The 57,671-nt window shown below is 44.7% G+C and carries 52 protein-coding genes (1 of these 52 only partly in view); 21 read left to right on the plus strand and 31 right to left on the minus strand.

Annotated elements, in window-relative coordinates; translation table 11 throughout:
* Nucleotides 1-175: 175 nt before the first annotated feature.
* On the minus strand, nt 176-2,893 hold the full coding sequence (locus tag QUB20_RS04900) for a protein-arginine deiminase family protein (RefSeq protein WP_333243708.1): 2,718 nt from the start codon (nt 2,891-2,893) through the stop codon (nt 176-178).
* 283 nt (nt 2,894-3,176) lie between these two features.
* Between QUB20_RS04900 and QUB20_RS04905 the strand changes: the two genes are divergently transcribed.
* Entirely contained in the window at nt 3,177-3,815 is a 639-nt protein-coding gene (locus tag QUB20_RS04905) for a Uma2 family endonuclease (RefSeq protein ID WP_333051665.1), read from the plus strand.
* A gap of 143 nt (nt 3,816-3,958) precedes the next feature.
* Here the strand turns inward: QUB20_RS04905 and QUB20_RS04910 are convergent, their stop codons facing one another.
* On the minus strand, nt 3,959-7,054 hold the full coding sequence (locus QUB20_RS04910) for a type ISP restriction/modification enzyme (RefSeq protein WP_333243705.1): 3,096 nt from the start codon (nt 7,052-7,054) through the stop codon (nt 3,959-3,961).
* Nucleotides 7,055-7,273: 219 nt separating this feature from the next.
* On the opposite strand from QUB20_RS04910, the gene QUB20_RS04915 reads away from it, so the two are divergent.
* Nucleotides 7,274-7,624, plus strand: coding sequence for a hypothetical protein (locus tag QUB20_RS04915; RefSeq protein WP_333291205.1), 351 nt, complete (start codon nt 7,274-7,276; stop codon nt 7,622-7,624).
* A 20-nt stretch (nt 7,625-7,644) separates the two neighbouring features.
* Here QUB20_RS04915 and QUB20_RS04920 read toward each other — a convergent pair whose 3' ends face one another.
* Complete coding sequence (locus QUB20_RS04920) at nt 7,645-8,340, minus strand: hypothetical protein (RefSeq protein WP_333243698.1); 696 nt, start codon at nt 8,338-8,340, stop codon at nt 7,645-7,647.
* 261 nt (nt 8,341-8,601) lie between these two features.
* Here QUB20_RS04920 and QUB20_RS04925 point away from each other — a divergent pair, with 261 nt between their 5' ends.
* Complete coding sequence (locus tag QUB20_RS04925) at nt 8,602-8,754, plus strand: hypothetical protein (RefSeq protein WP_333243695.1); 153 nt, start codon at nt 8,602-8,604, stop codon at nt 8,752-8,754.
* Nucleotides 8,755-8,871: 117 nt separating this feature from the next.
* On the opposite strand, the gene QUB20_RS04930 is transcribed toward QUB20_RS04925, so the two are convergent.
* Nucleotides 8,872-9,351, minus strand: a complete 480-nt coding sequence (locus QUB20_RS04930) for a helix-turn-helix domain-containing protein (protein ID WP_333243692.1) — start codon at nt 9,349-9,351, stop codon at nt 8,872-8,874.
* Between the two features lie 67 nt (nt 9,352-9,418).
* Here QUB20_RS04930 and QUB20_RS04935 point away from each other — a divergent pair, with 67 nt between their 5' ends.
* Entirely contained in the window at nt 9,419-9,781 is a 363-nt protein-coding gene (locus tag QUB20_RS04935; RefSeq protein WP_333243689.1) for a tetratricopeptide repeat protein, read from the plus strand.
* A gap of 210 nt (nt 9,782-9,991) precedes the next feature.
* Here the strand turns inward: QUB20_RS04935 and QUB20_RS04940 are convergent, their stop codons facing one another.
* The 3 genes from QUB20_RS04940 to QUB20_RS04950 form a co-directional block, all read right to left on the minus strand.
* Complete coding sequence (locus QUB20_RS04940; RefSeq protein ID WP_333243686.1) at nt 9,992-11,401, minus strand: NAD(P)(+) transhydrogenase (Re/Si-specific) subunit beta; 1,410 nt, start codon at nt 11,399-11,401, stop codon at nt 9,992-9,994.
* Nucleotides 11,398-11,691, minus strand: a complete 294-nt coding sequence (locus QUB20_RS04945; RefSeq protein ID WP_106150865.1) for an NAD(P) transhydrogenase subunit alpha — start codon at nt 11,689-11,691, stop codon at nt 11,398-11,400. The genes QUB20_RS04940 and QUB20_RS04945 overlap by 4 nt, the downstream gene beginning before the upstream one ends.
* A 292-nt stretch (nt 11,692-11,983) precedes the next feature.
* On the minus strand, nt 11,984-13,132 hold the full coding sequence (locus tag QUB20_RS04950) for a Re/Si-specific NAD(P)(+) transhydrogenase subunit alpha (RefSeq protein WP_333243683.1): 1,149 nt from the start codon (nt 13,130-13,132) through the stop codon (nt 11,984-11,986).
* A 583-nt stretch (nt 13,133-13,715) separates the two neighbouring features.
* Here QUB20_RS04950 and QUB20_RS04955 point away from each other — a divergent pair.
* A complete protein-coding gene (locus QUB20_RS04955; RefSeq protein WP_333238472.1) occupies nt 13,716-14,228 on the plus strand; it encodes a DUF2808 domain-containing protein in 513 nt (170 codons plus the stop codon).
* A gap of 420 nt (nt 14,229-14,648) precedes the next feature.
* The gene (locus tag QUB20_RS04960; protein ID WP_333243679.1) at nt 14,649-15,920 is read left to right on the plus strand and encodes an MFS transporter; all 1,272 of its coding nucleotides are present in this window, start codon (nt 14,649-14,651) and stop codon (nt 15,918-15,920) included.
* A gap of 185 nt (nt 15,921-16,105) precedes the next feature.
* Here the strand turns inward: QUB20_RS04960 and QUB20_RS04965 are convergent, their stop codons facing one another.
* The 3 genes from QUB20_RS04965 to QUB20_RS04975 all read right to left on the minus strand — a co-directional run bounded on the left by QUB20_RS04965 (nt 16,106) and on the right by QUB20_RS04975 (nt 18,435).
* Nucleotides 16,106-16,873 (minus strand): ATP-binding cassette domain-containing protein, encoded by a 768-nt coding sequence (locus QUB20_RS04965; protein ID WP_333243676.1) that lies wholly within the window; start codon nt 16,871-16,873, stop codon nt 16,106-16,108.
* A 222-nt stretch (nt 16,874-17,095) separates the two neighbouring features.
* The gene (gene glyQ / locus QUB20_RS04970) at nt 17,096-17,974 is read right to left on the minus strand and encodes a glycine--tRNA ligase subunit alpha (RefSeq protein ID WP_190660228.1); all 879 of its coding nucleotides are present in this window, start codon (nt 17,972-17,974) and stop codon (nt 17,096-17,098) included.
* A gap of 308 nt (nt 17,975-18,282) precedes the next feature.
* Nucleotides 18,283-18,435: a hypothetical protein gene (locus QUB20_RS04975; RefSeq protein WP_333243673.1), complete on the minus strand. Its 153-nt coding sequence runs from the start codon at nt 18,433-18,435 to the stop codon at nt 18,283-18,285.
* 353 nt (nt 18,436-18,788) lie between these two features.
* Between QUB20_RS04975 and QUB20_RS04980 the strand changes: the two genes are divergently transcribed.
* Genes QUB20_RS04980 through QUB20_RS04990 form a run of 3 tightly spaced genes read left to right on the plus strand, consistent with a single transcriptional unit; the run spans nt 18,789 to nt 24,358 of the window.
* Nucleotides 18,789-19,580 (plus strand): hypothetical protein, encoded by a 792-nt coding sequence (locus QUB20_RS04980; RefSeq protein ID WP_333243670.1) that lies wholly within the window; start codon nt 18,789-18,791, stop codon nt 19,578-19,580.
* A 43-nt stretch (nt 19,581-19,623) separates the two neighbouring features.
* Entirely contained in the window at nt 19,624-23,154 is a 3,531-nt protein-coding gene (locus tag QUB20_RS04985) for an N-6 DNA methylase (RefSeq protein ID WP_333243667.1), read from the plus strand.
* A 58-nt stretch (nt 23,155-23,212) separates the two neighbouring features.
* Nucleotides 23,213-24,358, plus strand: coding sequence for an Rpn family recombination-promoting nuclease/putative transposase (locus QUB20_RS04990; protein ID WP_333243664.1), 1,146 nt, complete (start codon nt 23,213-23,215; stop codon nt 24,356-24,358).
* 174 nt (nt 24,359-24,532) lie between these two features.
* Here QUB20_RS04990 and QUB20_RS04995 read toward each other — a convergent pair whose 3' ends face one another.
* The 7 genes from QUB20_RS04995 to QUB20_RS05025 form a co-directional block, all read right to left on the minus strand.
* Nucleotides 24,533-24,820, minus strand: coding sequence for an NfeD family protein (locus tag QUB20_RS04995; protein ID WP_333163682.1), 288 nt, complete (start codon nt 24,818-24,820; stop codon nt 24,533-24,535).
* A 113-nt stretch (nt 24,821-24,933) separates the two neighbouring features.
* Nucleotides 24,934-25,221 (minus strand): NfeD family protein, encoded by a 288-nt coding sequence (locus QUB20_RS05000; protein ID WP_172191372.1) that lies wholly within the window; start codon nt 25,219-25,221, stop codon nt 24,934-24,936.
* 922 nt (nt 25,222-26,143) lie between these two features.
* The gene (locus QUB20_RS05005) at nt 26,144-26,614 is read right to left on the minus strand and encodes a GNAT family N-acetyltransferase (RefSeq protein WP_333243661.1); all 471 of its coding nucleotides are present in this window, start codon (nt 26,612-26,614) and stop codon (nt 26,144-26,146) included.
* A gap of 57 nt (nt 26,615-26,671) precedes the next feature.
* The gene (locus QUB20_RS05010) at nt 26,672-27,313 is read right to left on the minus strand and encodes a type I restriction endonuclease (RefSeq protein WP_333243658.1); all 642 of its coding nucleotides are present in this window, start codon (nt 27,311-27,313) and stop codon (nt 26,672-26,674) included.
* A gap of 43 nt (nt 27,314-27,356) precedes the next feature.
* A complete protein-coding gene (locus tag QUB20_RS05015) occupies nt 27,357-28,406 on the minus strand; it encodes a DUF1611 domain-containing protein (protein ID WP_333243655.1) in 1,050 nt (349 codons plus the stop codon).
* Nucleotides 28,407-28,487: 81 nt separating this feature from the next.
* The gene (locus tag QUB20_RS05020; protein ID WP_445299376.1) at nt 28,488-29,291 is read right to left on the minus strand and encodes a Uma2 family endonuclease; all 804 of its coding nucleotides are present in this window, start codon (nt 29,289-29,291) and stop codon (nt 28,488-28,490) included.
* A gap of 31 nt (nt 29,292-29,322) precedes the next feature.
* Nucleotides 29,323-30,402: a dipeptide epimerase gene (locus QUB20_RS05025; protein WP_333243653.1), complete on the minus strand. Its 1,080-nt coding sequence runs from the start codon at nt 30,400-30,402 to the stop codon at nt 29,323-29,325.
* 121 nt (nt 30,403-30,523) lie between these two features.
* Here QUB20_RS05025 and QUB20_RS05030 point away from each other — a divergent pair, with 121 nt between their 5' ends.
* Complete coding sequence (locus QUB20_RS05030) at nt 30,524-31,237, plus strand: hypothetical protein (protein WP_333243650.1); 714 nt, start codon at nt 30,524-30,526, stop codon at nt 31,235-31,237.
* A 48-nt stretch (nt 31,238-31,285) separates the two neighbouring features.
* Entirely contained in the window at nt 31,286-31,732 is a 447-nt protein-coding gene (locus QUB20_RS05035; RefSeq protein ID WP_333243646.1) for an NADAR family protein, read from the plus strand.
* Between the two features lie 454 nt (nt 31,733-32,186).
* Here the strand turns inward: QUB20_RS05035 and QUB20_RS05040 are convergent, their stop codons facing one another.
* A complete protein-coding gene (locus QUB20_RS05040) occupies nt 32,187-32,891 on the minus strand; it encodes a hypothetical protein (RefSeq protein WP_333243642.1) in 705 nt (234 codons plus the stop codon).
* A 191-nt stretch (nt 32,892-33,082) separates the two neighbouring features.
* Complete coding sequence (locus QUB20_RS05045; protein ID WP_333243640.1) at nt 33,083-33,352, minus strand: hypothetical protein; 270 nt, start codon at nt 33,350-33,352, stop codon at nt 33,083-33,085.
* A 300-nt stretch (nt 33,353-33,652) separates the two neighbouring features.
* Between QUB20_RS05045 and QUB20_RS05050 the strand changes: the two genes are divergently transcribed.
* The 3 genes from QUB20_RS05050 (at nt 33,653) to QUB20_RS05060 (ending at nt 39,162) form a co-directional block, all read left to right on the plus strand.
* Nucleotides 33,653-36,823, plus strand: coding sequence for a tetratricopeptide repeat protein (locus QUB20_RS05050; protein WP_333243637.1), 3,171 nt, complete (start codon nt 33,653-33,655; stop codon nt 36,821-36,823).
* 166 nt (nt 36,824-36,989) lie between these two features.
* Nucleotides 36,990-37,706, plus strand: a complete 717-nt coding sequence (locus QUB20_RS05055; protein WP_333243634.1) for a Uma2 family endonuclease — start codon at nt 36,990-36,992, stop codon at nt 37,704-37,706.
* 115 nt (nt 37,707-37,821) lie between these two features.
* A complete protein-coding gene (locus QUB20_RS05060; protein ID WP_333243631.1) occupies nt 37,822-39,162 on the plus strand; it encodes a 16S rRNA (cytosine(967)-C(5))-methyltransferase in 1,341 nt (446 codons plus the stop codon).
* Nucleotides 39,163-39,278: 116 nt separating this feature from the next.
* Here QUB20_RS05060 and QUB20_RS05065 read toward each other — a convergent pair whose 3' ends face one another.
* The 7 genes from QUB20_RS05065 to QUB20_RS05095 form a co-directional block, all read right to left on the minus strand.
* Nucleotides 39,279-41,849, minus strand: coding sequence for a penicillin-binding protein 1A (locus tag QUB20_RS05065; protein ID WP_333243628.1), 2,571 nt, complete (start codon nt 41,847-41,849; stop codon nt 39,279-39,281).
* A 239-nt stretch (nt 41,850-42,088) separates the two neighbouring features.
* The gene (gene chlG / locus QUB20_RS05070) at nt 42,089-43,099 is read right to left on the minus strand and encodes a chlorophyll synthase ChlG (protein ID WP_333243626.1); all 1,011 of its coding nucleotides are present in this window, start codon (nt 43,097-43,099) and stop codon (nt 42,089-42,091) included.
* 294 nt (nt 43,100-43,393) lie between these two features.
* On the minus strand, nt 43,394-43,876 hold the full coding sequence (locus QUB20_RS05075) for a DUF29 domain-containing protein (protein ID WP_333243623.1): 483 nt from the start codon (nt 43,874-43,876) through the stop codon (nt 43,394-43,396).
* 136 nt (nt 43,877-44,012) lie between these two features.
* On the minus strand, nt 44,013-44,717 hold the full coding sequence (locus QUB20_RS05080; protein ID WP_333291207.1) for a helix-hairpin-helix domain-containing protein: 705 nt from the start codon (nt 44,715-44,717) through the stop codon (nt 44,013-44,015).
* A gap of 236 nt (nt 44,718-44,953) precedes the next feature.
* On the minus strand, nt 44,954-45,301 hold the full coding sequence (locus QUB20_RS05085) for an NINE protein (RefSeq protein WP_333035309.1): 348 nt from the start codon (nt 45,299-45,301) through the stop codon (nt 44,954-44,956).
* Between the two features lie 94 nt (nt 45,302-45,395).
* Entirely contained in the window at nt 45,396-45,608 is a 213-nt protein-coding gene (locus QUB20_RS05090; protein ID WP_333051592.1) for a hypothetical protein, read from the minus strand.
* A gap of 352 nt (nt 45,609-45,960) precedes the next feature.
* Nucleotides 45,961-47,553, minus strand: a complete 1,593-nt coding sequence (locus tag QUB20_RS05095) for a CPBP family glutamic-type intramembrane protease (protein WP_333243617.1) — start codon at nt 47,551-47,553, stop codon at nt 45,961-45,963.
* A gap of 215 nt (nt 47,554-47,768) precedes the next feature.
* Here QUB20_RS05095 and QUB20_RS05100 point away from each other — a divergent pair, with 215 nt between their 5' ends.
* The 5 genes from QUB20_RS05100 (at nt 47,769) to QUB20_RS05120 (ending at nt 51,881) form a co-directional block, all read left to right on the plus strand.
* Nucleotides 47,769-49,130, plus strand: a complete 1,362-nt coding sequence (locus QUB20_RS05100) for a histidine phosphatase family protein (protein WP_333243614.1) — start codon at nt 47,769-47,771, stop codon at nt 49,128-49,130.
* A 235-nt stretch (nt 49,131-49,365) separates the two neighbouring features.
* On the plus strand, nt 49,366-50,679 hold the full coding sequence (locus QUB20_RS05105) for a dihydroorotase (RefSeq protein ID WP_333243611.1): 1,314 nt from the start codon (nt 49,366-49,368) through the stop codon (nt 50,677-50,679).
* Between the two features lie 39 nt (nt 50,680-50,718).
* Nucleotides 50,719-50,868: a hypothetical protein gene (locus QUB20_RS05110; protein WP_333231284.1), complete on the plus strand. Its 150-nt coding sequence runs from the start codon at nt 50,719-50,721 to the stop codon at nt 50,866-50,868.
* Between the two features lie 4 nt (nt 50,869-50,872).
* Complete coding sequence (locus QUB20_RS05115; RefSeq protein WP_333243608.1) at nt 50,873-51,628, plus strand: 4'-phosphopantetheinyl transferase superfamily protein; 756 nt, start codon at nt 50,873-50,875, stop codon at nt 51,626-51,628.
* A gap of 52 nt (nt 51,629-51,680) precedes the next feature.
* Nucleotides 51,681-51,881, plus strand: coding sequence for a hypothetical protein (locus tag QUB20_RS05120; RefSeq protein ID WP_333243605.1), 201 nt, complete (start codon nt 51,681-51,683; stop codon nt 51,879-51,881).
* Between the two features lie 126 nt (nt 51,882-52,007).
* Here the strand turns inward: QUB20_RS05120 and QUB20_RS05125 are convergent, their stop codons facing one another.
* A complete protein-coding gene (locus QUB20_RS05125; RefSeq protein WP_333243602.1) occupies nt 52,008-52,748 on the minus strand; it encodes a response regulator transcription factor in 741 nt (246 codons plus the stop codon).
* Between the two features lie 111 nt (nt 52,749-52,859).
* Nucleotides 52,860-53,018: a hypothetical protein gene (locus QUB20_RS05130; RefSeq protein ID WP_333243599.1), complete on the minus strand. Its 159-nt coding sequence runs from the start codon at nt 53,016-53,018 to the stop codon at nt 52,860-52,862.
* Between the two features lie 265 nt (nt 53,019-53,283).
* Here QUB20_RS05130 and QUB20_RS05135 point away from each other — a divergent pair, with 265 nt between their 5' ends.
* Entirely contained in the window at nt 53,284-54,030 is a 747-nt protein-coding gene (locus tag QUB20_RS05135) for a creatininase family protein (protein WP_333243596.1), read from the plus strand.
* Between the two features lie 153 nt (nt 54,031-54,183).
* On the opposite strand, the gene ndk is transcribed toward QUB20_RS05135, so the two are convergent.
* Nucleotides 54,184-54,633, minus strand: coding sequence for a nucleoside-diphosphate kinase (ndk, locus tag QUB20_RS05140; protein WP_333238417.1), 450 nt, complete (start codon nt 54,631-54,633; stop codon nt 54,184-54,186).
* 949 nt (nt 54,634-55,582) lie between these two features.
* Here ndk and QUB20_RS05145 point away from each other — a divergent pair.
* Entirely contained in the window at nt 55,583-56,341 is a 759-nt protein-coding gene (locus QUB20_RS05145) for a hypothetical protein (protein WP_333243593.1), read from the plus strand.
* A 1-nt stretch (nt 56,342) separates the two neighbouring features.
* On the opposite strand, the gene proB is transcribed toward QUB20_RS05145, so the two are convergent.
* Together proB and QUB20_RS05155 are read right to left on the minus strand one after the other, a co-directional pair.
* On the minus strand, nt 56,343-57,452 hold the full coding sequence (gene proB / locus QUB20_RS05150) for a glutamate 5-kinase (RefSeq protein ID WP_333051567.1): 1,110 nt from the start codon (nt 57,450-57,452) through the stop codon (nt 56,343-56,345).
* A gap of 109 nt (nt 57,453-57,561) precedes the next feature.
* A protein-coding gene (locus QUB20_RS05155) for a YqeG family HAD IIIA-type phosphatase (RefSeq protein ID WP_333035333.1) crosses the window boundary here: on the minus strand, nt 57,562-57,671 show its final stretch. The gene runs 412 nt beyond the window's last position; only the last 110 of its 522 coding nucleotides appear in the window; the start codon falls outside the window, past its right edge — the gene reads right to left on this strand; its stop codon occupies nt 57,562-57,564.

A 57,671-nucleotide genomic window follows, 5' to 3' on the forward strand; every position in this document is an offset into this window, starting at 1 on the left:
AACAGGCATCTTGCCTGTTCATAAAAATGGTACTAGGGAGGCGGGTTTAGGAGGTATATTGAGATTTACTGTCGGGTGGGGGCGGGTTTACGAGATTGTTCGTTACAGGCGAGTATTGTTGGTGAACCCGCCCCTACAAATTACCCATTCCCGATTCCCCATTCCCGATTCCCAATTAGTAATTATTAGGCAAAGACTGCCAAAAAGGCCGCTCTTCTGGCTTCCTCACAGTATTCGTCGCCGACTGCACGTTTCCTTTCAATTCTTGATAATACCTGTCATCCAGGAAACTAACGCTGACGCCAGCAGGAAGCAGCAGTTGGCGCAATCTTTCTTGAGTGTAATCTACACCGTCAATCATTGGCCCGCGCGGATTTGAAACTAACAACTTGCCGTTAACTGGCACCGAATTGACCATATTTGGCCACCAAGCATAACCGCTGTAGCCAAACATCACCGGAACTTGAATAATTTGGTCGTCTCCGAGTAAAAACTCTCTTTTCAACTTCTCTATAATCGGATTAAGTTTCTGATTTTGCAAATAGAGATTGTGTTGAATTAAAGCCCGGTTTTGCAAGGCGGTGCTGACAGTTGTTTGAGTGCTCAAACCACGATTGATCGCCACATCGCCGTAACCTCTTCCCTCCAATTCTTCCAACAGCTTAACTCCGGCTTCGGGACTGGCGATCGCCATTACATATTGTCCGGGAGTTTGAGTGGGAATAAAATTGATAATTTCATCGACTTGGCGAGTCAAAAGCCAAGAAGTATCAATATCCACTGGCGGCCCTTGAATTCTCTGAGCTTGAATAAAATCAAGTACCTCTGGATTAAAACTAGCATTTCCCGAATTCCCGTAATAAACTCGACCCATTGGGTGTCCGGGAATCGGCGGTGTCACCTGCAAATTGCCGTATCCGTCAGACCACTGACTTACGGGGTCTAAAGAACGAGGATTGCCAATTTTAACTACTTTCAAATCCGGGTTTTGAGTTGATTTAACAGGCGGGTTTTTCTCTGGGTCGCTATTGCTTTTTAGGGCGACATTAAACTGGCGCAGCTCCGATTTTTCGGGAAGTTGAACGTAGCCGTTTTTCTGGGTATCTTGCATCCAAGTGCGATCGCCCTGAATGACTTTCACTTTGGCGCCCGTGGGTTCTACTGCTTGTTTTAGTTGCGAGATAAATTCGCTGTTTACCGCGCCTCTGTCGCTGACCTGAACTTCGGTTACTGGTGCTGTATTGGGCGCTATCATCCAAGGACTAACGCCCATTTGAATAGTTGTAGATGCGATTTCTTGACCGTTGTTTAGGGCAGTTGCTTTGAGATTTACAGTGCCGTTCCAGTTGCGATCGGCAAATTGTTTTGCTTCGACACCTAAAACAATATTCGTGCTGAAAACTAGAGGTTTAGCACCGGATATATCTACAGGTTGCCAGCCGTCGCCCGTCTTCTGAAAAACGCTGATGTGAGGGCTAGCAATGCTGTCAGCCGTGATAAATAACTGAGAGGTTTTGAAGTTTTCAGATAGTGTTAAGTTAACTTGAGACAGCATTGCTGCACGGCGGGGAACCATAACTTTGGTTTGTTTCCAAGTCGGTATCTTGCCGCGATCGTTATTGCGATCGTTAAATGAAATTAGCGCGCCCTTGGACAAAGACCATTGTTCTTTTCCGGCGTCGTCTTGCTGGTTAATTTGGCCATCTCTGTTAGTATCTCCCGCAAAGAAAAAGTTCGGCGGGGACGCGGCGGGTGTAACTGGGGCGGGAGTTGGTGTTGCAGTTGATTCAGGAGTTGGTTGAGGAGTTGCTTGCTGATTTCTCTCTAATTCTTGCCTTTCAAGTTCTTGTCTGGCTAATTCTTGTCTGGCTAACTCTTGCCTTTCAAGTTCTTGTCTAGCTAACTCTTGTCTAGCTAATTCTTGCCTTTCAAGTTCTTGTCTAGCTAACTCTTGTCTAGCTAATTCTTGCCTTTCAAGTTCTTGTCTTTCAAGTTCTTTCCTGGCTAATTCTTGCCTTTCCAGTTCTTTTCTGGCTAACTCTTGCCTTTCAAATTCTTGCCTTTCAAGTTCTTTTCGGGCTAATTCTTGCCTTTCAAATTCTTGCCTTTCAAGTTCTTTACGGGCTAATTCTTGCCTTTCAAGTTCTTTTCGGGCTAATTCTTGCCTTTCAAACTCTTGCCTTTCAATCTCTTTTCTAGCCCGGTCTTTTTTCTCTTGCTCTTTTCTCTCTATTTCTCGACGAGCAAATTCTTTTTTCTCTTGCTCTTTGCGGGCTCGCTCTCTTATCTCTTCTTCCTCGGCTCTAATTTTCTCAACAGAACGTGCGACTTGCATTTCATAGGTAGCGACACTGAGGCTTCCTTGATATTCGATGGTTTTGTCGATCGCCCCATCAGCCAAAAAAGAATCGTGAGGAATGAGTCGCAGCGTATTGATAGCCAACTCCCACAGCCGCTGGGACTCTTCCCAGGTAGTAGAAGAAGGATTAGAAGTGCGTCCAATTAAGACTGCTTGGGCGGCTAATTTAGCAGCATCGTCCCAATTATATTTGGCTCTTTCTTCTATTTGAATCTGACTTTGAACGTTTTGGAGTTGCTGCGTCAGAGTTTGGGATTGCTGGCGGTTGATTGCTGATTTCCAAAGCTCAGCAGGAAACGGGGCGCTGTCGGAACTTTTGGCAAGGTTATCTAATTGTACTTTAAGCCGATCGCGCAATTTGTAGAGTTCGGAAAGGGATTGCGGAGTTTCGCCCTCTGGCTGTCGCCCAGAGAGTGCGAGTTGGTAGTTTAGGGAAGGTTGAGCCACTGTTGTGGGGACTGCAACCCAAATAATACCGATGACGACACCGAAACCATTGACGATCGCGATCGCAATATATTTAACCAAACGCATATAGTTTATCCTCAGACACGCCAATAATTTTACCTAATCTTGGGAGCAATTGGGGATTTAATTATAAGGACTTACGCATGGCGGCCCAGAAACCGGGTTTTTTACGAAAATACTTTGTTGCTGTTCAGAGATTCGATAAAAACTCCTGGTGGTTGAGCGAAGTCGAAACCCGGTTTCTTTGTCGGAGTCCACAATATCTGATAATATTTAAATTATTATATAGTATTCATCACGATCGCATTAACTCTCATTATAATCAAGACAACCTAAAGGAGGTAATAGTATGTTGACAAGCGATCTCAATGCTCTACTTGACCAACAAGCACTCCAACGCCAAGATTCCGAATGTCGCTATATTACCGATCGCGTCAACTGGGAACAATATGAAACATTACTCACCAGAAGTGGGGATACTTCCGCATATCGAGTCACGTATTTAGATGGAGTCTTAGAAATTATGTCACCTTCCCGCCGCCATGAAAACAGAAAAACTCGCATTGGAGACCTTTTACTCATTTACTTTTTAGAAGCAGATATAGACTATTTTCCATTTGGTTCTACCAGCCTACGGCAAGAGGAAAAAAGAGGCGGGACGGAACCTGATGAAGCTTACTGCATTGGTACAGACAAAGAATTTCCCGATTTAGCAATTGAGGTTGTTGTTACCAGTGGTGGCCTGAATAAATTGGAAGTTTACAGACGGTTAAATGTTAAAGAAGTTTGGTTTTGGCAAAATGAAAATTTTAGCCTCTACTACCTGCGAGAAGAAATTCCAGTTCAATTTGTCCAAACCTGCGGTTATGAGCAAATCAGTCGCAGTGAAATCCTGCCTAATTTAGATATAGAATTGTTGGCAGAATATGTTCGATATCCGAATTCCCTCGCAGCAGTTAAAGAATTTCGACAACGACTGATTGGATGAGTTGAGTGTTGTAAGTGTAAATGGGTTGATTTCCGATCATCGCACACCAGGCCAGAAACCGGGTTTTTTACGAAAAGACGCGTTGCTACCGACAGATTAGGTAAAAACCCGGTTTCTTTGTCGGAGTCAGTAAGTCCTGAATCTTACTCTATGGGGAAGCCAGGAATCAGTAGATCGATTTCTACCATCAGTTGCATGGTTTCTTTGAGCGCAACCACCACCTTTTGATAGTGCAGTACATCATCAAAGGATAAGGTGCGTTTGGCTTTCTTACGGTCTTTGAGCCATTTATCTAAAACCTGATAACCCCCAATTTTAAACTCCCAAACTTCGGGGGCGATGCCTTCAAAATAGCGGGTTTTGTTGATATAAACTCGCTGTTCAGCGGGTTTATAGATAACTTCGGTAACGGCATTGTCACCATCGCCACTCATTTTAGTAATCAGCTTATTAAGTTTTTTCGATTTCATCAGGTGCAGGTCTACCAATGCCTGACCTTTTGCACCCAAGTCTTTAAATAGCTGGTCATTGCGGGTCAACGGCACACGAGGAAAGTCGATTTTGAGAAACTCGGCGTAGCGTTGGCGATAGGTAGGGCTATGGAAGATGGCGTAGATGTAGTAAAAGATGGCTTCTGGCGTGGGAATGTAGTCAAGCTTGTCTTGGATTGAACTTAAAAAACCTGGAAATAAATTTTTAGTCCTTTCAGTAAATAAACTACCCTGTTCATTGGCAGTATCAGGATAGGTGTATAGAGGAAATAATTGTCCGTATCCTTTGTTACTAGAAGTAATACGATTATCAACAAGACAATTGGTGGCAAGAACATGATTGAAGATACCTTCAGGTACTTGGCGCACAGTGATCAATCCTAAATTCTCACCTGTCAACATATGGTTCATCACATTTCCACGAGGCAAACTATGAAACCCTTTCCCATTACTCGTATAGTAGGTATAACGAATGTCAAAAGGACGATAAAGTATTGGTTTAATTTTTGTTTCTGAAAGACCTGATAATCTTAAATCTTTTTGAGCTAATTCAACTTTCCAGTCTCTTGTATTCTCTGGCAATTCATAAAATTGAATTGCTTCATTAGGGGAAATACTTGAAAATTTATTAACTGTTTTCCATACATCGTCTTGACTAAAGTGAATCGTTAATGAATCCCGTGCTGTCATGATTCCGGGACTGTTTATATTAAAAATTTCTGTGATTTTACAACCCTTTTCATATTCTGTAAGCAAGGTGATGTTTTGAGGAATAAAAAGGTAAAAAGGCGATTGAGGCTTAAGATTATTCCACGCAATCGTATCAATATCTAAGTTGCTAAGAGCTTCATATTTGTCTGACCTACTTCCCCAAAGTTCAGAATGATGTGTTTCAGCAGATGATGATTTTCCAGGCTGTTTAATGAAAATTCCTATACTTACACCTTGCTGAATGTCAAAAACATTTTGATCGGGTTCTCCATTAGGAGATATTTCTTTTTTATTAGAATTTCCATGAAGATCCAAAATATAGATATCCGAAAAAGTTTGGATCAGATTTTGACGCATTCCTCGAAAAGTCGGATTATCTAAATATCCATGATTGGTGATGAGTGCTAAAACCCCAAATCCAGTTTCATTAATACGCCATTGAGAAAAACGAATGAATTTTACGTAATCATCTTGCAATCCTTTTGAATTCTTCTCGTCCAATGGCTGACCATCAACTTGATAGTAGTCGCGAACAAGACCACTAATCCATGCTCCTGTGTTTGACGACTCGTAAGAGTAAGGCGGATTGCCTAATACAACCATCACAGGTGTATCTCGCTTCACCGTCGAAGCTTCATTTGCTTCTTGTGCCACAAACTGACCAAACAAAATCTCTGATTTTTTCAGTGCCTCATCCAGCGTATTGGTGAGGTAAATGCCTAATCGTTGTTTGTCCTTAAATTTGTAACCAAGTTCTTGAAGTTCTAGCCCTAGCTTCAGGTGAGCAATGGCATAGGGAGCCATCAATAACTCAAATCCAAACAACCGATTCAGCAAATTATCTCGCACATAGCTATCCCACTGATTCGCCATGCCAATTTCTTCTATATTGCGGTAAATTTGCTTTACCACTTCATACAAAAACGTACCCGTACCCGTTGCAGGATCGAGAATTTGCAGTTTCGGCTTTTGTGTTACTGGATCTTTGGCATTATCAGCTAATCCCAATGGCAAATCGAAGCGGTCTTTGAGAATGGCATCAACCGATCGCACAATAAACGACACCACAGGTTCCGGTGTATAATAAACGCCTCGACTCTTTCGCAAAGCTGCATTGTACGCCGCCAAAAACGTTTCATAAAAATGCACCACCGGGTCTTCTTGACGAGTGCGCTGCCCAAAGTTTTCGAGAATGCTGCCCATATCAACTTGAGACAGCAATTGCACCAAATCGTCGATCGCCCAATCGATCTGACTGACTGCATCCGTTTCGACGATCGTATTAAACAATCGCTTCAAAAATGGGTTTGTTGCCGGAATATACGTGCCCGCCGTGCGCCGAGTAAACGGTTCACACCCTGGATGTTGAGCATGACCAACTCTTGCCGCAAATAACCCATAAGAAATCGTCTGAGCATACATATCAGCAAAATCAGCATCATTCAAATCGGGCAACAACACCTCACTAAAGCCCTGTTTCAGTTGATGCAATTCACCGTCTTTCCTTTCTCCCTCCAGCGCAGTTTTTGTTGCTAACCGGATTGCCTTCGTCAACCTCGCCATCTGTCGCGCCAGGTCTTCAGGACTGCTGATAATCTCGCCTGTATAGTTGATAAACTGATCTAGCAGAGCCGCAATTTTTTCTGTAGCCCTTATTTGCAGCTTATTCTCATTACGATCTGCTAAAATTTCCTTCTGCCTGCGCTTCCCATTCACATACCAACGAAACTCTAAATAATTGGTCAATACTAGATTAGGAAACGCTTCTATATACCGCTGCAATTGCTCCGATTTTTCTATCTGATCCAGGTCTAGCCCAACGTCTTTCGCTTCTACATAACCCACCAGTAGTTCCCGCCGCCGCACGGTAAAGTCTGGAATTCCTGCCTTGTTGCCTTTTTCTTCAATGACGGCATCAATGCCCTTGTCTGAGTCATCCAGCAAATCTTTCAGCGCTGGATAATGGCTGCGCTCGCTACCTTTTTGCAGGTTATTTTGAATCGACTTGAGGTAAGCATCAAAAGATATAGATGGCATTGAATCAGTTTCCTGGTTTAGTTTGGAAATGTTTTCTGAATTCGTTTAATGCTATTCTAGTAGATAGAATAGTCCTGGAGATAGGGGCCCAGAAACCGGGTTTTTTAGGAATATACTTCGTGGCTACCGACAGATTAGATAAAAACCCGGTTTCTTTGTCGGAGTCAGTAAGCCCTATATGGATTTATTCTCTTTTTCGCTGACCGAAAGGTAAAAATCATGAAATGTCGCTGTTATTTCTTAATTTTTATCCTTATTGGATTATCCTTAACAAGCTGCGAACAGGCGAAGTCATTTCAAGAAATAGATCGAAAATTTAAAAATAGTAATGCGATTGAACAACACAATTTTAACTTGCAAGCGGGCGATCGAACGGTCGAGCGAACTAACAACATCCAAGCAAGTCCGAAGAGTGGGAAGTTCTATCGAACTACCAACTCACCGGAAGAAAGTGCGATCGTGTTAGGAATTTTCGCGTTTTGTTTGATGTGTTATTTATTAGTTTGGAAGTTTCGCGGGAGGGAAGAAGCTAACAAGATGCTGAGAAGAATCAGAAGAAGAGTGAAGTGAGGATAGATACTTGCTAAACCTCATTTTTTCTTAGTGCGGTTGCGTTTTCTCGATTCAGCCGCCGTATTTTTTGCTTTTTTTTGTTTTTCTTTACTTGCCTTAGATCCATTGACAGCACTATCACTTATCGGTTGGCTGGAAAATCCCGATGTCTCGGAGTTTTTAGCTGCAAGTAGAGGAGCAATGCTAGCATTATATATCTCCTGAAATTGTGTTAGACCTTCCCCCGTACTCATATCAAACCCTGCTTCCTGACCTAGCGTTACAAAGGATTTGGCAAATCCAAATTTAGAGGAATCTTCCATAATTTCCTTAAATTCCAGCTCGATATCCCGCAGGTATTTGATAATTGAAGTGGCATTTCGCAGTTTAAATTCTCGCTTCAAAAATTGCCAGAACGCCAATAATTCCGGGATAGCATCTTCACCTTCTTCCGGCGAAAGCAAACTCACTTTCCTGGGAAACAACTCTTCGACTACAGTTGCCACATCTTCCACTTTCATGCTAGGCAGCGTAAAACCTTCATAGCCGAAACCGTAATAAATGAACTGCGAGATCCAAAATCCCACGTCTGGATAAGTTTTACAGTATTCTTCTCCTTCGGGAGAATTGACAAATAGCTCGATTAGCGTTTCCTGATAATCTTCCAGGAGTGGTTCTGCTTCGTCATAATCTAGGCCATTTAGTTGGCGGATATTAAAAGGTTGATCTGACATAGTTGAAAATTTTTTAATTTAATTGACTTTAGCTCTAATGTTAGTACAATTTTTGCAGTTCTATTAATTCTTTAGGATTTCATTATATTTAAAAATTCTTCGATCGCAGGTATATTTGACTAGCACCGATCGCCCGTGACTATTTAAACCAAGCTAGCATTGTATAGGGCGATCGCCCGTCTCCACCGAACAGCGAAAGATGTGATATAATCTCAAGTAAAACTATAATTGTTTGAGCTTGGCAGTGCGCCACTTCAAATTATGAAGTCAACACAACAGTTGACAGCAATTATTGAACGAGAAGGCGACGGATATGTATCCCTTTGCCCGGAACTCGATATTGCCAGCCAAGGTGACAATATAGAAGCAGCGCGACGAACGAAATCTGATCGAAGCGTTGAAACTATTTTTTGAGACAGCAGATCCTTCGGAAGTCAAGAATCGGCTGCATAGCGATCGCCCTTAACTACAACCTACGAAATATTCTCATAATAGCGTTGAATCTTATCTGCAAAAATCGGAATCAACCTGCTAGCTGTATACTCTGGCTTCATGCAATTCCTCTTCTTGGCTAAACTGAGCTAATTCCTTGAGAATTTCACGCCGCTTAACAGTACGCTGCTGTTTATATGCGATCGCACTTGCCAAACTTATCCGCCGCTGGTTTCCTACTTTTCCATAGACAATTTCCCCATCATCGAGCAATTTGACTACAAATTCTGGCGACACATTCAGCAAAGTCGCCGTTTCTTCAACAGTCATATCTTGCTCAATTGGCACTAAAGACACTGCTTTACCAGCCGCCATTAAATGTGCAGCTTGACACAACAATTGATAGAGAGATTCAGGAAGTGCGATCGCTTCCCCGCCAACTTCCAGGAGTTTGACTTTAGATGTTTCAGAATCACCATTTTCTTTCTTGAGACATAGCATTTTATCCCATAATTGGATAGCTTGTGTTTCTTCTTCGGTCGGTAAAACTGGATCTAGGAGTATTTTTGGCCTGTTCATGGAAATGTTTCCTGAATTGGTTTAATGCTATTATATTATATTATATTGAATTTATTAATGACCGTTAATGCCTGACTTAGAAAAAGGTCTAGCCGCTTTTAATACCCAAGATTATACCCAAGCCTTTAGCTTGTTAAAACCGCTAGCAGAACAGGGAAATGCTGAATCTCAGTGCATCATTGCCAGTATGTACCATTTAGGATTAGGTCGAGAAAGGATAATATTAGAAGCAATTAAATGGTACATCAAATCCGCTGAGCAAGGCTATGGTGTTGCCTCAAACAACTTAGCAGGAATTTATCTGTGCGGTGCTGATGGTGTAGCAGCCGATCGCACTGAAGCAGAAAAATGGTTTCAAAAAGCCAGAGAACAAGGATTTTCACATACACCTATTTCCAGTGGATATTTAAACCAAGCTAGCATTGCATAATATCAAGTCCGGTGGCATCCTTCTAGCATGGAGGGGGCGGGTTTACGAGATTATTAATTTTAGTCAATTATTGTTGGTAAAACCCGCCCCTACAACATTGGAAATCAACCAGACACAATCTCAAACAAACCCCAAACAAAAACCCGGTTTCTCCAAGAAACCGGGTTTAATCATCCGCGTTAATCCGCCTTCATCTGCGGTTGCAAAATCCTACAACTGCTTCACCTCAGAAACCAATTTGGCAACCACATCCTTAGCGCTACCAAACAACATCATCGTCTTATCCTTGTAGAACAACTCATTATCTACACCGGAAAAACCAGCACTCATCCCGCGCTTAATCACGATCGTATGTTTGGCCTTATCAACCTCCAAAATCGGCATCCCGTAAATCGGGCTCGCCGTATCGTGACGCGCCGCCGGATTCACCACATCATTCGCACCAATCACCAAAGCCACATCCGTTTCTTCAAACTGCGGATTGATATCGTCCATGTCGTACAACTGCGGATAAGGCACGTTTGCTTCCGCTAAGAGCACATTCATGTGCCCCGGCATCCGCCCAGCCACCGGGTGAATCGCGTATTTCACGTCAACACCCATTTTTTCCAAACCGTCGGCTAACTCGCGCACGGCGTGCTGTGCTTGCGCTACAGCCATTCCGTAACCGGGAATAATCACAACCGATCGCGCATAACCCAACATCATCGCACTTTCTTCGAGATTGATGCTGCGAACAGTTTTGTCGATCGCACCAGCAGCCCCAGCAGCAGCCCCAGCACTAGCACCACCGCTACCAAAGGCGCTAAACAGCACACTAGAAAGCGATCGATTCATCCCCTTGCACATGATTTGCGTCAAAATAATCCCCGACGCGCCCACCAATGCACCAGCGATAATCAGCATATTGTTCATCAAAATGAACCCAGCCACACTCGCCGCAATCCCCGAATAAGAGTTAAGCAGCGACACCACCACCGGCATATCGCCACCGCCAATCGGGAGCACAAACATGATTCCCAGAATATTGGAAATCGCCACCAAACCCAGGAATACCGGCACATTCTCCGGGTTTGTCAGCATATAACCGCTGCCGGCTAAAAGTGCGATCGCCAGCATGGCATTAAACGGCTGTTGCAGCGGAAACGTCATAGGCGCACCCGGCAGCAATTCTTGCAGCTTCGCAAACGCCACAAGACTACCAGTGAAAGTAATCCCGCCAATCAAGACACCCAAAAGGATCGTGATTGTCGCGTCAGGTGCCGGCGATTCCGGGATGCTGAGATAGCGCCAGAATTCGCCCACAGCAACGAGTGCAGAAGCCGCGCCCCCAAAACCGTTAAGCAAACCCACCATCTGCGGCATATCCGTCATCGCGACGGTTTTCGCCATAATTGTTCCCAAAATGGAACCGATGATAATTCCGACAGCAATCAATTCGTAGCTGATGACTTGCTTTTCCAGCAAAGTACCGACGATCGCAATTAACATCCCGATCGCAGCTAACACATTTCCTTGACGCGCGGTTGCAGGGGAACCCAACTGTTTCAAACCGATAATAAACAAACATGCGGCAACTAAATAACCTAGTTGAATGCCACTGGGCAGAAAATCGCTCACGCTTTAACCTCTTTTTTCTTGAACATTTGCAGCATTCGATCGGTTACTAAGAAACCGGCGACAACGTTAATTGTGGCCAGGGCGATCGCGATCGTCCCCAAAATCGAAGTAACAGTTACATTACCTTGGCCTGAAATCAGAATTGCACCTAAAACGGCAATTCCCGAAATCGCATTCGATCCCGACATCAAAGGTGTGTGCAGCGTCGGCGGGACTTTATTGATTACTTCAAATCCCACAAACGACGCTAGAGTAAACACCACTAAACCTGCAATCAATCCTTCTGCCATAACAATTGGTAATTGGTAATTGGAAATTGGTGTGAAATTAACGCTAAAGTCCTTTATATCTCTCGTTTGTTGCCGAGTCTCGATCCCCCTAAATCCCCCTTAAGAAGGGGGACTTTGAATACTTCTTGTTCCCCCCTTCTTAAGGGGGGCTAGGGGGGATCTGGCCCTAGTCACCAAACAAAAAAAGCCTTTTTGGGAGATATTTAATCAGTTCTTCAGTCCTCTTCAGAGGACTTTAGCTTTGAGGCAGGGGTTTCAACCCTTGCCGGACTTTGCCTCATAACGACCGAATCTAACTGACGGCTGAAGCCTGAGCCGTCAAAGCATCGCGAACCCGCTGGTTACTAATTTCACCATCGCGAGCCACACAGGAACCAGCAATGATATCGTCTTCAAAATTCAAATTGAGTTCCTTATCTTTCACCATCAACTGAAGTAAAGAGGAGATATTCTTCGAGTAAGTTTCGCTAGCGTGGACAGGCATCGACGAAGGCACATTAATCGGGCCGATGACATTAACGCCGTTCCATTCAACATCTTTCCCCGCTTCCGTGCATTCGCAATTGCCGCCTTGTTCGCCCGCGAGGTCAACAATTACCGATCCGGGCTTCATTTGAGAAACCATTTCTCTAGTAACTAAAATAGGTGCTTTTCTGCCGGGAACTTGAGCGGTTGTAATCACTGCATCGGAAGCGCTGACGTGTTGGGTGAGCACTTGGCGGGTGTATTCTTTAGCCGCTTCTGATAGTTCTTTAGCATAGCCTCCGGCGGCGACGGTTTCTTCCTTGAGTTCGACATCAACGAATTTAGCGCCCAAACTTTGCACTTGTTCTTTTGTTTCCGGGCGGATGTCGAAGGCTTCGACTACCGCACCCAAACGACGCGCCGTGGCGATCGCCTGTAAGCCAGCAACGCCCACACCCATTACCAATACTTTCGCGGGGCGAATTGTACCCGCCGCCGTTGTCAGCATTGGGAAATATTTCGGCAAAGCGGCGGCTGCGATCAGTACCGCTTTGTAACCGGCGACGTTAGCCTGAGATGACAGCGCATCCATGCTTTGAGCGCGGCTGGTGCGCGGGATCATTTCCATGCTGAAGGCCGTTACTTTGCGATCGGCTAAACGCTGCACTAAAGCCGGATCTCCCAGAGGATTCAAAAATCCGATGAAAACGCCTCCTTCCCGGAGTTGATGAACTTCTGATTCTTGCAGGGCCCCGATTTTGACGACGATATCGGCTTCGCCCCACAGCCTAGCGGTATCGGCGACAACCTGAGCTCCCGCTTCTTCGTAAGCAAGATCCGAGAAAAAGGATTGTGCCCCCGCACCCGCCTCAACCCAAACTTCGACCCCCTGTTTGACTAATCGGGCTACAGCGTCGGGTACTAAAGCCACCCGGCGTTCCCCTGCTGCTATTTCTTTTGCGATCGCTAATTTCATGAACTCTCCTTATTTAAGCTTTCCCAGGACGGTTGAAACCGCGCCTACACAGACAAAACCTGCCTCCGCAGGTTTCTTGAAGTGCGATTTTTAATCGCCCCATGCCTTGCTTTACATTGAAGCAGCCGTTGCCCTAAACTTCTCTCGTTGATACTAAAGCCGATCGCCCAAATTCGACCCGTATCTTTAACTTATCTTATACATTCAAATTCGCTAAATTGTTAAGTTAGCCACAGATTATGATATAATTTTATGTCGCCTAATTCTGTAGTTAGAATGTCAGTTATCAGTATTACGCAAAAAATACGCAAAAAATAATTGACGATCGAGCAATTTGTTCGGAGGTTCCCAGATTCAGCGTTTCGGAGACTTAGGATGGAGGCACAGAAAAGCGTCGGGTTCTAACCAGCCCCCAGATTCATTCTCAAAGCAGACGGGAGTAAATCTAAAATCTAAAATCTAAAATCTAAAATCGGCTCGCCCTCATCAAATTGCTGAGACATTCGATATATTGTAGGCACGATCGCAAATTTCGGGCGATCGATATTAAAGGTTCACCAAGAGTTTAATTAGAGGAGTTGTTATGCGACGATTATTTTCAGCACTAGCGGTTACAGGTTGCTTGGTGGCTGGATTACCCGCCATCAGTTTAGCCCAGTCCATGCCAGGATTCACGATTTTCGGCGGCCCCGAACGCGCCAACCAATTAAACTATCGCTTGGATTACGGTACAGCCGGGATGAGTGGCGATAGATATCGGCTGCGAATTCCTTCCAACAAAGTAAGTTTGGCGATCGCCCAACTCAACATATCCTATCCAGACTACTACAAAGGCGAATTTGACCAAAAAGACATTAAAGTGCGCGTCAAAAACAAAACAATAGAATTGCAAGAAGTAATCTGGGACAAAGAAAATCGATTCATAGAAATTTATCCCACAGAACCAATTGCCGCCGGCAACAATGTTGAGGTTGTACTCTCCAACGTCAGAAACCCATCCCCTGGCGGAATGTACCATTTCAACGTCCGCATCCGCACCCCTGGGGATGTTCCCTTGCTGCGTTACCTCGGTACTTGGCTGTTGAGCATTAATTGAGGGAAGAGTTCGGGGAAGGAATTTCTCGTTATTCAAGCGATCGCGACAGAAAAATTTAAATGTGGCGATAGTTTTCCTGAGAGCAAAAATTTAACAATCCTCAAATCTTGGTTTTCCTCACATCTTGCACCATTCTCAAGAACAGGCTTTCCGGCCTGTTCCACAAAGAGTGAATTTTCTTGTGGAACAGGCCGGAAAGCCTGTTCATAAAAAGCTTATTGAGAATGGTCAACATCTCAGTTTTCGGGAGTTGTGAAAATAGAACCTTCGGCTCATATCGCAATTCTCAATGATTGGTAATAATGAGTCTAGGGGCAGTCCCCCGATAGTTGCCCTTCGCTAATTAGGGGTAGGCTTAGGGGCGCTACCCCTAAAAAATGTTTACCAATCAAATAGGATTGCTCTAGCCGTACTTGCAGCATGAATCTACTAGCAAAAATCAAAACAATAAAACTTCCTCCAGCGCTGAGATCGAGAAATTATCGCCTGTTTTTTGCAGGACAAGGCCTCTCACTGATTGGCAGTTGGATGACGCAAGTCGCTACTATTTGGCTTGTCTACAATTTGAGCGATTCACCTTGGATGCTCGGCGTGGTCGGATTTACAAGTCAAATCCCCACATTAATTTTACTGCCTTTTGCAGGAGTTTTAATCGATCGCTGGAACCGCCACCGAGTCCTAATTGCCACTCAAATATTAGCAATGGTTCAATCCTTAGCGCTAGCATTTTTAGCCCTAACAGGAGTCGTTAACATTTGGCAGATCCTGGTACTGAGTTTCTTTCAAGGCGCAATTAACGCCTTTGACGCGCCGGCACGGCAAGCTTTTGTACCGGAACTTGTAGAAAAGAAAGAAGATTTAGCAAATGCGATCGCCCTCAACGCTTCCATGTTCAACGGCGCCAGATTAATCGGCCCAGCAATTGCAGGTTTGCTGATAGCTACAGTCGGGGCAAGTTATTGCTTTCTCATTGACGGACTCAGCTACATCGCTGTAATTGCAGGCTTATTAGCGATGCAAATCAAACCCCGAAAAATTGCAGCAACTGATACCAAACCCTTACAAAGATTAAAAGAAGGATTCGTTTATGCCTTCGGGTTTCCCCCGATTCGAGCAATTTTACTGCTATTAGCATTAGTCAGTTTTGCGGGAATGTCCCACACAGTTTTAGTCCCAATTTTTGCCACCAAAATTCTGCAAGGCGACGCACAAACCCTCGGCTTTTTGATGGCATCTTCGGGAGTCGGAGCCTTTGGGGGGGCGATTTATTTGATTTCACGCAAAAGTATAGTTGGCCTCGGCAAATGGATTGCGATTTCACCCGCAATTATGGGATTCGGGCTGATAGGTTTTGGTTTGTCCCGCGTCTTATGGCTGTCATTAATCATGATGTTGTTTGTGGGGTTTGGTTTCATTTTGCAATTTGCAGGAGGAAACACATTTTTGCAAACAATTGTGGAAGACGACAAACGCGGAAGAGTGATGAGCATATACACGATGGCATTTTTTGGAGTGACACCGTTTGGGAATTTAGTTGCCGGCGGATTGGCAAATTATATTGGTGCTCCCAATACAGTCATCATTGGAGGTATAATTTGTGTTTTAGGCTCCATAGTTTTTACCAAACAGTTGCCAGCTTTAAAAAACTTAGTCCGACCACTTTATCAAAAAATGGGTTTAATTTCGCAGTAACAATTTACCGTCAAATCACAAATGCCAACCTTAAACAAGATTCCCAAAGCTAATATCTGACTGTCTCTCTCTCTAGCAATCCTCAACAACTTGTAAACTTCTCTCTTTCCCTCTTATCTTCTCTTTCTCTGCGCCCTCTGCGCCCTCTGCGGTTAAAACATCCAAATTAATTACGCAACCAGAGTTCACCATTCTTGTTGGGCTTCAGCTTCAGCTTGAATTAAATTTTGCCGCAGTTGCACCCAATTAATTTGATGAGAGGGCGAGTCTTCGATGAGCTTTCCGCGCTGTAAATGCAGAATTCGCGTGCTAAATTCCTCAGCTAATTCTAATTGATGGTTTACCATTACAATAGTGGTTTTGCCGTTTGTTAGCTGTGTCAATACTTGCAAAAGGTGGGCAGCTTTTCCTGCGTCTAGGGCGGATGTTGGCTCATCTAAAAGCAAGACTTTTGGTTGTAGGATGATGCCGCGGGCGATCGCCACGAGCTGTTTTTGGCCTGTGGAAAGCTGCAATTCGGTGCGATTGAGCCATTCTTGGGGTATGTGCAGTTGTTCGATCGCCCCGCTAATTCTCTCAGCAATGTTTGATGCAGTCACCCCCCGCAGCTTCAAAGGATAAGCCAATGCTTCTCGCACCGACATTCCCAAAAGCTTGGATTCTTGCAGGATGAGGGTGATTTGTTTGCGGAGTTCGATCGCAGGTATTTGGCGATATTCTGTATTTTCCAGATAAATCGAGCCACTGGTGGGAGTGCTGAGTCGATTTAGCAGTCGCAACAGCGTTGTTTTGCCGGCACCTGAAGGGCCAACAATTGCCACGCGATCGCCCTTCTGTACCTGAAACGATATATTTTCCAACAAATAACTTGAGGCGATCGGTGTTTTCAAGCTTACACCGTCAATTCGCAATTGAGGATTTGTTTCTGTATTATTTTCAGAATAATTAGGCATTGAATTCATAAAAAATCCCAAAAAGTTGCACATATTTCGATCCCCCTAAATCCCCCTTAAGAAGGGGAGTAGGGGTTAACTTTGATCGGAATCTTGTCCCCCCCTTATTAAGGGGGGTTAGGGGGGATCGGAATTCTATGCAACGACCTATAAAATTGGTATGAGTTGAGGACGATCGCAACTAAATTCATCCGTGTATCCGTGTGGTGATCCTTTTCCTGCTCAAACTTTTACAGCTTTTTCCAATGGAAAACCCAGCTTTTCGCGCTGTTCCAAATAAAGCTGAGCTACTCGCCGCGCCAAATTGCGAATTTTGGTGATATACCGAGTTCTTTCCGTTACCGAAATCACCCCTCTAGCGTCGAGCAAATTGAAAGTGTGAGAACATTTTAGTACATAATCAAGACTAGGCAAAACCAATCCTTTTTTTGTCAATTGTTCGGCTTCTTGCTCGTACAATCCAAATAGAGTAAACAGCAATTCGGGATTGGAAGCTTCAAAGTTATAAGTACACTGTTCTATTTCTCCTTGCAGGTGAACGTCGCCGTAAGTGATGCCATCTTTCCACTGAATTTTCGTCATGGCATCGACTTCTTGGAGATACATTGCGAGGCGTTCTAGTCCGTAGGTAATTTCAATGGATACCGGGCGACAGTCAATGCTACCGCACTGTTGAAAGTAGGTAAATTGGGTGATTTCCATGCCGTCGAGCCAGACTTCCCAGCCGACGCCCCAAGCTCCGAGGGTGGGCGATTCCCAGTTATCTTCTACGAAGCGAATGTCGTGGTCTTCTGGGCTAATTCCTAATGCTCTGAGGGAGTCTAAATAGATGTCTTGGATGTTGGGAGGAGAGGGTTTAATTAAAACTTGATATTGATAGTAATGTTGGAAGCGGTTGGGATTTTCGCCGTAGCGTCCGTCGGTGGGGCGGCGACAGGGTTCGATGTAGGCGACTGACCAAGGTTCGGGGCCGATTGCTCTGAGAAAGGTGTGGGGATTCATGGTTCCTGCACCTTTTTCTGTGTCGTAGGATTGGGCGATCAGGCAGCCTCGATCGCTCCAGAATTTGTTTAAGGTGGCAATGACTGATTGAAAATTCACTGGTTTCAATATGGCTAGTAGGTGTCTCAACTTATTTAAGCATACTCAAGGCACGGTTTATTGAAATAAACCCTGCCGAAATTAGATAAGAGATGCTGAACGTATCGCTGGATATTTAAGTTCTTTTTTCAGGTATATTGTATCGATCGAGTTATTGCGATCGATAATAGCAATGTTTTCTAGATCGATACTCGCATTGCGATCGGGCGCGTTGAGTCACTAACCGACGCAAAGTGGCTGATACATAACTCATGCTGCTGTCTGTAAGTGTTTGTAAGCATGAGCTTTAGCTAAGCGCACCCAAGGTTCTAGCAGCAAGTATCGATCGAGTTCGACTGCTTCCGATTGGGAGAGAGTGCTGGATTTATGGCGATCGAATAGTTCGACGATTTGGCGATCGTCTCTGGGGGGGTGAGTTCCTGGAGTGCGCGATCGAGGGCTTCTGGGAGGCGATCGGCCAATGGTTGCAGTTTTTCACTCCGGGCGATCGGGGACTTCTAAAATAATTTGCATTCTGTTTCTTGAGGGATTTTGGAACACTCAGGTTATTGAGTTGGCGGAGACTCTTGCTTGATTGGGATCGCCTCATCAACAAGCCAGTGTATCAAAAAGGCTATCGCCAATCCTTTCTTTTGAGAATGATACTCGTTTATTGTGGGTAATTCATCATTGCATTGGACAATGGCGACCAGAGTATTAAGAAAATCTATCGATCAGTTCCGGTCATGACACTCAACTCTTATAAATGGTAAAGTGTTGGGACTAACCCCATAACATCTGATGAACTTAGCCAGTAATAAAGCAATTTCTCTCTATGCCAAGTTTGTATACAGAAAACTCGGAAAAATGGAAAAACCTTGCTTCGATAGATTACTTTACCCAATTTGTCAAAGCTTGGATTACTTTCAATGCTTGGTATAAAAATTCCTACCCCACTCTCAAAACTGATAGAGAAGCGATAAAGGCGATAAAGGCTGATCCTAATACTTTTCGGAATAAGCTTGTTAGTCTTCTAAATAATCAAGGCAATGATGGAGTTGCTTTTAAGTCACGCATTGCAGAGCTTCATTTGGAGTTAGAGCGAAAGCATATATTTAACAAAAGTGAGCGCATAAACTTTGAAAGTATTGTTATTGAGGAAAATCCTGACAGGAAAAAGAAATATACTCGTCAACAATTAACCTATAAGGTTGAGAGGAACATTCCGGGAAAACCTCACAAAGAGGTGCAAATTGATATTATTTGTCGCAACGGAAGCGTTAAGTTCAGTTACACGCAAACGAATGGTTTTAATGTAGATGATTTGATATCACAGAATGGCTTTAGAAGCCTATCGGAACCTCAGCAAAATAATCTCAAGGCTTATTATGAAGAGATTAATCCATCAAAGCCAATCAATTTACTGAGCCACGAGCGGAATAATTGTATTCCAATGGGCAATCTTTACTTTGTTAAGAACACGGATCATCTTTGCAAAGGAATTATAGAAATTTTGTATAAACTCAGAAATGTTTTATTTCATGGCGAAATTATTCCAGATAGTGACACTAACAAAGTTTATGAGCATGCGTACCAAATCTTGTATACACTCATTCAAGCTCTTTAACCAAGTTTAGAATTTTGCAGACTACCCCTATAGTGTTTTACTCATGAATTTAGCTGATATTCTCAAAGACTCAAATTACAAGCTGTCGCAATTTACGGCGGCTGAAATTAAGCAGTTAGAAAAGACGATTACCCTCAAGGCAACCAAGAGCGGCGAAGTCCCCTATACGAATTGTCTGGTGCGCCAGAAGGCAATTAAGCTCACGCCAGAGGAAGCGATCCGGCAGCTATATTTACGGATTTTGACCGATCGCTTGCATTATCCCATCAGTCGCATTCAGGTGGAGTATGGGGTGAACTTTGGGCGGGAGGTGAAACGGGCAGACATTGTGGTAATGGACAAAGACCGTCCTAACACGGTGTATATGCTGGTGGAGCTAAAGAAGCCGAAGCTGAAGGATGGGAAAGACCAGCTTCGCTCTTACTGTAATGCTACAGGTGCGCCGATCGCTGTCTGGACAAATGGCGATCAGATATCTTACTACCAGCGCAAAGACCCCAACTATTTTGAAGATATTCCTGGTTTGCCCAATGCCAACCAAACCTTGGCAGATATTCTCCAGATCAAGTTTACCCTGGAAGACCTGATTGCCAATGACAAGTTGGTGAAGGAGAATAAATCCCTCAAAACTTTGATTGAAGAAATGGAAGATGAGGTGCTGGCAAATGCCGGGGTCGATGTGTTTGAGGAACTGTTTAAGCTGATTTTTACCAAGCTCTATGACGAGTGGTATTCCGGGCAGGGCAACCGTCGCAAGACTCGCTCTCTGGAGTTTCGCAATACGGGACAAACGGAAGCTGCCCTCAAGAGCAAGATTCAAGATTTGTTTGATGGGGCGAAGAAAAAGTGGGAGGGGGTGTTTAGCGAGGATTCCAAGATTAGCCTAACGCCGTCGCACCTGTCGGTGTGTGTGTCGTCCTTGGAAAATGTAAAACTGTTTAACTCTAACTTAGATGTGATCGATGAAGCCTTTGAATATTTGATCAACCAAAGTAGCAAGGGCGATAAGGGGCAATATTTTACGCCACGCTATGTGATTGATATGTGTGTGAAGATGCTCAATCCGCAAGAGGATGAGTACATGATCGATACGGCGGCAGGGTCATCGGGGTTTCCGGTGCATACGATTTTTCATGTGTGGCGGCAGATTTTGGCGGATGAGGGATTGCAGGCGAGTCATTTGTTTTCGTTGGAAGATAAGCCACCCCGTTGTAGTGAATATGTGGAAGAAAAGGTGTTTGCGATCGACTTTGATGAGAAGGCCGTGCGGGTGGCGCGGACGCTGAACTTGATTGCGGGAGATGGACAGACGAATGTGTTGCACCTGAACACGCTGGACTATGAGCTATGGGATGAAATTACCAGTCAAGACGAGTGGGATGATGTTTACAATGCCGGATTCAAACGATTGAAACGGCGACGACCCAAAGGCAGTAAGGACTATCGAGAGTTTCAGTTTGATGTGTTGATGGCAAATCCGCCGTTTGCCGGAGACATCAAGGAACCGCGCATGATTTCCCGCTATGACCTGGCAAAAAAGCCGGATGGTAAGTGGCAAACCAAGGTAGGGCGCGATATTTTGTTTATTGAGCGCAACTTGGACTTTTTGAAACCGGGGGGTAGAATGGCGATCGTGCTTCCTCAAGGGCGCTTCAACAATTCATCCGATAAAAATATTCGAGATTTCATTGCCGAACGCTGCCGGATTTTGGCGGTGGTAGGGCTGCATGGCAATACGTTTAAGCCGCACACTGGTACAAAGACTTCGGTGCTGTTTGTGCAGAAGTGGAATGATGACCCGAAGGTGGGCGCACTCTGCCCTCGACAGGATGACTACAACATCTTTTTTGCGACGATGCGGAAATCGGGGAAGGATAATTCTGGGGATAAAATCTGGCGCAAAATTTCATCGTCTAGTTCAGCGCCTGATGATGAACTCAGCGAATTGATGCCGCCTTCTCCGATGCAGCGAGTGGTGGGGGTGGAGGGCGATTTTTTGCAAGATGTTCACGGTCATTTAGTGGTGGATCATGATTTGTATAACCACGAAGGACGGACGGAAGACGGCATTGCGGAAGCGTTTATTGAGTTTGCCAAAAAGGAGAAGCTCAGTTTTTTTGAATCTAGCCCATCTGTTACGCCGTTTGATGCTGCAAGGTATCAACGGTTAATGGATGGGCTTGAAGCAGCAGTTATTAAGTTCAGTGAGTTAGAGCGAACCCACCGAATTGATTCTGAGTTTTTCAAGAGAGAGCATCTTGAAGTTGCATCACAATTGAAAGCAAAGAATTTGAAGCCAATCACAGACTTAGTGAAAGTTTTTGACGGAAACCATATGAAGATCAGCGAAAGCTTTACTGATTCGGGAGTTCCATATTACCGAGGTCAAGATATTCACTATTTCTTCATTGAACAATCATCGCCTATCTACATTGACGAAAAAACGTATAATCTTCCATACATGAAAAGGTCGCACCTTAAAAAGGGAGACGTTCTTCTTTCGATTGTAGGAACGATAGGAGGGGTTGCACTGGTAAGCACAACGCAATCGGCTACATGTAATTGTAAACTCGCTATTTTACGACCTAAAAAAGTCAAGCCTGAATATTTTGCTAGTTATTTAAACTCTAAGTTTGGACAGGATCAAGTAAATAGGTTTACTCGTGGGGCAGTTCAAAAGGGATTGATCCTGGAAGATATGGATCAGCTAGTTATCCCTGAATTCTCTAATTCATTTGAGGATTCTGTCTCGAAAGTTGTTCTATTTGGTAAACAATGCCTGAGACGGTCTGAGCTTGAATATCAACAAGCTGAGGATTTGCTGTTGTCGGAGCTTGGCTTGAAGGACTGGCAACCCACAGAAGAAACCATTGCCGTCAAGACTTTTGCTGAGTCGTTCCTGTCCTCCGATCGCCTCGACGCTGAGTATTACCAGCCAAAACAGCAAAAAGTAATGGCAATCATGCGTCAGTCTGGTCTTTGCATTGGGGATGTTGTCTCACTAGCAAAGCGCAAGTTTCAGCCCGAAAAACAAGGCACATTTAACTATATCGAAATTGGCAATCTCAGCGGAGAAGGCTTTGCTAATAGTGAAGTGGTGGCGATGGAAGAAGCCCCTAGTCGAGCGCAATGGTTTGTCAAAACTAACGATGTAATTACGTCCACAGTTCGCCCTATCCGCAGACTTTCAGCCTTAATTGAATCCGAGCAAAATAACTACATTTGCTCGTCTGGTTTTGCTGTTCTCAAACCAACAAAAATTGAGCCAGAAGTTTTATTGATCTATTTGCGATCGCCCATTGTGTGTGAAATCCTGGATCTTCATACTACGGCCAGTATGTATCCGTCAATTTCAACTGAGGATCTGTTGAATATTCCGATTACTCTACCGAAAGAATCTACTCGTCAGAAAATCACAGAAAAGGTCAGGGAGTCTCGCCAAGCACGGGAGCAATCTAAACAACTGCTGGAAATTGCTAAAACAGGGGTAGAACAAGCGATCGAAACCAATGAAGCGACGGCAATTATATGGATGAATCAGCAACTTGAAGCCTTGGGGGTAAAACTGACATGACCACGATTGATGAACGGGATTGTTCTAGTGGCGATCGCTGGCGCGATCGCATTTACCAATGAAAACAGACACCATTTTCTACAGCCTGTTTCAAGAATTTCCCAGCTTCTTCTTTGAACTGATCGATCGTTCTCCAGACGAAGCCACCGCCTATGAATTCACCTCCCGCGAAATCAAACAACTCGCATTCCGCATCGATGGCTTATTTCTCCCCAAAACCGAAGAACCTGAAAAACCATTTTACTTAGCTGAAGTTCAGTTTCAACCCGATGCCGACTTGTACTACCGCATCTTTGGCGAACTCTTTCTCTATCTGCGACAATACAAACCACTCAATCCTTGGCGCGTGGTTGTCATCTATCCCAATCGCCGCATCGAACACGAACAGATGCTGCAATTTCAGGAACTCTTAACCAGTCAGCGCGTCCAACGGATTTACCTCGATGAATTGCCAGAAGCCGCAGATCGATCGCTGGGAGTCAAAGTTGTTAAACTGGTAATCGAGCCAGCAGAGACAGCAGCAGAACAAGCACGGCAGTCGATCGCAATGGCCCGACAACAGATATCCGATCCTACCGTTCAACGCGATTTAATTAACCTCATCGAAACAATTATCGTCTACAAACTCCCCCAGAAAAGCCGCGAGGAAATTGCCGCCATGTTGAATTTAAGCGAACTCAGACAAACTCGATTTTACCAGGAAGTCAAGCAAGAAGGCTTAGAAGAAGGACTCGAACAAGGTAAGCAGGAAGGTGAGCTGCATGCGAAGTTAGAAGCCATTCGTCGGATGATAGCGTTTGGAATGAATTTAGAGACGATCGCGCAATTATTAGATTTGTCTCTCGAATTTGTTCGCCAAAAAATTAACAAAATTCAACGGGAATCGATGTCACTCCCTGAACAAAATATCGACTCATTTATCGAACTATTAACTCAGCAGCGATCGCTCTTCGGGGCCGAACAATTAACCGAACTAGCCCAGCTAATTGAACCCTTATCCGATGAGAGCGATGTCCTTTCAGAAGCGATTTCATCCTGGGCTGAACATTACCCTTCAATTCAGGAAGCTCAAGCCAAACTGCTCGAACCACTACCGCCGATCGCTAAGGCATCAGAAAAAGCAGCAGTAACCCCAGAAAGTAGCAAATCTCAACTCCGCGATCGCCTCAATAAACAAGCTCTCAAAAATGCCATTTTATTGTAGCGCGATCGGCCATATTTCTACTGGCAAATAAACAGAGGCAGATATTGCTGTCTTGCATCAGGTGTTGAATGGAAGCGATCGCCAAATTGCCACTAAAAAACAAAATAGTCTGAGCCCCGACTTATTGAATAAGTCGGGGCTCAGACAGTGAAAAAGTTGAGATTACTTTCTAGTTTAGTTTGCAGGAGCGAGGGAAACTAACAGAGTGATGTTGTCAACGCCGATGACATAAACCGTGTCTCCCGGTGTGAGGGTGATTTGGCGATCGCACCGTGCGGGCCACCAGCTACCTTGGAAGCGGACGCGACCTGTTTGATTCGGGTAAATCGATTCATCAACGACTGCTTCTTCGTTGAAGTAGTTAAAATTGGTGTTGATGTAGTTATCCATTAAAAGATTGTTTTCTGTGCTGTAGGTGTGAGTAGAAAAAATAGAACCGAAAGCTTTTACTACGTTAAACATTTTGTTGACTCCTTTTGTGTTAATATATATCGAAGTTTAATCGCCGATTTTGTGTTCTTTGAAAACTAGCATTTCCTGGTTAAAATTGATTACCAGGTTGTTCATGCTCTGATTTAGTCTGCGGGAGCAAGGGAAACTAACAGAGTGATGTTGTCAACGCCGATGACATAAACGGTGTCTCCCGGTGTGAGGGTGATTTGGCGATCGCACCGTGCGGGCCACCAGCTACCTTGAAAGCGGACGCGACCTGTTTGATTCGGGTAAATAGATTCATCAACTACTGCTTCTTCGTTGAAGTAGTTAAAATTGGTGTTGATGTAATTTTTGATGAGCATATTGTTAGCTGTGCTGTATCCTTGGGTAGAGAAAATCGAGCCGAAAGCTTTTACTACGTTGAACATGATATTTACTCCTGTTGTGTTAAAATATATGGGGATGTGTAATTGTCGGTTTATGCTATTTGAGAGGCTGCATTTCCTCGGTTAAGATTGATTGATTGCCTTGATATTTCATTGTTCTTGCCTTCCGTGGTTTTATCAGGATAAAAGGCAAAGAAATTTTGAAATGTTGAGGGGATTTGAGAAGCGGTTGCGGGGAGTCTAAATCCAGTAATTCCGAGGTATTGAATTAAGGATTTAGTGGTTGAGCAGTTGGTGGGATTTACCTTAAGGGTAGATGTTGTTAGCTACATTAGAGATTGGCTGATTCCGCATTACTGCTGCTGTGAAAATGTTTTATTTTTGGGTTTTATGTTTTGATTGGGTTGTGACTCACTTGCTTTACACTTACTAATTTGCCAGGAGTCCAATATCTTTGGTGCGATCGCCAGTCCACTTTCCGAGTCTGGTACTGGCACATGACACTCCTAAACCCGCAAACAACCATTTTATAAAGGTTTTTGCCTAAATATCACGCTTGTAGCTGTGCCAATTTAGCCAACTGGACTACCGCAAACAGTGAATTATGAACTTACGCAATCTCGATCGCCCAATCAGGAATATCCATAAATATCTAGTCCGTAACTGACGCACCAAACCTCTAAAAACCCGGTTTCTGACAGCCAGTGCGCCATTAGGGGCCCGTAAGCGGATCAATGATATAAGCAAGTAAACTTGGCAACTCACCCACCCTCCCCATGCGATATTGAGGTGTACCTACCTATTTAGGCATAGACAATAGGCGATCGAGACTGACGCAGATATCAGGAGGCGGTAGGAGTTTTTGATCGATGCAGGTCGATCGCACCCTGTTATCCAATTATTGAACAGGTCGAACTTAAAATCCATTCATAAATTCAGAATCTTAAATTCATAAAAGTCATAATTATAGACAACCTGCTTGATACTGCATAATTGTTACAGGAATTTTGAATAAAGTTTTAGCTAATTGAGACAAACCGAACTTGAATTTAAGCGACTGCGGCAATTCTTGTACGGAAACTTCTACGAAGCCAAAGCGAGTATAAAATGATGCGAGTCGCTTTCCCAAACATTCTAAATATAGCGGTTCTGTAGCTTGTTGAATTAAATATTTTGTGAGGTAGCTTCCCAAACCTCGATCGCGCCAATCTTTCGCCACCACCAAACTGCCCAATTCTTGCGCCCCCGCAAATTTCCGCAACTGTCCGCAAGCTGCCAATTTTCCCTCGCATTCTATCACCCAGAATTGCTCCCAGCGCAACTGAGTTGGATCGAGTTTGGCGCTCCAAACTAAGATTCTAATTGACCTCATATCTTGCTCTGAGGCCGGGCGGAGGACGCATCCTGACTGCAACTCCAAAGAATTTTCATTCATTGTGATTTTTGTTTGCTGTCTCGTTTAGTTTGAGTTCTCAACAGCCTTATTATGTATTTAAGTAGAAGATGTGTTACTCGAAATTATACCAGCTAGCCGCTTCAAAATGCGAAAGACTTCGTAAAGTTCGTTTCCTGGACTCCCAATATCGAAAAGTTTAGACACGGCATACTCCGGTATGTCTCCTTTGGTCACTTTGATAAATCGAAAACTGCTACCATTTGTCAGAAGCCCAAATGTTACTGGTTCTGGACTGGGGTCATTCAGCATATAAAATAGTAACTGAGGAAGTCCAGCTTCAACGGAATATTGTGCTCGCTTCGCTTCGATAGCAACCACCCAAAAAGATTCAATTAAAAGCAGAACATCAATACTTCCTCTGACAAGTATACCTTCATCCACGGTGACAATTTCCACCGATTTTTCTGCTTCTATATGAAATGGATTCAGGTATAAATCTGCTAAAAAGAGCAATGGAGCAAGTACCACCATTTTTACGGTATCTTCTATCATGGAGTGGTCGGCACTGTTAGTATAGCCAGCCTTTACTTTGTCTAGATATCGCTTTTCTTCATCAGTAATTTCTGGTAAATCGTCAATCCACTCCCGGAAGAATTGCTCGTCTTCACAAAGTTGGAAGTTAAATTTTGTTTTGACATCGTGCAGGGTCAGTGTTTTTGCTTGAATGCTTGGTGTCATAGTTTTATCTAGTTATTTATTAGTTGGTATGTATTCTAGCATATCAACTGTCGATCGCCTCCCACAAAACCTCCGCGCCCAACCTTACCGGATCGGTACAAGGCAATCCCGTTTCGGCTTCAACTTCAGCTATTGCTAACAGCGCATCTGCCTCATTTAAGTGATGAGTGTTGAGGGCGATCGCCCTCACTTTTCCCCCTGTAAAAGCACCCGCAGCAGCGGCTACCATTTCGTACAATTCCACCACTTTTGATAACCTGGGAATCGATACGTGCGGGTGATTGCGAATGCTAGTTTGTCCGGCTCTGTGCGCTAAAATTAAGTGAGTTGGCTGCGAACCCCGCAACAGCGGCAGAGTCGCCGTCGAACCCGGATGCAATAGCGAACCTTGCCCTTCTACGTGCAGAATATCGCATTCAGAACCCAATTTTATCGCCATTTGTTCGACAGCACCAGCGGCGAAATCAACTCGCACTGCATCCAAAGGAATGCCTTCATTTCCAATCATTAAACCAGTTTGTCCGGTTGCCAAAAATTTGGAACGCAAACCTCGCCGCAAGCAAGTGCGATTAAGTTCCAGACTGGTTGACATTTTGCCGACGCTCATATCTGTGCCGACAGTTAACACGCGGCGGCAGCTTAATTTAGCAGCGGCGGCAGAGGCGATCGCACCGACAGATTTCGGTTCCTGACGCACGTCCCAAATCCATTGATTTTCGGTTAACGGAACTGTTATCAAAGGTGCAAGTTTCGCGTGCAAACCGTTGACAACTGACAAACCTGCTGCTACCGCTTGATTAATTTCTGGCAGCCATTCCGCAGGCAAAACACCGCCGGAAGTAGCGATACCAATTAGCAGAATATCCGGCGCAAATTGCAGTGCTTCTGCAACGGAAGCAACTATCGGTACTTGTTGAGGAATGCCCGTTAATTCAGGTAAAGATTGTCCGGCACATTGGCGGTCTATTACTGCTACAATTTGTGCTTCGCTGTAGCGCAAAAATGCTAAACCTGTTTTGCCGGAAGAACCGATAATTCCCTCGTGCAGCAGGATAGCAACTTTGCCATTTTTGATCGAATAATTTTTAGTCATTGGTTCACTTTTGAGACGGGCGATTTTAGATTTTAGCTTCAATCTAAAATCTAAAATCTAAAATCTAAAATCGATTGGGTGTTAGCTGTGATTTGGGTTCATGGTAAGATCATTCGGATCTTCTCCCAATTCTCGCAATCTGGCCTCTAGTCGCGAGGCTCGCTGGCGTTCCTGTTCCGCTTGTTGTTGAGCGGCTTCGGCTTGTTGTTGAGCGGCTTCGGCTTGTTGTTGAGCGGCTTCCTCCGGCAACAAAACTAAATTGCCAGATTCATCGAAAAAACGCACCCAAGTCGCTGTTTCTCGATCGACAATTCCTTCCCAAGTTCCCAACCAAAAACCTAACGTTTCGCACCACAACCAACCCTGTTCGTTGGGCACTAACGGCTGATAGCGCAGGTGGGCATCTAAACGCCATCCTTGCAAAGAATTCGGCTCGAAAGGATCGAAAACAAAGTAATCAGGAGTTCTAAAAACCTGCTCGTAAATATCCTTTTTTTTGCCGGTATCCTGATTTGCCGTTGACGGCGACAGCAGTTCCACAATGACATCCGGGTAACGTCCGTTTTCTTCCCAAACTACCCAGCCTTGTCGGGAAGTATTGCTGTCAACACCCAACACAGCGAAAAAATCCGGGCCTCGGAAATCCTGATTGCGAATCTGTTTAGCGCTGTAATAAATAAACATATTGCCACCGACAAAAAAATCGTTCCGGTTAGCTAAACCTTGTTCTACGGAACGGATTAAAACGGTCATTGCTATACGGTGGCGGTTGCTTTCCATTTCTGCACCATCATCAAAAATTAAATCAGTCGGTGGTTTATGTTCTTCAAAAAAAAGCTTGGCTTCTCTATCAATTTGCTCTCCTATTGATTCCACTGGCATCATACTATCTCCAGATGTGTTTTGAGCGATACTTCTATTCTACAATCTCAACTCGCTGCACTCCCAATCCCGATCGCCCGTTTGGCAACAAACACCCATTTTCGACGATCGCACCGGTGAAAGGATCGTCTAATAAATTTAAGTGACTGTCCAAATCCAAATAGTCAGCTAGCGGTGAAAGTTGTGCGGCTGCTGTATTTGCGATCGCGCTATCTGAATAGCAGCCGAACATTACTTGCAAATTGCAGGCTTTGGCTGTGTGAATCATCCGCATTGCTTCAGTCAATCCGCCTGACTTCATCATTTTGATATTGATGCCGTGAACGCAGTGCGCTAGCTTGGGTATATCGGAACTATTAAAGCAACTTTCATCAGCAAAAATTGGCAGGGGCGATTGACGGTACAGTTCTGAGAATTCCTCCATATCTGCGACAGGTGAAAGCGGCTGTTCGACATAATTTATCTGGTATTTTTCCAGCCAACGACACATTTCGATCGCACTGGTCAAACTCCAACCGCCGTTAGCATCTACACTGATTTGAATGTTAGCTGGTGCTTCCTCTAGCACTGCTATTAACATAGCTTTGTCGGCTTCGATTCCTGCGGGATTTCCTAATTTAATCTTAACGGCGCGGTATTTGATGCTTCCTGGATCTGTCGCATCTTTCCCAAACCAATCGCGCACTCTTTCTCTGGCACCAGAGGGCGAATTAATGCCGATCGTGACCGAGGTGGGGACGATGCGCGATCGATCTAATCCCCACATTTTCCACAGCGGCAAGCCTGCTTTTTTGCCCAGCCAGTCGTGCATTGCCATGTCGATGCCGGCGCGGGCGGCTGAGGGTAAGTTGACCTCTGTTAATACTTGTTCGATTTTTTGGCGATCGAACGGAGTAAACTTTTCTAGCAGCGGTGCAACTTCCTGCAATGCGGCTAGCAGAATTTCCGTAGTTTGGGGCCGAGAACCTGTGGAAAAAGGCGATGCTTCTCCCCAACCTTCGATGCCTTCGTGTGCTAATTTTACCCATAAATTCGTACTTTGGGCTGTTGTACCGCGGCTGATGGTAAGGGCAAACCGCTTGCGGACAGTGAAAGTTTCAATTTGAACGTGCATTGTCAGTGATTGGTAATTTTTTGTAGATAAAAATCCGAGGGGACGGATTGCGCCGCTATTGCCATTTTTTACTTTTTACTTTATAGTTTGATTTTGCTTGTTCTAGTTTATCAAAAATTTGATGAAATTCATTATTTCTGTTTCGCCGAAGAGAGTTGCTTTCTCTCTCAGCATTTGGGTGCTCTTCTTTGCTGTTGCTGGTTGCATCGTACAAGTTCTGCGGTACGGTTTTAACTATCAAGAACGCTGGATCAATTTATTTAATTTAGACAGAGAGATAAATTATCCTTCGTGGTACTCGTCATTTACTTTGCTGTTTTGCGCGATTTTGCTAGGTATTATTGCTAGTGCTAAGAAGAAGGAGAGCGATCGCTATTTTGGGCACTGGAAAGCGCTGGCGTTCATCTTTGTATTTTTTTCTTTAGATGAAATCTTGAGTTTGCACGAAATATTAATTATTAACGACTTGCGAAAAGCACTGGATTTAGGGGGAATTTTTTACTTCATTTGGGTAATTCCGGGGGCGATTTTTGTTGCGGTTACTGCGCTGGCTTATCTCCAGTTTCTCCGGCACCTACCCCGAAAAACAAGGGATTTATTTTTACTGGCAGGCAGTATATATGTCGGTGGAGCACTTGGCATGGAAATGGTTTGTGGCTATTATGCAGATGCGGTTGGCCAGCGAAACTTGATATACGGTTTGTTGGCTTCTGTTGAGGAAATTTTGGAAATGGTAGGGGTGATAGTATTTATCTATGCCCTGCTGTCTTACATCGGTTCCTATCTTGAAACTATTGATTTGCGGTTGAAGATAGTGGATAATCCACAGAGGTAAAACTGACTATAAACCAAGATTATTAACGAAATTGAAATCGCAGACTTTATGGCTATCTACTTCTACACCACTGCCAGCGAATACGGCTGTTTTTCTAATTTTTCCAGTCATGGATTCGAGTTAGACGGAGAATATTGGCCAACTACCGAGCATTATTTTCAAGCACAAAAGTTTCCCAAAACGGCTCATTGCGACCAAATTCGCCAAGCAAAAACGCCGAAAGATGCCGCAAAAATGGGGCGCGATCGCTCTCGTCCCCTCCGCAAAGATTGGGAAAAAGTAAAAGATAATATCATGCGAAAAGCCGTACTCCGAAAATTTGAAACTCATGCCGAAATTAGAGAAATTTTACTCGCTACAGCGGATGAGGAAATAGTCGAAAATTCCCCTGTTGATTACTATTGGGGTTGCGGTAAAGATGGCAGCGGCAAAAATATGTTGGGCCAGATTTTAATGGAAGTAAGGGAAATATTGCGAAAACGCACGTCAGAGTAAAACAGAACTTAAATTTTCTAAACTAAAGCAGGACTTATTTAATCCTAAGTCCTGCAATGCTCGTCAGCGAGCATTTCCTCAATTTTCTTAAACACTGAACTCAAAAATCGGTCTGAGCAACTGTCAAAACCTGTGTCAATCTCGTCGGGCTGTTCTAGTAGAGGGTTTAGCCTCTCCTCAGAGACTGCGAAGCAGGGGAAACGGTAAAAACCCTGCACCACTTTTTTTGTTTTAACAACTACTCTCAACCGGAATTAACTTTTATGGTCGCAAGTACAGCATTGTTAGCCCGTCGCCTCCCGGACACCGTTCCCCTAAGGTTGGCGATTCACAGGTAAAACAGCAAAACACCTGTTCTGGTTAAACTTTGTTTTTTATTGATGCTGTATCTTTACTATTGTGTACGATTTGTGGAAAGTGTCAGCACTCGTTCAGAATTCTTTACATTTGTGATTTATTTGGATACAATCGCGCCACTCTGTCGCAGTTGCTGTTGAATTCTATTAAATTCTTTCTGTTCTGCGCTTAGCAAACTATTGTCGATCGGCGATCGCATATCCCACTGCAATTCGGACAATAACAACAAACAGCCGGCCATAATTATGCCTGTGGTTAGATATTGCCAAGGTGCAACAAAAGTTAATAGAGGGATGCTAAATAAATGAGTTAGTCCAATCAGGAGAAAAGTGCGCGATCGCAAACCGAGTCCCGTCAACAAATAGCCGATCGCGCTCAATCCCAACCACAAATCGCAAAGGTGCAGTAACAAACCTCCCCAACCGGCAAAAATACTGCAATCGGTCAGAACCAAACCAGTTATCATCAAAATCGCCCAAGAGTAAAGAATCCAGCTAACACGCTCGACTCTTACCCAAAACAAAGTTAAAACGGCCATTACTGCAGTGCCAATTAGAGTCAAAGTTGACCACAGAATCGCCTGAAAGCTCCAACTGATGGGGAAAAACTGAGCCGTAAAAAAAATCCCCCCTGTCACCAAACCCCAAAGCAGAAAAGTTTGGTCGATGCGGGTATAAAATCCTGAGAAAAGAGTAATATTTCCAATTTGCCAGCGGAGTTGCAACAGGCCTTCGATGTCTTGTACGTCGAGATGTTCCTGTTTGCAGCGGATTAGGGGTTCGGAGGCGTTGAAAAAGGTCATCCAGTGTTGGGGAAAGTATGAAGTTTTGTGTATTGTAACAAGTCTTAAGGAATATTTTTTATATTTTTTTCTTGTTCCCCGGCTCTGCCTGGGGACGCAGATTTGGAGGCTCTGCTTGCTGTTTTCCTCAGCAACCGAAGAGGCAGAAGGCTGCGTTAAGCTTTGGACTAACGCAGCCTTGAGATTTGAGTTCAAGCAAGTCTCCAATTCTTATCTTTTGGAGAATAAATGAAGGCAACATTCACAAGAATTGAGCCATCTTTTTTCCCTGTAGAGTAAACTTGCCACGTACCTGTGGGAACCTGCCGCAGATACGGTTTATTTTTCCTTAGCCGATCGTAGATTGAGCTTCTTGAGCATTGTACTAATTCGGTGGCACGTTCAACTGTGCAGCCCATTTCCACCGAAACTGCGATCGGCTGGGTGAACAGATTGAGCTGTTCGCTGTTATAATTAGTCATGAGAAATCCTCGGTCTATATAGACCATAAACAACATGAGAGTCCTACTGGTTGCACCCAGTGGCTCCCGAAAACTGATAAGCAATTGAGAGCGTCTCTAGTTACAGCTAGGGGCGCTTGTTTGCTTGTTAAGGGCAGTCTAACACTGCTTTAAAAAATATACAATAGAAATAACGTACATTTATAAAATATATGGTAAATTAAACTTACAAACTTTCAAAACCTTGTACAACAAGCATTTTATCGAAAACGGAGCCACCATAATTTCTCGTTCCCAGTTACTATCTAGGGGGTTGACAGTATGAAAGGTACACTTGTCTCTCGCTTCACGCCCAGTCTGATGAAGCACGAAGATTTAGAGGAGATGTTGGTGCAGCGTCACGATTTGGCAAACGAGCTAGTCGAGTCAATCCGGTTGAGCATCCTCAAGCCAATCAAGCAGCATCACCTATTGATTGGGATGCGAGGTATTGGGAAGACGCACTTAGTCTCGCTAATGTATCACCGCGTTTCCAAAATGGAGGATTTTCAGGAAAAAGTGCTGATTGCTTGGTTGCGGGAGGAAGAGTGGGGCGTCACGTCGTTTCTCGATTTGCTCCTGCGAATTTTGCGATCACTCCAATCAGAATATCCGGCTGAATACAAGGCTGAATTGTTTGATCGGGTAGAATCGCTTTACGGTGAATCGCCCGATAGCGCTCAACAGATAGCAGCAGAATTGCTGAAAGATTTTGCGGGCGATCGCACTCTCCTTTTACTTGTAGAAAATCTGGATGACTTGTTTGAAGGGTTGGGCGACAGCGGGCAGCAACAATTCCGAGACTATTTAGAAATTTATCCTTTCTGTACGATTTTGGCAACATCTCAGCATTTATTCAAAGGAATAGACAATAAAAAAGCGCCATTCTACGACTTTTTCAAGCGCCACTATTTAGACAAGCTAAATTTAGATCAAGTTGTCGGCTTATTGAAAAACATCGCTAAATTAGAGGACAACAAAGAACTAGAATTATTCATAGAAACGCCAAAGGGACGTTCTCGAATTGAAGCAATCCATCACTTGGCTGGCGGCAACCACCGCGTTTATATGATTTTTGCGGAATTTCTGACTCGCGACTCGCTGGATCGACTTGTGAAACCGTTTTTGCAAACCCTGGATGAATTGACGCCCTACTATCAGGCGCGGATGGCTTGGCTTTCGCCACAGCAAAGAAAGATAGTTGAATTTTTGTGCGATCGGCGCGGGGCTGTCATGGTTAAAGAGATTGCCCAACGCTGTTTTATGACGCATCAGACAGCATCCAGCCAACTTAAACAACTGTCGGGAATGGGTTATGTGACGAGCGAATCGATGGGGCGCGAGTCGTATTATGAACTTCAAGAAGTGCTGATGCGATTTTGCATGGATGTGAAGAAGCATCGGGGCGAGCCGATTAGTTTGATTGTGGATTTTTTGCGGTTGTGGTACACGCAAGAAGAGTTGAAACAACGATTGGATCGCTTGGGAGTAAGATTGATTCCGATCGGGAAAGAGCTAGTTGATAATATATGGGAAAAAACTCAGTTGAAGTATCAGCTAAGTCTGGAAACACTACCGCCTAATGCTGTCGTCGAGCGAGAATATCTGCTGCGTGCGCTTGGGCCAAGGGAAACAGATGATTGTGAAGACTCTCGCGTGGCAGCTTGCGTGCAGGAAATTGAAAATTGCAAAGAGAAGAAAGACTATGTTTCGGCTTTGAATCTAGTAAACAAACTGGTGGCCATTCGCGGTAAGGCACGGGATTGGTTAGAAAAAGGACGTTGCTTGGACAATCTCGAACGCTATGATGAAGCATTAGAATCCTTTGATAGGGCGATAGCACTTGATGACAATGATAAGTTAGCTTGGCGTATACGAGGTGGTTTACTCAACAACCTCAAACGCTACGATGAAGCTTTATCATCTTTTGATCGAGCGATTGCACTAGACGACAATGATAGGTCGGCTTCGGTTTTACGAGCCAATGTGCTTTACCACCTCAAACGCTATGAAGAAGCTTTAGCATCTTTCGATAAGGCGATAGAACTTGGTGCCAATTATCAGTTTGTTTGGGCTTTACGAGGCAATGTGCTTTACGGCCTCAAACGCTATGAAGAAGCTTTAGAATCTTTCAATAAGGCGATCGAACTTGACAACAATTATATGTGGGCTTGGGCTTTACGAGGCATTGTACTCAACAGCCTCGATCGCTACGATGAAGCTTTAGTATCTTTCGATCGGGCGATAGAACTTAATGCCAATTATCAATCTGTTTGGGCTTTACGAAGCTATGTACTCGATAACCTCAAACGCTATGACGAAGCTTTAGTATCTTTCGATCGAGCGATCGAACTTGGTGCCAATTATCAGGAGATTTGGGTTGGAGGAGGCAATGTCCTCTACAATCTCAAACGCTATGAAGAAGCTTTAGCATCTTACGATCGGGCGCTCGAACTTGACCCAAACGATAAGTTAGCTTGGTATATGCGAGCCGATGTAGTCAATAATCTCGAACGCTATGAAGAAGCTTTAGTATCTTTCGATCGGGCGCTCGGACTTGATAGTAATTATCCGCAGGATTGGATTAAGCGAGGAAATATACTCAAATACCTCGACCGCTATGAAGAAGCTTTAGAATCTTACGATCTGGCGCTCAAACTTGATGCCAATTATCAAGGGGGTTGGCTTTTACGAGGCGATTTCCTCCACTACCTCAAACATTATGAAAAAGCCTTAGAATCTTACGATAGGGCAATCGAACTTGACGACAACGATTCGTTAACTTGGGCTACGCGAGGCGATATACTAAAAGACCTCAAACGCTATGAAGAAGCTTTAGTATCTTACGACAGGGCGATCAAACTTGACGACAACGATCGCTTAACTTGGGTTTCCCGAGGCGATGTACTCAACAACCTCCAACGTTATGAAGAAGCTTTAGTATCTTTTGATCGCGCCCTCACACTTGGGCCAGATTTATATGCCTTCAACCGCGCTATCCCCATTCTCGGATTGAATCGTTGGGACGAAGGTATCGCCGCCTTAGATGACGCCTTTCAAAGCGTTGAATCTGACGATGAATCTGATGCACACGAGGCCGAATTAATTATCAATAACCTCTTCGCCAACAAGGATGCAGCAATATGGAAACCTCGCATTTCCAGCCTAATTGCAGTTTACGAGAAACACGAATATCTCTCAATATTAGGACAGGGAATTGTGCGAAATATTCCCGCGCTAATGTCAGAAATGGTGAGTGACAAAGCCGCACGCACTTGGTTAGAATTGTGGCAACAACTAACCAGCAACTACAAACAATTCCAAATTCCCATCCGCCTGCTGAATGCGGCAGTCCGCTATAAGGAAACAAAGGGGGACAGACGAGTTTTGCTAGAACTTCCCATAGAAGAACGCAATTTATTAGAACCATTGGTGTCAACAAAACCAGAATAAGTAAAACAGGACTTACGCACTCCGACAAAGAAACCTGGTTTTTTACCTAATCTGCCGATGGCAACGAAGTCTTTTCGTGAAAAACCCGGTTTCTGGGCACCCTGCGTAAGTCCTATAAAATAGGTATAAAATAGAAATTGATGCTACTAGCAATGGAGTCATCCCCATGACCGCAACAATTCCAACTAAAACCTCAGCAGAAATCATCTACCCAGACAGCGACGGAAAACCCATGTCTGACAATACCAAACAGTTCCAATTAATCGTAAAACTTCAAGGCGGGATAGATGCCTTATTCAAAGACAACGAAAATGTCTTTGTAGCAGGTGATTTGCTGTGGTATCCCGTCGAAGGAGATAACAAAACTCGCCAAGCACCTGATACTATGGTAGTCTTTGGCAGACCCAAAGGTGACAGAGGTTCCTACCAACAGTGGCTTGAAGATAATATTGCGCCGCAAGTTGTATTTGAAATCATCTCGCCAGGAAATCGAATGACAGCAATGTATAAGCTGTTTAAGTTCTACGAGAATTATGGAGTCGAAGAATATTATGTCTACGATCCAGAGGATAATGAGTTAATGGGTTGGGTGCGAAGTGACGGAAAACTCAACTATATTGAAGCAATAGAAGGTTGGGTAAGTCCGCGTTTGGAAATACGTTTTGAAACTGCATCGGGAGACTTGGAAATTTATCAGCCTGACGGACTGAAGTTTTTGTCTTATGTGGAGTTGTCAAGAGAAAAAGAATTAGCACAGCAACAAATGGAATTAACACAGCAACAAATGGAACAAGAACGACAGGAGAAAGAGTTAGTACAGCAAAAAGCCGATCGCCTTTCAGAAAAACTCCGAGAAATGGGCATCAATCCAGAGGACATTTGAGATTATAATAGTCCTCGAATCACGGGCGATCGGAAAATGGGTTTTTCACCAAATCTGCGGGCTGTAACGCGTCTTATCGTAAAAAACCCGGTTTCTAGACCCCCATATCTTAATTATGCAAAATCCCCGCCAAATAGCTTTTCTCGCACTCCGCGAAGTCCACCGCCGAGGTGCATTCGCAGATGCCGCCCTCGATCGCGCTTTCAGCAATTCTCAACTCAACGACCTCGATCGGCGTTTAGTCACAGAATTAGTTTACGGTAGCGTCAGGAGAATGCGATCGATCGACTTCATCATCGACAAACTAGCAACAAAAAAATCCTCCCAACAACCGCCCGAACTCCGCACCATCTTACATTTAGGTTTATATCAACTCGAATATCTCAACCAGATTCCCCCCTCCGCCGCCGTCAACACCACCGTTCAACTAGCAAAAGAAAACGGATTTTCAGGACTCAGCAGTTTTGTCAACGGTTTGTTGCGCCAATACATCCGTTTAACAGATAACGACTTAAACCCATTAACAGTTACTAATTATAAATCAACCGTCGAACGCCTAGGAATTCTGCACAGCTTCCCCGAATGGCTGGTAAAATTGTGGATCGAACAAATAGGCGAAACTGAAACCGAACAACTCTGTGAATGGTTCAACCAATCCCCCACAATTGACCTGAGAATCAATCCCTTAAAAAGCTCGATCGCCCAAATCGAAGCTGCCTTCAAAACCCACAACATCTCAACTAGCAGAATCCCACACTTGCCACAAGCATTAAGACTAAATGGCAGCATCGGCGCAATTCAAAACCTCCCCGGATACAGCGAAGGTTGGTGGACAATCCAAGACAGCAGCGCTCAATTAGTCACCCATTTACTAGGGCCCCAGCCAGGGGAAACTATCATCGACGCCTGCGCCGCGCCGGGAGGAAAAACCACCCACAGCGCCGAATTAATGCAGGATGAAGGCACTATTTATGCCTGCGATAAAACCGCCAGCAGACTCAAAAAACTTAAAGAAAATGCAGACAGACTCCAGATGAAATCGATTAAAATTCATACCGGAGACAGCCGCCATTTTCCAGAGTTTGTTAACCTCGCAGACAGAGTTTTACTAGACGCACCTTGTTCTGGCCTCGGAACCCTCCACCGCCGCGCCGACGCCCGCTGGCGCCACACGCCCGAAAACATTCAACAACAATCTCAACTGCAATCGGAATTGCTAGCAAATGCAGCGAGATTTGTCAAGTCCGGCGGCGTATTAGTTTATGCAACTTGCACAATTCATCCCTTGGAAAATGAAACAGTTATTCGATCGTTCTTAGACAACAATCCTAACTGGCAAATCGAACCGCCAACAATTGATTTACCCGTACAGCCATCACCCGAAGGATGGGTGAAAGTGTGGCCGCACAGACATCACATGGACGGCTTTTTTATGGTGAGGCTAAAGCAAGATTAGATTTGTAGATGGTGATTTACGGCTATCGTGGGGGCGGGTTTATGAGATTATTGGTTTTAGGCGATTATTGTTGGTGAAACCCGCCCCTACGGGTGGCAATTGTTGGTAAAACCCGTTTAATATCCCGGTTCTTGATAAGCAGGCTCTTGATAAGCAGGCTCTTGATAAGCAGGCTCTTCCCACTGGCGATACCGGGGTTGAGGATTGGGATTGTAAGGTACGATCGCACCATCCTCATTCACAATCATTCCCCGAATAATCCTCTTAGGCTCCACCGGTTTAGCCTTAATACTGCCTTTGCGGCCCTCCAACTTCGGCAACTTCGGAAACTTCTCAACCGGCATTCCCTTAACAATTTGGCTCATAAAATCGCGCCAATTGTAGGCCGCCGTACCGCTAGTTCCCCAGGTGGGATAATTATCATCATTTCCTAGCCAAACTCCAGTCACAACCTGTGGAATGTAACCAATAAACCACAAATCCCGGACATTTTCCGAAGTACCAGTTTTGCCTGCTACAGCGCGATCGTTTAAAGCAGCAGGCCCCCCCGTACCGTCTTGCACAACACCCTCCAACATCCAAGTAGTAATCGCAGCACTATCCTTATCCAAAACCCGCTTCGGTTTAAAATTAGCCTGATAAATTACATCTCCCCGCTGATTAATCACCCGCTTAATTCCGTGGGCTTCAATAAAATTCCCTTGCGCTGCTAAAGTACCGTAAGCATTGGTTAACTCCAGCAAATTCACCTCTGAAGATCCCAAAGCCAGGGAATAAATCGGACTCAATTTCGACTTAATTCCCATATCGTTGGCTACTTTGATCGCCGGTTCAAACCCCACATCCATCAACACCTTCACAGCTACGACATTCACCGAACGCGTCAAAGCATCAGAGATCGATCGCCAACCGCTAAATTTTTTGCCATAATTATTCGGTTGATAGCCGTCGATAATAATTGGTTCATCTTCGTAACCGTCATAGGGAGAAAAACCAGCCGCCATCGCCGCGGCATAAACCAACCCTTTAAAGGTCGATCCGGGCTGCCGCAAAGCCTGCGTAGCGCGATTAAATTCACTTTCCTTAAAATTTCCACCTCCTACCAGGGCCTTAACTTCCCCAGTCTTAGTGTCCAGTGAAACTAAAGCGGCCTGTTCAAAACCCTGACGGCGGCCATCAACTTCGATCGCATCTTTAACCACCTTTTCCGCTATTTTCTGCCACTTCAAATCCACCGTCGTCTCAACAGTCAAACCGCCCGCTTCCAAAGCATCCTGAGAAACATAGCGCGGCAATTCCTTCCGAATGTAACTAGCAAAATAAGGCGCGACCACTTTAAATCGCTTCGGCGGACTTGGTTTAACGGCGATCGGTTCCGCCATCGCCTCCTTCGCCTCAGCCTCTGTAATTACCTTCGCTTCCTGCATTTGTTGCAGCACAAGATTGCGGCGTTGCTTAGCAATATCGGGATTAACCAAAGGCGAATATTCGCTCGGTGCCGGGGGCAAACCCGCTAAAGTTGCCATCTCTGCCAAAGTTAATTTATCGACTGTTTTGCTAAAGAAAACCAACGCTGCATCTGCCACTCCGTAGGCATCTGAACCCAAATAAACCAGATTTAAATATCTTTCTAAAACTTGCTCTTTACTCAACTCCCGCTCAATTTTTTGAGCTAAAAGAGCTTCTCGAACTTTCCGCCTAATACTTCTTTCCTGATTGAGAAAAACAACGCGAGCCAATTGTTGCGTAATTGTACTGCCGCCCTGCACTAAATCTCGCGCGATCAAATTAGAAACAATCGATCGCACAATACCTTGATAATCCACCCCGCGATGTTGATAAAAACGGCGGTCTTCTATGGCAATAAAAGCTTGAACCAAGAGTTCGGGAATTTCTTTAAGTTTCAGTTTATCTCTAGTTGCAGGCCCCGACTGCAACAAAATCGTATTATCTGCTGCCTTAATTGTCAGCGTTCCGTCGCGGTTAAACGCTGACAAATCGTTAACATCTGGCAAACCTTTGTCTAAGGTGTACAAAATCCATAAACCGTAGATTAAAGCGCCCCCGCCTATACTTACCACACCTAAACTTATCCAAAATCTAGGGCGGCGGGAGATCCGTTTTTTAGTTTTTTCCTGCGGTGCGCTATTTTCCTGCGGTGTGCTAATTTCCTGTAGTTCCGTATGTCTCTGCAGTTGGGTGTTCTGCGATTCGCTATTTTCCGGCAATTCGCTACTATCGGATTTTTGGGGTGATTTAGTTCCCAGCAAACTTAATCCCGGCCCCAACAATTCTTTTCCCTTGGTTTGCAAGCTGGTAACTTGAGGTTCAATTTCCAACCAAGCAATTAAGCGCTTCAACCCTTGCCAATTGCGTTTGACTATTGGATATCGAGCGTATTCTGGCTCTAAATATTCTGACTCTAAATATTCTGACTCTAAATATTCTGAGTCTAAATATTCTGACTCTTCTAGAGATGCAGCATCTTCTGATACCACATACTCGGAGCGCTCATCCCTTGTCCGTGTAGAAAATTCCGCCTCGGATTCCGGCGAGTTGAGCTTATTGCCCTTCGCTGCCTTCGGCGGTTCTCGATCGGAATTACCGCTTATTGCGTTAGTGACTTTGCTCAATGTATCTTTGATATTTGAGAAAAATTCTGCCACGATCAGACCTTCAAACCTCATCAAGTCCGATTAAAAATTAAAAATTAAAAAAGCTAGCCTTCTTCAATTCTTAATTTTTAATTCGACATTTTTTCTTGAATAACACGCTGCCTTGAATTAGTTTTTTTGAATTAAAAAGTTTTTAATTCAAAACTCAAAATTCAAAACTTTTCTTAACGCTGCAGAACTTGGTATTTTTTTGAGAAGTGAATTAGATTTTTTTAATTCAAAATTTTTTAACTCAAACCTCAAAACTCTGCTTAACTCGCATGACCCAGTGCCAAGGCTGCTACCAGCATACCCAAAACCAGGAAAGGCTGAGCACTTGCCTGATATTTAACATCATTTTCCAGGGGATTACGCAAAAAGTACATATCCTGAAAAGTAATTTGGGGAATTATCAGCAGCAGCAGAATGACAGCGTAAAGGTTTTGGTGGATGCTGATCAGATAGCCTGCAATCCCAGCTTGAAAGATGTCGATCATCAAAACGCAAATCCAAGCTGCGGTGCTGATGCCAAACATCACTGGTAAAGATTTTAACCCTAATTGCCGATCGCCCTCAACACTTTTGAAATCATTGACGATCGCAATTCCCAGCCCAGCCAAACTGTAAAACAGGGTCAAAATCATAATCGTGGGATCTAGTGTACCAAACAAAGCTTGACCCGCCCACCAAGGCAGGGCAATGTAGCTAGCACCCAGGGCATAATTTCCCAACCAGCCATTCTGCTTGAGTTTCAGCGGGGGCGCAGAGTAGATATAAGCTAGAAACGCGCCGCCGAGAGTCAAAACAGTCATTATCGGGAATTCATGACCCGCCCACAAGTCTAGAGCATAAGCCACCCCAATACCAGCGGCTAATAATACCAAAATTTGCGTTACTACTTGGGGAATCGAGATAATCCCGGAGGGAATTGGACGGTAGGGCTCGTTAATGGCGTCGATTTCGCGATCGTAAAAATCGTTCAAAGTTTGAGTGTACCCGGTCAGCAACGGCCCTGACATCAACATACAAGCTGCTGCGATCGAGAAATTCTCTAGATTCCAAACATAGTTTCCAGAAGAGGCCGCCCCGCACACCACGCCCCAAATCAGGGGAATCCAGGTAATCGGTTTCATCAATTGCAAGCGAATCTTCCAGATGGAAGTTTCCCCGCTAGCGGCCCCTTTCATGCCCAACAGTTGCCGAGTTTTGGAACTGCGGTTTTCGGTAGCAGCACTTTCCGGTGCAGATTCTGGGGAGATTGGGGAGGGAGGAGAGTCAGACATAAGTGTGATGTTAGCGGTACTGCTACTATTGTGTCGTTCTGCGTTTCAATAATAATTCTGATAGGATACCACTGATATTTAAGGCATCGTCTTGAAAACTTACCCCGTCTTGGAGTTAATGCTAGGGAAAAGTACGGGTTTCATCAACTTATTTTAATATCATTATTCTGTGTAAATGTCAAGAGGATAAATACTTTTTTTAATAATTTTGCTGGGCCCGCCTGCTTGGGGAGATTTTTGCCAGCCGGTGCATTGAATGTCAATTACCAGGAGGCGATCGAGTTTTTTGCCATACTACCCTTGAATCATCTCATCTGCCAGAAAATCTGGCAAAAATTCAGAATCTAGAACCTCGACCGAAGTGTAGATACATAATTGCGGAAACGTTTCTACAGGCAATCCAGTTTCAGCAATTGCTTGTTCTGCTGCATCCGCATAGCATTCAGTCAATACCTCTTCAAGATATGGTTTGAGACTGGGGGAATCTTTGATAGCTTTGCGAATGCGTCTGCGATGTTCGGCAATGCTGCCTTTCCAACTACCGCTTCTTTGATCCGGTTGAAATTGCCACTTAAGCAAGTGCAGGAGAATTACAACCAGATTACTCTCTAAACTCCGGCGTTCACTTCGCCCCATGTCTTCTATTTCTGCAATCAGATTTTCCCAGTCGATGTTTGAATAGTCGCGATCCCGCAACTTTTCCACAGTAGTTTCAATCCATCTCAGGTAATCTGTATCATACAATTTTTGTCGTTCTACTTCTAATTTTGTCGTCATAATACTTTTTAGTTGGGCGGGGGCGGGTTTACGAGATGATTGGTTTTAGGCAATTATTGTTGGTCAAACCCGGCCCTACAAGGTTCGATCGCATATTATTGTTTTTTTGGCTTTGGACTTACTTAACAACTGTAAATTAACAAATATGGCGGTATGAATCAAAAGGCAGTCCCGTCCGCCGCTTGACTTCGACAACTGATTTGTAAGCGCCTTTTCTCTGCCTTTCTCTAACTATTTTTTCCGCAACATATCGATCTAAACCGCTGGCGATTAACTCTTCCGGCGAAAGAATATTTAACCGTTTCCAAGTAAACTGCGATTCTTTTTGATAATTGTAGCTGAAGCAAATCATCGGAGCGATGCGTCTGACGTGACTTTCGGGAACTCCTGCTATTTCTGATAACTCTTCGGCGTAGGTAAAAATGTAGCCTTCGTTTTGCAGAGATTCAATATCGTTGGCGTAGACGATCGGCAAACCCAAGATTCTGACCATATCGTCTTTGGTACACTCGTTAATATCTATTTTGCCGCGCACGTTTGCCAATTCTTCGGCATTCGTCGCACTCGCCGGAACCAGTAAACCTCTGGGTGCGGTTTTGATGAGATAGCGCTTTTTCAAACTAAAAGCAGTAACAATTTGAGCAATCCACACGATCGTACCCAAATTAGTTGAAGAAGATACCGCTAGTGCTGCTAAAGTAATGGCAACACCCCATCCCATCCAACTACGAATATTTGACTTTTGGCCTGCATAGGCGATCGCCAATCCGCCGAAGTAGGGAATAAAAGCATACCACACCCAGTTGGGAGTTTGACGTAGCCAGTATAAATCTTGAGACACTTTAATTTTATCCTTAAATAATAGTTGTGATCTCACACTTACTTATTTCACTCCCACTTTTTTAATAGTGGGCTTTCTTCTACCTTCTACCTTCTTCCTTCTTCCTTCTATCCTTTACATCCGTTACATCCGTTACAAAATCCGTTGCCGAACTACCTTCTTCCTTCTTCCTTCTTCCTTCTTCCTTCCATCCGTTACATTCGTTACATAATCCGTTGCCGAACTTCCTTCGCAAATTACAATTCTCGCAACAGTTTTTGGCGTTTTTCTTCATATTCTTCGGCGGTAATTGCGCCCATATCGTAAAGTTTTTTCAATTCGCCGATCGCCCCGGTTACATCTTTTGCCGCTCTGAGGACATACCCAGACGGCAACGTGCCGCCATTGTACTGAACCTGAAAAGCTTGTTCCGACATCAGCAGCAGTCCAAGAAAATCGAAAAATGCGATCACGAACGGAATTAATGTCCCAGAAAATAGCAAGTATAATACCCCTGCTAAGTTATTGCCCAAATAAAATTTGTGAATTCCGAAACCTCCTACAAAGAAAGCTAACAGAACTGCTACGGTTTTATCTTTTACCATTTTTACTTTCCCCAGTTTTTTATTTTAACTTCCGCCATCGACTTTGAATGCACGACCTTGAACGATCGAGCTAAGTAATGTTACTAATTTTTACTCATTTATTTGGGTTTTTGCGAAACTTAGACATCGCAAAATACAGCAGAACAATACCGGCTTGAGCTTGTATAATGACCAAGTAGCCTCTCAAGAAATAATTGAGTTCGCTGCCTGAATTGAAAGAAAATATTAACAGACCCAAGGCTGCGTAGGGTGCGAAACGCATCCAACTCGGCGTTCCCTCTAAGTTGCGGCTGTTCAAATTGCTCATGGGTTTAAGCCTCATCCTAAATTAAAATTTAGCTATAAATTAGCCGGATTGTCAACTTCCGCTGGGTGCGATCGCCCGCGTGAGTCTCTCAATCATCAGCCGACAAGATATTACTTCCATCTTAAACCCTGTTTTTCCGCTAAAGTAAGGAACCGGGGCGGGTCTATCTGGATCTGTGGCTAATATTACAGATTAATGTGAACCCGCCCCTATGGGAGTTCCGGTTATTGTACCGGCCTAGATATCAGGGGCGCACCGAGCACCCTACTGCTGTTTTTGGCAAGAGTCGATCGCCCGCACGAAAACTGTCAAAAAAACTCGGTTAATTCACAATTATTAACAACCGCCCCAATTAACTCGCGCCGCCGCCCAAAAGAAACAGACTCAGGAGAGTACCGCTGTTCCAAAGACTGTGGAGAAGCATAGGAGCAAGTAGATTGCGCGATCGCGTGTACACAAACCCCAAAACCGCACCCAAAGTCGCCAAAGGCAGAATCTCAGACACACTCAAGTGAGCCACAGCAAACAAGAAAGCAGAAGCTGCGATCGCCCCCCAAACAGGCAAATAGCGAGTCAGAGAAGGCAGTAGAAAGCCCCGAAACACAATTTCCTCAAAAACCGGAGCCGCGATCGCAGCAGTGCCGAAAAACACCGCCAAAGCCACGTTATCCCTACCTTCGAGAACGATCGGCAAAATCGGATTACTGCCGCCTTGTCCCTGCCATAACTGCTGATTGATCAGCGACACCAAAACCACCAAAGGCAAAGCCGCAAAATAGCCGCCAAAACCCCACAAAAACCAATTTCCCCGCAAATTAATCCGAAACCAACCATCAGGCAAAGGCAAAAAAGACTTCACCGAAAAATACAGTACCGAAAGCCCCCCCGCCGACAGCAACAAATAAGTAGCAAAGATATAAAAAGCCTTCTCGCGCGGGTCAAAAGTAGCAGGATTCAGTTTTAAAACAGCCAGAGAAACAGGCAGCAGCAAATAGGGAATCAAGATTTGCCCGACAAAGAAAAAGCCGACCACCAGCACCTGCCAAACAATCTCGCCATCCCAAGGCACATCCCAAGTCAAGCTTGCATTTCGCGCCAACACCGGGCCGGAACCTGCTGTATCTAACTGCTGCCGCTGCAACAGCCACTGCAGGCTCAAACCAACCAGCAAAACCGTGCCAAGACAAAGCGAAATAGCCGGAACGCCGACAATAATTGCCAACTTTTCTACAGCTTGCTGGGCTGTTACTTGCTCTGCTGCTTGCAGCGCCACCAGCTCTTTAGAACGTTCTTGCAGCTTGTAAAGTTGAGCGAGAGCGCGATAGCGAAACCAGCCATCCAAAGACTTTTGAATGTTCTGCTCGGCATCCGGCAGCAGTTGAGCCGGATTGCTCCAAATTCCAGTTAAAACTTTAGCAGTTACCGCCGCAGAATCGTAATCAATTTGAGTGTTGTACCGCTCAACTAAATCTTTCCAAGTTTGGATCGCCGCCTCAGTTTTACCACTGCTTGCCTGCAAAATTCCCAATCGCAAGTCAAGTTCGTTTAGCAGCACTGACTGTTGCTTGATCGACTCGGACGCCGCCTTATTTTGAGCCAAATTCAGAGTATTATCCTCAGACTTAGAGGCAATTGCCGACTGAATTTCTTTAACTTGTGCTTGAGATGTTTCGAGAGTTTTGCGAGTCGAGTCTCGCGCTTCTTGATATTGCGTCAAAGCCGTATTTAAAGGATCTGCACCGACAATATTGTTGCGCGCCGAACTTAAATTAGCACTCTGATTATTTTCTCCTTGCCACTCCGAGGCGTGCAGCAGCAAATTTGTCTGGTAGAGTTCCAGCCGGCTTTGAATTTGCGGCTGATTCCAACTAGCAAGTAAAGATAAACCGACCAGGGCGATCGCGATCGCCGTTAAAATACCTAAAATAACCCGCTTCAGTGTCATTCCTCGTTTTCCGTCCCGCGCGAATCCGTGGCTAAATCTTTTCCGTCTTTAATCATAGGTCGTTGCAGACGAGAGTATCCCGACAACTGGTAAAATTTCACTGGCTCATCTTTTTGACTCGCCTCGCACCCGAATACTGGGTAAGGCGTGCACCCCGCACCCGAAGCGCAGTAACAGGCTAAATCTAAAATCTAAAATCTAAAATCTAAAATCGAATGACTCGCATTATCTTAGTCCGTCACGGCAAAAGCACATACAATCAAGAACGCCGCATCCAAGGCCGCCTCGATAAATCGATTTTGACAGAAGCAGGCCGCAGCGCCGCCCTGCAAGTAGGCGACACACTCAGCAGTATCGCCTTTGATGCCGCCTATACCAGTCCCCTGCAACGAGCCAAAGAAACAGCGGAAATCATCCTGTCGCGCTTGACAAATCCGCCACAACTCCAACCAACTGATAATTTGATGGAAATCGATTTGCCTCTGTGGGAAGGAATGCTGCGGCAAGATGCTATAGACAAATTCCCCGAAGCATATCAGCAGTGGCAAAGACAGCCCGACAAATTTTCCATGAAACTGCCATCTGCTGACGGAGAAATCGAACACTTTCCCGTATTAGCCGTTTTTGCTAACGCCCGTCATTTTTGGCAAGAACTTTTATCGCGTCACCAAGACGGCACAATTCTAGTAGTAGGTCACAACGGAATCAACCGCGCTCTCATCGCCACCGCCTCGGAAATTACCCCAGATTACTATCAATCAATCCAACAGTCAAATTGCGGAATTAGCGTAATTAATTTTGGAACCTCCCCTGTTACCAACGACGCAATTGAAGAGCAAAAAAAGAAAGTTCCAGTTCAATTAGAGTCAGTGAATTTAACTTCCCATACCGGGGAAATTTTTCCCAAACCGAGGGACGGACACCAAGGCCCGCGATTGTTGCTGGTGCGTCACGGCGAAACCGACTGGAATAAAGCAGGTAAATTTCAGGGGCAAATAGACGTACCTCTCAACGATAACGGCCGCGAACAATCTCGGCGGGCAGCAGAATTTCTCAAGAATGTAAAATTAGATTTTGCGATTAGCAGTTCGATGCTGCGCCCGAAAGAAACTGCGGAAATTATTCTCCAACATCACGGCGGTTTGCAACTAGAACTCCGCGACGACTTGAGAGAAATTAGCCACGGACTTTGGGAAGGAAAGTTTGAATCAGAAATCGAACAATCCTATCCGGGTTTGCTACAGGAATGGAAAACATCTCCTGAAAAAGTCCAAATGCCCGAAGGAGAGAATTTGCAGCAAGTTTGGGATCGGGCGATCGCGGCTTGGCGAGAAATCGTACAATCTGTTTCTGGTACTGGAATTGTCGTTGCTCACGATGCCATTAACAAAGCTATTCTCTGCCACCTATTCGGTTTGGAACCGGAACATTTCTGGAAATTCAAACAAGGAAACGGAGCCGTTAGCGTGATTGATTATCCCCACGGCCCCGATGGTTTGCCGGTATTGCAGGCGATGAATGTCACAACTCATTTGAGCGGCGGCGTTTTTGACAAAACAGCAGCCGGAGCACTCTAATTAGTAAAGTGCCGATCGCGAACCCGTAGCGGAAGGAACGCCCACCGCTACGCTTCGCCCGCCTGAAAAATGTTTGAATTTTGATAACAACCGCGCCCGACGCTTAGGAAGTTCTTAATTCCTGAAACTAATGCGCTGGATTGCTTCTTCCTTCTTCCTTCTTCTTTCTATCCTTTACATCCGTTACATCCGTTACATCCGTTACATAATCCGTTGCCGAACTTCCTTCTGTTATATGAGCCGCGAACTGCTACAAAATGTACGAGTGCTAGATCCAGTTTCAGGGAGCGATCGCATCGCTGATATTCTGATTGCTGAAGGTAATATCAAAGCAGTTGAGGAAAAAATTGCTGAGTTTCCCGCTGACACAGAAGTGCGGGATTGTCAGGGACTGATTTTGGGGCCGGGGCTAACTGATATCTACAGTCACAGCGGAGAACCGGGTTTTGAGGATCGAGAAACGCTGGAATCTTTGATGCAGGCTGCGGCGGCTGGCGGTTTTACGCGAGTGGCGATTTTGCCGGATACTTCGCCGCCTGTTGACAATTTGGCCGGTTTAGCTTTGTTGCAGCAACATATCCGCAATTTGCGGCCGGGGCTGCCCCGCTTGTATTTTTGGGGCGCGCTGACAGCCGGCGTTAAAGGGCAGCAGATGGCCGAGTTGGGCGAGCTGGCCTCCTGTGCAGTGGTGGGTTTTGCAGACGGTTTGCCGCTGTCTAATCCGGCTCTGGTGAGGCGTTTGCTTGAGTATATCCAGCCTTTGGGCAAGTCTGTGGCTTTGTGGCCGTGCGATCGAACTTTGGCAGGAAACGGGGCGGCGCGGGAGGGTGCGGTGTCGGTGCGCTTGGGTTTGCCTGGAATTCCGGCGAGTGCAGAAACTTCGGCTTTGGCGGCAATCCTGGAGTTGGTGGCATCTGCGGGAACTCCGGTTCACATTATGCGCGTTTCTACGGCGCGCAGCGTGGAATTGATTCGAGATGCGAAGGCGCGGGGTTTGCCGGTGACTGCGAGTGTGACTTGGATGCACTTGCTGTTGAATGTCGGGGCAATTTCAGGAAACTCTCAAGATTCCGGCGGGAAAAATGCTCTGACTGCTTCGTTGCCCTACGATCCGAATTTACGCCTAGAACCGCCGTTGGGCAATCTCAGCGACCAATTAGCGTTGATTCAAGCTGTGAAAGATGGCGTAATTGATGCGATCGCGATCGACCACAACCCGCATACTTATGAGGAGAAAACTGTGGCTTTTGCTGATAGTCCGCCTGGGGCGATCGGCTTAGAATTAGCTTTGCCTTTGCTATGGCACGGACTGGTAGAAACCGGCGAATTTTCGGCTTTGCAACTGTGGCGAGTGTTGAGCGCAGGCCCTGCCGTTTGTATCGGACAAACCCCCCTCACGGTTGCACCGGGAGTCTCTGCTGAGCTGATTTTGTTCGACCCGGAAATGAGTTGGACTGTTGACGGGCAAAGTCTGAAGTCGCGATCGGCAAATACGCCTTGGTTGGGACAGCAATTAGCAGGAAAAGTTGTACAAACCTGGATTAATTGATTCTTGGGATTGAAATTTATCTATTGTAGAACAGGCATCTTGCCTGTTTCTCAAAGTAGAACAGGCATCTTGCCTGTTTCTCAAAGTAGAACAGGCATCTTGCCTGTTTCTCAAAGTAGAACAAAAGTAGAACAGGCATCTTGCCTGTTTCTGGGAATGCTGAATGAGGTGACTCAGAAAAAAAGATAAATACATGATTGCTGCTTTTGATTCGTGGAAGTCCCCACCGCAAAACCTGATATTGGATCTGGGCGAAATTCATGTTTGGCGCGTCTCTCTGACTCAAACAGAATCTTGCTTGCAGAGTTTACAACAGACTCTCTCTACCGACGAGCGGACAAAAGCCGAGGGTTTTCACTTTCCCAAAGGTCGATCGCAATTTATTGTGAGTCGTGGCGCGCTGAGAGCAATTCTGAGTCGCTATCTTAACATAAGTTCTCACATTTTACGCTTTGAGTACAATCCCTACGGCAAGCCTTCTCTCATCGTCGCCCAAGGTGGAAACACCCTGCGTTTCAATTTGTCTCACTCAGGAAACATGGCTCTAATTGCGATTACCAAAAATCGAGATATTGGTGTCGATATTGAAAGCATAAATCCCAACTTTCCTTGTCAGGAGATTGCTGAAAAGTTTTTTTCACCCTTAGAATATTCTGTGTTGCTTTCGCTCCCAGAACATCTCCAACCCAGAGCTTTTTTCACCTGCTGGACTCGCAAAGAAGCCTATATCAAAGCAGTTGGTAAAGGACTTTCTATTCCCCTGAATCAGTTTGATGTCAGCCTCGCACCAGGAGAACCTGCTGCGCTGTTAAATGTTGAAGACAGCCCCGAAGAAGCATCGCAATGGTCTTTAATTGAATTAATTCCTAGTTCAGATATGGTGGCGGCTGTTGCGGTTGCAGGAGATTGCTCTAAACTTGATTGTTGGCAGTGGACGGGGGAGTTTTGATTTATACTGAGATGTTGCAGCATTCTCAATAAGCTTTTTATGAACAGGCAAGATGCCTGTTCCACAAGAAAGAAAATTCACTCTTTGTGGAACAGGCATTTTGCATCAGCAACAGGCAAGATGCCTGTTCCACAAGAAAGAAAATTCACTCTTTGTGGAACAGGCATCTTGCCTGTTCTTGAAAATGCTGCAATATGTGAGTTTATACCGATCGCGAGCGAGTAAAAGAGAACAGCAACAGTCGCTGGAATAGCTCTACTGGTTGCACCTCCAAGCTATTGTATAGCCCACCCTCCATAGACAAATAAGGACACAACATTTTTGTGTCCTTATTTGTCTATTCGACTGCAATTTACCACCCTACAACTGATTTAATAATTTAACCAAATCGATAGCCAAACCCGCGTACCGTAATGATATATTCCGGTTGGGCCGGATCTATTTCCAACTTTTCGCGCAGCCAGCGGATGTGAACGTCAACTGTTTTGCTGTCTCCGATAAAATCTTGGCCCCAAATTTTTTCCAGCAACTGATCGCGAGACCAAACTCGCCGGGGATTACTCATAAATAGTTCTAGTAAGCGAAACTGTTTAGGAGAAAATTTCACTTCCAGACCACGAACCAACACGCGGCACTCTTCAGGATACAGAGTTATGCTCTTATATTGCAGCATCATCGGTTGTCGCAACTGACCGAGGCGCTGGCGTCGCATCAGCGCCCGACAGCGAGCGATAAACTCCCGCATTCCAAAAGGCTTAGTCAGATAATCATCCGATCCGGCTTCTAGGTAAAAAGCGCAATTGTTGGCACTTCCTCTAGCACCGATAATCAAAATAGGGACGGGATTTCCTTGATGCCGTAACATTCGACACAGATCCAAACCGTTAATAGAATCCATGATTAACAGGTTGAAGGCAAATTCACCGTGGTATGACGCAGCAGCCTGTACAGAAGGCAGGGCGTTGCGCCCGTCGCTAGTAACCACCACCTCATAGCCCTGTTCTTTAAGGGCTAAAGCTAGCATTTCCCGCAACAGGTCTTCACCTTCCAATAACAAGATACGGCCGGCTTGTCCAACAGCCAACCTTGAAGGACTTTCGCTTAATTCAGCAGAAGACATAAATATCAGTGGGAGTGATGTTTGTATGTGGCTAGCGCGAGGTACCTTCTTCAGTAGCTGAGGCACTCTCGCGCTGCGATCGCTTGTACGATCGCCAAAAAGTTTGATCGCTTAGAATCCTTCGCCAGCCCATCCCACAGACACGCGCTCGACCTTTGCTACTTGCTCGTGTAAGGAATACAGCCGTAGAGCAGTTGCCGGAACCGCGCTGTCTGCCTGCGTCCAGGCCACAGAAGTCTGGTCATTTTTCGGGGTCGGTGTTAATTTCATAAAACATTGCCCGCTGTTAATTGACCACGTAACACCCAATCTAGAGGGATATGCTTGTTATACTACTGTTAAAAGGTTATTAAAAGGTAAAATTTTGGTAATCAATTGGTTAAATTATTAACGTTAAGTAATATAACAGTAAAGTAGCGATCGCACTTTAAGAGCTTTTTTTAAGAATACAATAATAAGTTGCTCCAAATTCCTTATTCTTCCCGTGCCGGCTACGATCGACGATAGCAAGTAAAAATTCTGTAGACTGCCTATCATGTTGCTGCATTTGAGTACCTGGCCCGAAGTAGAAGCTTATCTCGAAAGCTCGCGAGGCATAATTATCCCGATCGGCTCCACCGAACAGCACGGGCCCACCGGCTTGATCGGCACTGACGCCATTGCTGCCAAGGCGATCGCCCACGGTGTCGGCGAAGCTGCCAATGCCTTAATCGGCCCGACAATTAATGTCGGGATGGCCTTGCACCACACCAGCTTTCCCGGCACAATCAGTTTCCGACCGCAGACGCTGATACTGGTAATCCGGGATTACATCACATCTTTGGCAAAAGCGGGATTTGAGAAATATTTCTTCATCAACGGTCACGGCGGCAACATTGCCACGATGAAAGCAGCATTTTCCGAGACATACGCCCATTTGTCTGACTTGAATTTACCGAATGCCGATCGAATCCAGTGTCAAATCGGCAATTGGTTCATGTGCGGTTCAGTCTACAAACTAGCAAAAGAATTGTACGGAAACCAAGAAGGCTCCCACGCCACCCCCAGCGAAATCGCCTTAACCCAGTACCTTTATCCAGAAGCAATCAAGCAAGCTCCGCTTTCGGAAGAAGTCGCTTCCGGGCACAAAATTTTCGGTGCTGCTGACTTCCGCCGCCGATTTCCCGACGGGAGAATGGGTTCAAACCCTGGATTAGCAACCCCCGAACACGGTCAGCAGTTTTACGAATTAGCAGTCAAAGAATTGACTAATAATTATTTGGAGTTTTTAAGTTCCGATTAACGTTTTTTATTCTCGTTACTAGAAATAGCTTGGTAACGAGTAAAACTGTCAAACTCTTCTATATTTTACAGTTATGAGTGAGTCCGCAACAGGATATTTCATCTGTTTGAGAAAGGCTATATCTCCCGATTAACCATCGGGAGAATATCAAAACTATTCCACAATCCAAGGAGTTAAACAAGGTGTCCAAGCACTCAATTCTTCTTCCTTGAACCAAAGGCTAATTTCCGCACGGGCAGTCTCGACAGCATCAGAACCGTGAATCAGATTACGGCCGACATTGACGGCAAAATCTCCCCGAATTGTCGCAGGTTCTGCATTCAGAGGATTTGTGGCACCAATGATTTTTCTCGCCGATGCCACAACGCCGTCGCCTTCCCACACCATCGCCACAACAGGGCCTGAAGTGATAAAGTTTACCAATCCAGCAAAGAAGGCTTTTTCTTTGTGAACATCATAATGTTGTTCCGCTAGTTCGCGACTCGCCGTCATCAGTTTCATACCAACTAGCTTAAAGCCCTTGGCTTCAAAACGACCGATAATTTCGCCGACGAGTCCGCGCTGTACGCCGTCGGGCTTAATCGCTAAAAAAGTCCGTTCCAAGATTAACTCCTATAATTGTGTTAACTGATCCAAAAGATAGAGTAACTCACAACGCACCTAAAGGCAATTCTGAGAATTGGAAATTGTCATTTGGAGGCTGATGGCCGCAGGAAGAAGGAAGAAGGAATAAGAAGAGGGAAGAGAAAAGAGGGAAAAAGCAATAAAAGCAAGGGTTAAAGAAACCGGGTTTCTCAGAAAAATTTTTGTTGAATAGCGATGAATCTCCGAAGAAACCTGGTTGGGAGACTCCTATGCGTCTAGGACTGATTTGCATGGATCACCGCGATTTTGTAAAAAGCATTTTTTAGCAGTTCGAGCAGAATGCTCATTTGCCTCTATAAGTTAATCAGCCTTTAAATTATCTGTCAATAAATAATCAAACTATTGTGTGGTGGCTTTGAGCAACGCCCGAAATATGCAATTTAAACGTAGAAAATTTTATCTCTAGGGAACAAGATGATCGAACTTCTGGCATAATACAGCATATTCGGTGGTTCATGAAGTACAGTATCCGCCTTAATTGTTGGTACATTGTTATGTAGGGTGCGGATCTGCTCATGTTTAATGAAACTTGCAGATTGACTGGTGGCGACGCACCGATGCTTACGACAAGATTGTGTGTACCGCATATACATGGAATATGCTGTATGATACAAGTCAATCGATTTTAGATTTTAGATTTTAGATTTTAGAATTGAAGCCATCGACCCCACGGATAAATTCGGGGCTCCTTTATCGGATACAGGTTTTTTATTTTTCCACGGATGAATCCGGGGGCTTGTATCATGTATGCTTTCGGTCACAATTTGCTGTGACTGCAAACACTCTTATCTATGATCTAAAATACAAATATATATGATAATAAACACAATTATTTAGGCTCAAAAATATAGATAATTAACAGAGGTATGAAGATTATCTTGACAGCAACTATTCAGGCGAAAAAAGTATGAAAGCCATTGTAGCATTCATTGAACCAAAAAAGCAAGAGTTTGCCAAATTGCCCTTGTTTGACTTTCTAGCCAATAAACACATTCACGCGAATCAACGACTAATTTTTGCACCTGTACTCGCTCCTTTGGCTGTAGGATTGAGCGATTTAAATAAATATGTATTGCGAGAATCTTCTAGTAATAGCCAAGTTCAGGAACTAATTAATAAATATACTTATAAAAAAAACTATTACTGGCACGACTATCTAGAATACTTAGATGAGCTGGGCTTAAACCAATTAATGAGTTGCGGCGATTTCAGACTGCTTTGGGGTGAAGAAACTAAAAAAACTCGATCGCTATGTTCAGTGCTGGAACGCTACGCTTGGAAAGCTTCTCCCATTCAGAAACTGGTGTTAGTGGAAGTCCTCGAAGGAACTGCCCAAGTTTTTTTTGAGGCGGCGCTAGCAGTGGTAATGGAATTACAGCAAATTAACCAAAAAGAATCTGTTGATTTTGGAGGAGGTTATGGGGGTTTAGAAAATTATCACCTTTTAAACACGCCAGAGATGTTGGAAGTTTTAGCAGAGATTAAACTTACTAATGCGGAATGCCAAGCAGCTTTAGAATTAGCACAAAATGTATTTGAACTGTTTACAGAAGCGATGAACGAGCTGTTCAGACACAGCCAAACAAATTCTTGCAAGACTGTGCTGCAAATATCCTCAATTTCTGCCTTTGCTCATTGCCCGATCGACTTTCTCGATATTTGTTAGTTTAAACAATCACTAAATTATCTCGGTGTACCGCCGTTTCGACGCCTGCATAGCCTAAAATCTCAGCAATTTTCTCTGACTTGCAGCCTTGGATTTGTCTCAGTTCTAAACTGCTATAATTCACAAGTCCTCTAGCAATTTGCTTGCCGGCTGCATCGCACAACTGCACGGAATCATCAGCTTGAAATTCTCCTTCTACTTGAGCAATACCCGCAGCTAAAAGCGATTTTCCGCCGTGGGAAATTGCCTTGACAGCACCCGCATCTAAATATAGTTTTCCTGCCGGAATTAGCACGTTAGCTATCCAGTGTTTGCGAGCGTTTACAGGGCGCGGTTGAGGCTCGAATTGAGTACCGATCGACTCTCCGTTAAGTATTTTCTCGATATTACCAGGAAAGCAGCCGTCAGTGATGACAGTCCGTACTCCCGATGCAGTTGCTATTCTGGCTGCTTCAATTTTTGTCACCATACCGCCGGTTCCCCAACCGCTGCGGGAATCTCCTGTTTGCACCTGAAATTCTGTGAGCTGTGCCATACTTTGGACTAGGGCGATCGGCTGTGCGTCGGGATTGCTGCGCGGATCGGCGGAATACAGCCGATCGACATCTGTGAGTACAAACAACCAATCTGCTTCTACCAAACTCGCTACTAGCGCCGAAAGCGTGTCGTTATCGCCAAATTTAAGCTCGTCTACCGCTACTGTATCGTTTTCATTGACGATCGGAATCACGCCCAATCTGAGCAGTTGTTGAAAAGTATTGCAAGCGTTAACATAACCATTACGCTGCACTAAATCACCCCTGGTGAGCAATACTTGAGCGATCGGCTGTTGTAGAGTAGTAAACAAGTCATCGTACACACGCATCAGCCGCCCTTGGCCCACAGCCGCCACAGCCTGTTTCATAGCAATATTTCGCGGGCGTTCCGTCAAACCCAAGCGCGCGCAGCCAACCCCAACTGCACCCGAAGAAACCAAAACTACTCGATGACCTTGCTGCCGCAAATCAGCTAAAATTTCGACCAATGCAGCAATAGTTGAAAGAGCTAAGTTTCCTGTAGTCGATCGAGTCAGAGTCGAAGTTCCAATTTTAACAACAATAGTTTTAGTCATTGGTTTGTTGACTGTTGACTGTTGACTGTTGACTGTTGACTGTTGACTGTTGTTTGTTGTCATTAGTTACCAATTCCCTATGCCCTATGCCCTATGCCCTATGCCCTATTTAATCTTTAATTTTCAGAGAAGCCCCCAAAGCTTGAGAAACCCAAACTTCAAAAGAGCGCACCGGATACTTGCGAAGCGCATACCCAGCATCAACCATTGGTTCCACTA

This window comes from Microcoleus sp. B4-C2 (genome assembly GCF_036705265.1).
GTDB lineage: Bacteria > Cyanobacteriota > Cyanobacteriia > Cyanobacteriales > Microcoleaceae > Microcoleus.

Coding starts and splice junctions, on each gene's coding strand:
- QUB20_RS04995 (WP_333163682.1), bottom strand. CDS start 24,820: ATGTTTAACGTAGTAAAAGCTTTCGGTTCTATTTTTTCTACTCACACC.
- QUB20_RS05050 (WP_333243637.1), top strand. CDS start 33,653: ATGAAAGGTACACTTGTCTCTCGCTTCACGCCCAGTCTGATGAAGCAC.
- QUB20_RS04960 (WP_333243679.1), top strand. CDS start 14,649: ATGAATCTACTAGCAAAAATCAAAACAATAAAACTTCCTCCAGCGCTG.
- QUB20_RS05040 (WP_333243642.1), bottom strand. CDS start 32,891: ATGACCTTTTTCAACGCCTCCGAACCCCTAATCCGCTGCAAACAGGAA.
- QUB20_RS05035 (WP_333243646.1), top strand. CDS start 31,286: ATGGCTATCTACTTCTACACCACTGCCAGCGAATACGGCTGTTTTTCT.
- QUB20_RS04985 (WP_333243667.1), top strand. CDS start 19,624: ATGAATTTAGCTGATATTCTCAAAGACTCAAATTACAAGCTGTCGCAA.
- QUB20_RS05120 (WP_333243605.1), top strand. CDS start 51,681: ATGCCTGTTCCACAAGAAAGAAAATTCACTCTTTGTGGAACAGGCATT.
- QUB20_RS04990 (WP_333243664.1), top strand. CDS start 23,213: ATGAAAACAGACACCATTTTCTACAGCCTGTTTCAAGAATTTCCCAGC.
- QUB20_RS05125 (WP_333243602.1), bottom strand. CDS start 52,748: ATGTCTTCTGCTGAATTAAGCGAAAGTCCTTCAAGGTTGGCTGTTGGA.
- QUB20_RS04925 (WP_333243695.1), top strand. CDS start 8,602: ATGAAGTCAACACAACAGTTGACAGCAATTATTGAACGAGAAGGCGAC.
- QUB20_RS05100 (WP_333243614.1), top strand. CDS start 47,769: ATGACTCGCATTATCTTAGTCCGTCACGGCAAAAGCACATACAATCAA.
- QUB20_RS04930 (WP_333243692.1), bottom strand. CDS start 9,351: ATGAACAGGCCAAAAATACTCCTAGATCCAGTTTTACCGACCGAAGAA.
- QUB20_RS05130 (WP_333243599.1), bottom strand. CDS start 53,018: ATGAAATTAACACCGACCCCGAAAAATGACCAGACTTCTGTGGCCTGG.
- QUB20_RS05000 (WP_172191372.1), bottom strand. CDS start 25,221: ATGTTCAACGTAGTAAAAGCTTTCGGCTCGATTTTCTCTACCCAAGGA.
- QUB20_RS04945 (WP_106150865.1), bottom strand. CDS start 11,691: ATGGCAGAAGGATTGATTGCAGGTTTAGTGGTGTTTACTCTAGCGTCG.
- QUB20_RS05105 (WP_333243611.1), top strand. CDS start 49,366: ATGAGCCGCGAACTGCTACAAAATGTACGAGTGCTAGATCCAGTTTCA.
- chlG (WP_333243626.1), bottom strand. CDS start 43,099: ATGTCTGACTCTCCTCCCTCCCCAATCTCCCCAGAATCTGCACCGGAA.
- QUB20_RS04935 (WP_333243689.1), top strand. CDS start 9,419: ATGCCTGACTTAGAAAAAGGTCTAGCCGCTTTTAATACCCAAGATTAT.
- QUB20_RS04920 (WP_333243698.1), bottom strand. CDS start 8,340: ATGTCAGATCAACCTTTTAATATCCGCCAACTAAATGGCCTAGATTAT.
- QUB20_RS05005 (WP_333243661.1), bottom strand. CDS start 26,614: ATGAATGAAAATTCTTTGGAGTTGCAGTCAGGATGCGTCCTCCGCCCG.
- QUB20_RS05025 (WP_333243653.1), bottom strand. CDS start 30,402: ATGCACGTTCAAATTGAAACTTTCACTGTCCGCAAGCGGTTTGCCCTT.
- proB (WP_333051567.1), bottom strand. CDS start 57,452: ATGACTAAAACTATTGTTGTTAAAATTGGAACTTCGACTCTGACTCGA.
- QUB20_RS05055 (WP_333243634.1), top strand. CDS start 36,990: ATGACCGCAACAATTCCAACTAAAACCTCAGCAGAAATCATCTACCCA.
- QUB20_RS05095 (WP_333243617.1), bottom strand. CDS start 47,553: ATGACACTGAAGCGGGTTATTTTAGGTATTTTAACGGCGATCGCGATC.
- QUB20_RS05015 (WP_333243655.1), bottom strand. CDS start 28,406: ATGACTAAAAATTATTCGATCAAAAATGGCAAAGTTGCTATCCTGCTG.
- QUB20_RS04915 (WP_333291205.1), top strand. CDS start 7,274: ATGAAATGTCGCTGTTATTTCTTAATTTTTATCCTTATTGGATTATCC.
- QUB20_RS05010 (WP_333243658.1), bottom strand. CDS start 27,313: ATGACACCAAGCATTCAAGCAAAAACACTGACCCTGCACGATGTCAAA.
- QUB20_RS04905 (WP_333051665.1), top strand. CDS start 3,177: ATGTTGACAAGCGATCTCAATGCTCTACTTGACCAACAAGCACTCCAA.
- QUB20_RS05075 (WP_333243623.1), bottom strand. CDS start 43,876: ATGACGACAAAATTAGAAGTAGAACGACAAAAATTGTATGATACAGAT.
- QUB20_RS05115 (WP_333243608.1), top strand. CDS start 50,873: ATGATTGCTGCTTTTGATTCGTGGAAGTCCCCACCGCAAAACCTGATA.
- QUB20_RS05030 (WP_333243650.1), top strand. CDS start 30,524: ATGAAATTCATTATTTCTGTTTCGCCGAAGAGAGTTGCTTTCTCTCTC.
- QUB20_RS05065 (WP_333243628.1), bottom strand. CDS start 41,849: ATGAGGTTTGAAGGTCTGATCGTGGCAGAATTTTTCTCAAATATCAAA.
- QUB20_RS05145 (WP_333243593.1), top strand. CDS start 55,583: ATGAAAGCCATTGTAGCATTCATTGAACCAAAAAAGCAAGAGTTTGCC.
- QUB20_RS04950 (WP_333243683.1), bottom strand. CDS start 13,132: ATGAAATTAGCGATCGCAAAAGAAATAGCAGCAGGGGAACGCCGGGTG.
- QUB20_RS05090 (WP_333051592.1), bottom strand. CDS start 45,608: ATGAGCAATTTGAACAGCCGCAACTTAGAGGGAACGCCGAGTTGGATG.
- QUB20_RS05135 (WP_333243596.1), top strand. CDS start 53,284: ATGTTGCTGCATTTGAGTACCTGGCCCGAAGTAGAAGCTTATCTCGAA.
- QUB20_RS04955 (WP_333238472.1), top strand. CDS start 13,716: ATGCGACGATTATTTTCAGCACTAGCGGTTACAGGTTGCTTGGTGGCT.
- QUB20_RS05045 (WP_333243640.1), bottom strand. CDS start 33,352: ATGACTAATTATAACAGCGAACAGCTCAATCTGTTCACCCAGCCGATC.
- QUB20_RS05060 (WP_333243631.1), top strand. CDS start 37,822: ATGCAAAATCCCCGCCAAATAGCTTTTCTCGCACTCCGCGAAGTCCAC.
- QUB20_RS04910 (WP_333243705.1), bottom strand. CDS start 7,054: ATGCCATCTATATCTTTTGATGCTTACCTCAAGTCGATTCAAAATAAC.
- QUB20_RS04980 (WP_333243670.1), top strand. CDS start 18,789: ATGCCAAGTTTGTATACAGAAAACTCGGAAAAATGGAAAAACCTTGCT.
- QUB20_RS05085 (WP_333035309.1), bottom strand. CDS start 45,301: ATGGTAAAAGATAAAACCGTAGCAGTTCTGTTAGCTTTCTTTGTAGGA.
- QUB20_RS05020 (WP_445299376.1), bottom strand. CDS start 29,291: ATGATGCCAGTGGAATCAATAGGAGAGCAAATTGATAGAGAAGCCAAG.
- QUB20_RS04965 (WP_333243676.1), bottom strand. CDS start 16,873: ATGCCTAATTATTCTGAAAATAATACAGAAACAAATCCTCAATTGCGA.
- QUB20_RS04900 (WP_333243708.1), bottom strand. CDS start 2,893: ATGCGTTTGGTTAAATATATTGCGATCGCGATCGTCAATGGTTTCGGT.